Raw genomic sequence first — 57,111 nt, 5'->3', positions numbered from 1 at the left:
TGGGGCCTCTCGGGTGTCGCGGGGAGCGGGTCAGGAGCCGGCCGGCGTCTGGGCGGTCGGCCGGGGGGACGGCGCCGGTCGGCCCGGACGGGCGCGGCGCAGGAACAGGGTCATCGTGGGGACGACGTAGCCGACCCAGGCGATCGCCTCGAGCCAGGTGGTGGCGGGGGAGAAGTTCAGGACGCCCTTGAGCAGCGTGCCGAGCAGCGACCCGGGCGGCACCTGCTCGCTGACGTCGAAGGCCAGGCTGTTGAGCCCGGGGAGGATGCCTGCCTCCTGCAGGTCGTGCACGCCGTAGGCCAGGACGCCGGCGGCGACGACGATCAGCAGGGCGCCGGTCCAGAGGAAGAAGCGCGACAGGTTGATCTTGAGCACGCCGCGGTAGAACGCGACCCCCATGGCGACGGCGGTGACGATGCCGAGCAGGGCCCCGACGAGGGGGGCGACGCTCGAGCCGCCGTCGGCGGTCGCGGCCTGCGTGGCCGACCAGATGAACAGCGCGGTCTCGAGGCCCTCGCGCCCGACCGCGAGGAAGGCGACCACGACGAGGCTGCCCCAGGTGGCGTCGGCAGCGGCGTCGACGCGGCCCCTGAGCTCGCCCGAGAGGTCGCGGGCGTGACGCGCCATCCAGAACACCATCCAGGTGACGAACCCGACGGCGACGATCGACAGCGTGCCGCCGATCGCCTCCTGCGCCTCGAAGGTGAGCCGGCGAGGGCCGTAGGTGAGCAGGGCGCCGAAGCCCGCCGACAGCGCGACGGCTGCGGCCACGCCCGTCCAGACGCGGGGGAGCAGCTCGCGACGGCCCGAGCGCACCAGGTAGGCGATCAGGATGACCACCACGAGGCTCGCCTCGAGGCCCTCGCGGAGGCCGATGAGGTAGTTGCCGAGGGGGAAGGCGTCCACGGTCACGTCCTGGCGGGGTTAGGCAAGGCTTGCCTCGGCACGATAGACCGGCCCGTGGTGGTCAGCAACGCGGCCCCCGTCACGACTGGACCAGTGTGGTGCCCCAGGCCAGAGTCGAACTGGCGACCTTTCGCTTAGGAGGCGGCTGCTCTATCCACTGAGCTACTGGGGCGGCAGCGACCCATCCTGCCAGTGACGGCGGTCGCGAGGACCCACTGGGCCGAGCAGACGTCGTACGGCGCGACCAGTGGCGTGTCAGAATCGGGCCGACCCAGAGCCCTCGGGTGGACCCGGGTCTGCTACGGCGCCCTCGTGCGGCGGCCGCAGCCGCCCCAGCAGCCGACCAGCAGTCGACCAGCAGCCGACCGAGAACCGAGGAACCAGGTGTCCGACGACGAGCCCCACGACGTCGAGCCGACGTCGCGCCGTCGGCGGTGGTTCAAGGGCGTCGCGATCGGCGTCTCGCTGCTGCTGGTCGTGCTGGCCGCCGGGTTCGTCGTCGCCTACCAGCGCCTCGAGGGCAACATCAACGTCGCGCAGGTCGACCTCGGCGAGGAGGAGGACCGGCCGGCCGAGGTCGAGGTCGAGGGGCCGCAGGAGCCGCTGACCGTCCTCGTGATGGGCTCCGACTCCCGCGAGGGCACCGACATCGGTGGCGAGACCCCCGGGCTGTCCGACACCACTATGCTGCTGCACGTCTCGGCCGACCGCTCCCGCGCCTTCGGCGTGAGCATCCCGCGCGACCTCATGGTCGAGCGCCCGGAGTGCAGGGCCGGCAACGGCGACCCCGTCGCCGGCGGCCTCACGCAGTTCAACTCCGCCTACGCGATCGGCGGGCCAGCCTGCACGGTGCGCACCGTCGAGGCGATGACCGACGTGCGGGTCGACCACTTCGTCGTGCTCGACTTCGCCGGCTTCAAGAACATGGTCGACGCCGTGGGCGGCGTGCGGGTCTGCGTGCCCAACGAGGTCAACGACACCATCGGCAACATCTACCTGCCGGAGGGCACCTACAGCGTCACCGGCAACCAGGCGCTCGACTACGTGCGGGTGCGCCACGGGCTGGGCCTCGAGAACGGCGACATCGGCCGGATGAAGCGCCAGCAGGCGTTCATCGCCTCGATGGTCGACAAGGTGATGTCGCGCGGCACCCTGACGAACCCGGTGCGGCTCTACCGCTTCCTCGACGCCGCGACCAAGTCGCTGACGACCGACAAGGCGTTCGCCGACCTGCGCGAGCTGGCGTCGCTCGGCTCCTCGCTGGCCGACATCGGCACCGACAACATCCGCTTCCTCACCGTGCCCAACGAGCCCTACGAGCCCGACCCCAACCGGCTCCAGCTGGCCGACGGCGCGGAGCAGCTGTTCGCCAAGATCCGCAACGACCGGCCGCTCGGCCGGTTCACCGCCGACGCGCTCGCCCCGGGCGAGGCGCCCGACGCGGTGCCGTCGGAGTCGGCGGGCGGGACGCCCAGTGGTGCGCCGAGCGGGTCGCCCAGCGGGTCGCCCAGTGGCTCCCCGAGCGGCTCGCCCACGGCCGACGCAGAGCAGCTCGCCCAGCAGCGGGCGGAGGCCGAGGAGCGCCGCCGCCAGGCGGCCGTCGACGCCGGCCTGTGCGTCTGATCCTCAGTTGCACGCAACCGGTTCGGGTACCCCGCGGATCGAGACACGACACGCGGACGGGTTGAGTTCACCGAATCGTTACCGCAGGATGTCGGACGTGAGGATCGTGGTGACCGGGGGCACGGGGGTGCTCGGGAGATCCGCCGTCAGCGCCCTGACCGCAGCCGGTCACGAGGTCGCCGTGGTGGCGCGGTCGGCCCGCTCGACCGCCGTGGCGGCCGACCTGCACGTGCAGGCCCTGCGCGGCGACGTGCTGCGGGGCGACGGGCTCGACACCGCCTTCGAGGGCGCCGACGCCGTCGTCAACCTCGCCAGCGCGATGCCGGTCGGCCACTCGCTGATGGCCCCACGAGCCTGGCGGCGGCACGACGCGCTGCGCACCACAGGCGTGCGCCACGTCGTCGAGGCCGCGCGGCGAGCCGGCGTACGACGCGTGGTGCAGGAGAGCGTGAGCCTGCTCTACGCCGACCAGGGCGAGGAGTGGGTCACGGAGTCCTCGCCGCTCGAGATCACCGGCTCGACCGAGCCGGCCGCCGTCGGTGAGTCGGTGGTGCAGGACTTCAGCTGCGACTCCCGCACCGGCGTGGTGCTGCGGCTCGGCACGCTGGTCGGCGACGATCCGCAGACGCGGCACCAGCTCCGCGCCGTCGCGCAGGGGCGTCGCATCCACGGCGGCCATCCCGCCGACTGGGCCCACGTGCTCCACACCGACGACGTCGGCGAGGCGGTCGTGGCCGCGCTGCACGCCCCGAGCGGGGTCTACAACGTCGGCGCCGAGCCGGTGCAGCGTCACGACCTCGCTCAGGGCTACGCCGACGCCGTACGCGCCGACTCCGCCCTGCTGCGACCGAGCGCCAGCCGGTGGCGCGGTGGGTCACGCTACGAGCCGATGACGCGCTCGCTGAGGGTCTGCTCGGAGTTCTTCGCCTCCCAGACCGGGTGGCGGCCGCTGCGCCCGAAGTTCGACGTCAGCTGGTTCGACGGCGTGCTCGAGCCGCTCGTCACCACCCGATGACAGGTGCCGACGAGCTGACTCCCGCCGAGCGTGCCGCTCGCCGTCGTCGCCTCGCGGCCGTCTTCGGCGACTCGCTGCCGGAGCAGACCCGCGACGACGCCGACACCCACGACGACCCCGCCACCCGGCCGGGTGCGGCCGACTCGACCGCGGCCGCCGACGCGCGGCTGCGCCGGGAGGTGCCGCCCCACCACGGCACCCCCTGACGCGGTTGCGGCTCAGAGCGAGCTGGTGCCCTGCGGGGGGTTGGGGGTGCCGCCCGAGCGGGTGTTCTGCGCCGCGATGAGGTCGCGGATCTCCTCCAGCAGGGCGATGTCGGCAGGGGTGCCGGCGGGCTCGGCCGGGAAGTACTTCTCCTTGGCCTTGGTGTAGGGCAGCACCACGAAGAAGTAGACGATGGCGGCCAGCAGGAGGAACGAGACCGTGGCGTTCAGGAACGCACCGAAGCTGTTGGGCTCGTTGCTGAAGAACGACGAGGCGGTGTCGGGCAGCAGGCTCGTCAGCCAGTTGGTGAAGGTCGAGACGACCAGGGCGAAGGACGTGCCGATGATGACCGCGACCGCCAGGTCGACCAGGTTGCCGCGGAGGATGAAGTTCTTGAACCCGGACATGTGGAGTGCTCCTCGAGATCGTCGTGCCGGTTGGTTCCCGGCACCAGTTCGTCCAGCAACCTAGTGGGTCCACACCGGGATGAGAACAGCCGTCGTGGTGGCGGACGCCACCGCTGCGGCCTCGCTCCGCGGCACCGCCAGCACCACCAGCCGGCCCGGGACGCCCGCCGGGGCAGCGGTCTCCGATGCTTCGGGCACCGCCGCGACGGCGACGTCGGCGACGAGCAGCGCGGGAGGGGACGAGCCGTCGTCGGGCGCGGCCACCACGTCGACGCGGTCGCCAGGACGTAGCAGGTCGACCACCGCCCCGTCGGCGAAGCGCACCGGCACCGCCGCCGTCCCGGGGTACGCCGCCGACAGTCCGGGCCCCACCACCCGCTGACGCGTCAGCGGCTCGCCGCGCGACACCGGCGCCGCCAGCGGGCGCCCGACCACGTCGGCGGGGTCGACCACCGCGTCGTCGGGCACCAGGTCGGGCGGCACGTCGCGTGCCTCGACGGCGTCGGCGACCAGCAGGGTGCCGCCGGGCAGCGCCCGCGTCGCGACCCAGACCCGCTCGGTCGGGGGTGCCGGCGGCGAGGCCGCCTGCACGGCGAGGAGCACCGCCCCGCCCGCGCACAGGGCGGCCAGCAGCCGGCGGTGCAGCAGCACCCGACGTCGTACGCCGCTCCCGCGCGCGGCGAGGCGGTCCCTGAGGTGCGTGCGGGGGCGGACGGGTGCAGGGCTCGACGGCATGGCGCGACGCTAGGTCGGCCGGGGCCCGGCCGACCGTCGTCGTCCACAGGCCGCGGGGCGGGGCGACGTACGCCCAGGTCAGCGGGGGTGCGTCAGGCGCTCTTGGGGGTGCTGCTCGACGACGAGGACGAGCTGTCCTTCGTCGCGGCCGTCTCCTTCTTCGGGGCGGCGTCCTGCTTCGGAGCGGCGTCCTTGGAGCCCGACGACTCCGAGCCCGTCGATGAGGAGTCGGCCGTGCGGCTGTCGGTGCGGTAGAAGCCCGAGCCCTTGAAGACGACGCCGACCGCGCCGAACACCTTGCGCAGCCGCCCCTCGCACTCGGGGCACACCGTGAGGGAGTCGTCGGTGAAGCTCTGCACGACCTCCATGAAGTGGCCGCACTGGGTGCAGGAGTACTGGTAGGTGGGCACGGGTGCGTCCTTCGTGACGGGCCGGGGACCGGCGCTGAGATGGGTGCGCGGCGCAGCGGAGAGGCGGCGCGGCCGCGCCCAGATGCTACGGCACAATGCGGCGAGTGACTGCGTCGAGCCGTTGGAGGTCCTTCCGCGCGCTCCCCGGTCCGGCCCGCTGGTCGGCGTACGTCGCCGTCGGGCTCGTGCTCGTCCTGGTCGTCACGCTGCTCGGCGGGGTGGCGCTGCTGCGCCGGCCGCTGCCGCAGACCGACGGCGTGCTGTCGGTGCCGGGGCTGCGCGCCGACGTCGAGGTGCTGCGCGACGCGCAGGGCGTGCCGCAGGTCTATGCCGACGACGCCGACGACCTGTTCTTCGCCCAGGGGTTCGTGCAGGCGCAGGACCGCTTCTGGCAGATGGACTTCCGTCGGCACGTCACCGCCGGTCGGCTCGCCGAGCTGCTGGGCGAGGACGCCGTCGAGACCGACCTCGTGGTGCGCACCCTCGGCTGGCGTCGTGTCGCCGAGCAGGAGCTGGAGCTGCTCGACCCGGCGACGGTCTCCTACCTGCAGGCCTACAGCGACGGCGTCAACGCCTGGATGGCCGACAAGGACATGACCGAGCTCGGCGCTGAGTACAGCGCGCTCGCGCTCGGCGGCCTCGGCTACGCCCCCGAGCCGTGGACCCCGGTCGACTCGCTCGCCTGGCTCAAGGCGATGGCCTGGGACCTCCGCGGCAACATGCAGTCCGAGATCGAGCGGTCCCGGCTGATCGTCAACGACACCGACGCCCGGGTCGAGCAGCTGTTCCCGCGCTACCCCTACGGCGAGAACGAGCCCATCGTGACCACCGCGTCCGGCGGCCGGGCGGGCCCTGCCGCCGGCTCGACGACCACGGCGCCCGCCGGTGACCGCATCGCGACGCGCGACGCGAATCGGGCCGCCCAGTCGTCGCTCGACGCCGTCGAGGCGGCCCTGGAAGAGGTGCCGACGCTGATGGGCGAGGGGGCCGGCATCGGCTCCAACAGCTGGGTGGTCTCGGGCCGCTTCACCGAGTCCGGGCAGCCGCTGCTCGCCAACGACCCCCACCTCGGCACCAGCCTGCCCGGCGTGTGGATGCAGACCGGCCTGCACTGCCGCGAGGTCACCGCCGACTGCCCGTTCGACGTCGCCGGCTTCACCTTCGCGGGCGTGCCGGGCGTCGTGGTGGGTCACAACCGCGACGTCGCGTGGGGCGTGACCAACCTCGACCCCGACGTCACCGACCTCTACCTCGAGCAGGTCGACGGCCGCACGTCGCTCTACGACGGCCGCCGCGAGCCGCTGGAGGTGCGCGACGAGGTGATCCGCGTCGCGGGGGGCGAGAGCCGCACCATCACGGTGCGCGCCACCCGCCACGGCCCGCTGCTGTCCGACGTCTCGCGCGAGCTGTCCAGCGTGGGCGCCAACGCCGACGGGGGAGTCGAGGCCCCCGAGCGTGGCAACGGCTACGCCGTCGCGCTGGCGTGGACGGCGCTGACCCCGCGGCCGACGATGGACGCGCTGTTCGGCTTCAACCGCGCCTCCGACTGGGACGAGTTCCGCGAGGCCGCCCGCGACTTCGCGGTGCCGAGCCAGAACCTCGTCTACGCCGACACCTCCGGCAACATCGGCTACCAGGCGCCGGGCGACGTCCCCATCCGGCGGGCCGGTCGCGACGGCCGGGTGCCGGTCGCCGGCTGGGACCCCGCCAACGACTGGACCGGTCGCACCGTCCCCTACGACCAGCTCCCCAGCGTGCTCAACCCGCCCGAGGGCTTCGTCGTCACCGCCAACCAGGCCGTCGCCGGCCCCGACTACCCGTTCCTGCTCACCACCGAGCCCGACCTCGGCTACCGCAGCCAGCGCATCCGCGACCTGCTCGAGCGTCGCGTCGAGGACGGCCCGGTCGGCGTCGACGACATGAGCGCGATCCAGGGCGACAGCCGCCACCCGATGGCGCCGGTGCTGGTGCCCCACCTGATGCGCCAGCTGCTGCCGTCGCGCTACTACGCCGAGGGCCAGCGGCTGCTGCTCGGCTGGGACGGCTCGCAGCCCGCCGACAGCCCGGCGGCGGCGTACTTCAACGCGGTGTGGCGCAACCTGCTCGCCCGCACCTTCCACGACGACCTGCCCATCGAGCTGTGGCCCGACGGCAGCGACCGCTGGATGGGCGTCGTCAGCGACCTGCTCGAGCGGCCGCAGGACGCCTACTGGGACGACAGCGACACCGAGGGCGTCATCGAGGACCGCGACACCATCCTGGCCGGTGCCCTGCGCGACGCCCGCGACGAGCTGACCCGGGCGCAGTCGGTCAACCCGGAGCGCTGGACCTGGGGCCACCAGCACGAGGTGCCGATGCTGCACCAGCCGTTCGGCCAGAGCGGCAACCCGCTGCTCGGGGCGATCTTCGACCGCAGCCCGCTCCCGGTGGGCGGCGGCTCGGCGGCGGTCGACGCGTCGTCGTGGTACGCCCCCGAGGGGTACGCCGTCACCGCTGCGCCGTCGATGCGCATGGTCGTCGACCTCGGCGACCTCGACGCCTCCCGCTGGGTCGACGCGACCGGTGCGAGCGGCCACCCCGCCTCCGACCACTACGACGACCAGGCCGAGACCTGGGCGGGCGGCGACAGCTTTCCCTGGCCGTTCACGGGCGGCGCCGTCGACGACTCCACCGCCGACCGCCTCCTCCTCCGCCCCGCCGGCGCCCCTTCCGACGGCTGAGGGCTCAGGGTCGCCGCCCTTCGTGGCTCGCTCCGCTCGCACCTCAGGGAGCAGAGTCCCGCTACCTGAGGTGCTCCGCTCGCACCTCAGGGAGCGGAATCCCGCGTCTTGAGGTGCTCCGCTCGCACCTCAGGGAGCGGAGTCCCGCATCTTGAGGTGCTCCGCTCGCACCTCAGGGAGCGGAGTCCCGCTTCTGGAGCCCCGCTCGCACCTCAGGGAGCGGAGTCCCGCGTCTTGAGGTGCTCCGCTCGCACCTCAGGGAGCGGAGTCCCGCTTCTGGAGCCCCGCTCGCACCTCAGGGAGCGGAATCCCGCTTCCGGCGCCCCGCTCGCACCTCAGGGAGCGGAGTCCCGCTACCGGAGCCCCGCTTCCTGAGGAGCCCGCGAGGGACGAGCGGGCGTCACGAAGGACGCGGGCCCTCAGCCCAGGCGGAGGAGGCCGGCGGGGGTGGCGGCGGCGGTGACGGGGCGGTCGTGGGGCTCGGTGGGGACGGTGTCGAGCACCTCGTCGGGGTGCAGCAGCACCCAGGTCGGGGTGCCGACGGGCACGCGGGTGAGCGCGCGGTCGTAGGAGCCTCCGCCGCGACCCAGCCGGGAGCCGTCGCGTCCGACGGCGAGGCCGGGCAGCAGCACGAGGTCGGCCTGCCCGACGGCGTCCGTGCCGAGCTTCTCGCCCGACGGCTCCAAGGTGCCGAACCGACCGCCGACCAGGTCGTCGTCGCCGGCGTACGCCGCCCACTCGAGGTCGTTGCCGGGCAGTACGACCGGCAGCAGCACCCGGCGGCCGGCGTCGTGGAGCGCGTGGAGGAGGGGACCGGTGCCCGGCTCCGCCCCGACCGAGACGTACGCCGCCACGGTCGCGGCGCGGCGTACCTCGGGCTGCGCCAGCAGCACCTCGGCCAGCGCGCGGGCGTGCTCGCCGAGCTCGACGACCGGCCGGTCGCGCCGGGCGGCGAGCAGCTGGTCGCGCAGCCAGCGCTTGCGCGATCGTGCGTCGCCGTCACGGGTACCGCTGTGACCTGCCACACCAGGAGCCTACGATCGTGCGCATGAAGTCGAAGGGACTCACCCAGGCCCGCGAGAAGATGTCCGACGCGGGCGTCGACCCGGTCGCCATCGAGGTCTTCTCGCACTACTACCGGCAGCTCGAGCACGGTGAGACCGGCATGATCGCCGAGGACACCATCGACCCGGTCGACGTCGACTCCCTCGCCGCGGCCGAGGTGCCCGACGACGTCGCGCACGACGCGCTGGCCGCGACCGTGGTCATCAAGCTCAACGGGGGCCTCGGCACCTCCATGGGCATGGACCGCGCGAAGTCGCTGCTGTGCGTGCGCCGCGGGCTGTCGTTCCTCGACGTCATCGCCCGCCAGGTGCTCCACCTGCGCCGCGAGCACGGGGTGGCGCTGCCGCTGCTGTTCATGAACAGCTTCCGCACCTCCGACGACACCCTCGCCGCCCTGGCCCGCTACGAGGACCTCGCCGTCGACGGGCTGCCGCTCGACTTCCTGCAGAACAAGGAGCCCAAGCTCACCAACGACAAGAGGTTGGCGCCGGTGTCGTGGCCGCACGAGCCCGACCTGGAGTGGTGCCCGCCCGGGCACGGTGACCTCTACACCGCGCTGCTCGGCACCGGCATGCTCGACCGGCTGATCGAGGCGGGCTACCGCTACGCGTTCGTCTCCAACTCCGACAACCTCGGCGCCGTGGCCGACCCGCGGGTCGCGGGGTGGTTCGCGCAGAGCGGGGCGCCGTTCGCGATCGAGGCGGTGCGGCGTACGGCGTCGGACCGCAAGGGCGGCCACTTCGCCCGCCGCAAGGCCGACGGCCGGCTGGTGCTGCGCGAGACGGCCCAGACCCCGAAGGGCGACCAGGAGGCGCTGCAGGACCTCTCGCGCCACCGCTACTGCTCCACCAACAACCTCTGGCTCGACCTCGAGCGGCTGCGTGACGAGCTGCGCCGCCGCGACGGCGTGCTGGGGCTGCCGCTGATCCGCAACGAGAAGACGGTCGACCCCTCCGACACCTCCAGTCCCGAGGTGATCCAGATCGAGACCGCGATGGGCGCGGCGATCGAGGTCTTCGAGGACTCGCGCCTCGTCGAGGTCGGGCGCGACCGCTTCGTGCCGGTCAAGACGACCAACGACCTGCTCGTGCTGCGCTCCGACGCCTACGAGCTGGGCCAGGACTTCGTGCTCGACCAGGTGCCCGACGCCATCCCCTTCGTCGACCTCGACGGTCGTCACTACAAGCTGGTGCAGGACTTCGACCACCGCTTCTCCGCCGGGGCGCCGTCGTTGAAGGAGGCGGAGTCGCTGGTCGTGCAGGGCGACTGGAGCTTCGGCGAGGGCGTGGTGGTCAAGGGCCGCGCCAGCCTGGAGGGCGACCGGGGCCGGGTGGAGTCCCGCACCGTGCTGGGCGAGTCGTCAGCCGGGACGGCCTGAGCCTTGCCCACCGCCCCCGGCGGCGACGCGAGCCGCCCCACCGTCGCGCCCCGCACGGTCGACGAGCACCTCGAGGCGGTGCTGTCGGTGCTCGAGCCGCTGCCGTCTCTGGAGCTGCCGCTGCTCGACGCCGTCGGGCTGACCTCGGCCGACGACGTCCACGCCGCCGTGCCGCTGCCCGGCTTCGACAACTCCTCCATGGACGGCTACGCCGTGCTGCACCGCGACGTCGTCGAGGCGAGCGCCGAGCGGCCGGCCCACCTGCCGGTGGTCGGTGACGTCGTCGCGGGGCAGTCGCCCGCCGGCCCGCTCGCACCCGGCACGGCCGTGCGCATCATGACCGGGGCGCCGATGCCGCCCGGGGCCGACGCCGTGGTGCCGTTCGAGTGGACCGAGGAGCGCGGCCACGAGGTCGTCGTCTCGCAGGCCCCCGACCGCGGCCAGCACGTGCGCCGGGCCGGCGAGGAGGTGCGGGTCGGCGACCTGCTGCTGCGCGCGGGCGACACCATCGGCACCCGGCAGGTCGGCCTGCTCGCCGCCCTCGGCCGTGGCCGGGTCCGCGCCTCGCCCCGGCCACGCGTGGTCGTGATGTCGACCGGGTCCGAGCTCGTCGAGCCGGGCTCCGGCCCGCTGGCGCCCGACCGCATCTACGACGCCAACAGCTTCCTGCTCGCCGCCGCCGTCAAGGCCCACGGGGGCATCCCGCAGCGCGCCCACGCGACCGACGACGACCCCGACGCGTTCGCCGCCGCGCTGGAGGACCAGCTGCTGCGCGCCGACGTCGTCGTCACCAGTGGCGGGGTCAGCAAGGGCACCCACGACGTGGTCAAGGAGGTGCTGCGCGGCGGTGGCAGGCTGCCCGGTCACGTCGACTTCGTCGAGGTCGCGATGCAGCCCGGCAAGCCGCAGGGCTTCGGCCGGCTCGGTCGCGACGCCACGCCGATCTTCACGCTGCCCGGCAACCCGGTGTCGTCGTACGTCTCCTTCGAGATGTTCGTGGTCCCGGCGCTGCGCCGGCTCGCCGGCCGCCCCGACGTACGCCGACGGCTGCTGCCGGGCCGGCTCACCGAGGGGGTCCGGTCGATGCGCGGGCGCCAGCAGCTGCTCCGCGCGACCGTCGACGACTCCGGCGGGGTGCTGCGCGTGACCCCGGTCGGTGGGGTCGGCTCGCACCACATCGCGGGGCTCGCCCAGGCCGACGCGCTGGTGGTGCTCGACGTCGACGTCACCGAGGTGACCGCCGGCGACCTGGTGCCGGTGCTGGTGCTCGACCCGCCGCTGGGGGTGCCGTCGTGAGCGGCGAGCCGCGGCTGACCCACGTCGACGAGACCGGCGCCGCGCGCATGGTCGACGTCGGTGACAAGTCCGTCACCCAGCGCAGCGCCACGGCCAGCGGTCGCGTGCTGGTCTCGCCCGAGGTGGTGGCGCTGCTGCGCGGCGAGGGCGTGCCCAAGGGCGACGCGCTCGGCGTGGCCCGGGTGGCGGGCATCATGGCCGCCAAGCGCACGCCCGACCTGGTGCCGCTGTGCCACCCGCTCGCGATCTCCGGCGTCACCGTCGACCTCGAGGTCGACGACGACGCCGTCGCGATCAGCGCGACGGTGCGCACGACCGACCGCACCGGCGTCGAGATGGAGGCGCTCACCGCGGTCTCCGTCGCCGCGCTGACGGTGGTCGACATGGTCAAGGCGGTCGACAAGGGCGCCGTCATCAGCGACGTGCGCGTCGAGGCCAAGAGCGGCGGCCGGTCGGGGGAGTGGACCCGGTGACGGCGGTGATGAGGGCCGCGGTCGTCGTGGCCTCCAACCGCGCGGCCGCCGGGGTGTACGCCGACACCACCGGCCCGCTCATCGTCGAGGCGCTGCGGGCCGACGGGTGGGAGGTCGACGAGCCCGCCGTCGTGCCCGACGGCGAGCCGGTCGGCGAGGCGATCCGCGCCGCGGTCGACGCCGGCGCCCGCGCCGTGCTCACCACCGGGGGCACCGGACTGACCCCCACCGACCTGACCCCCGAGGTGACCCGCCCGCTGCTGAGCCGCGAGGTGCCGGGCGTGGCCGAGGCGATCCGGGCGCACGGCACCAGCAAGGGCGTGGCCACGGCCGCCCTGTCCCGTGGGCTCGCCGGGGTGGTCGGCGACGCCTTCGTCGTCAACCTGCCGGGCTCGCGCGGCGGGGTAAAGGACGGCCTCGCCGTCGTCGTGCCGCTGCTGCGCCACGCCGTCGAGCAGGTCGTGGGGAGCGACCACTGAGCCCGGCGTGGGGTGGCGACGCCCCGGGGTGGCCGGCGGTGCTCGGGCACGACCGGGTGCGGCTGCGGCCGCTCACCCCCGCCGACAGCACCGTGTGGCGACGGCTGCGCCAGGACAACGCCGCCTGGCTCTCGCCGTGGGACGCCACCCCGCCCGCCGACTCCCGGGTCCAGCCGCGCAGCTTCGGGGCGATGGTGCGCGCGATGCGGCGCGAGGCGCGCGCCGGGCGCCAGCTGCCCTTCGTCGTCGAGCACGACGGCCAGTTCGTCGGCCAGCTGACCGTCAACAACGTCGTGCGGGGCTCGGCGCAGTTCGCCTCGATCGGCTACTGGATCGCCGAGAGCCACGCCGGGCGTGGCATCACCACCGTCGCCGTCGCGCTCGCCGTCGACCACTGCTTCGGCCCGGTGCGGCTGCACCGCGTCGAGGTCGCGATCCGTCCCGAGAACGCCAGCTCGCTGCGGGTCGTGGAGAAGCTCGGCTTCACCGACGTCGGCTTCGCGCCGGCGTACCTCCACATCGACGGGACCTGGCGCGACCACCGCCTCTTCGCGCTCACCCGTGAGCAGGTGGCCGGCAGCCTGCTCGACCGACTCCTCGACGCCCGACCTCAGCAGTCACAGGAGTGATCTGCCGACACACCGCCCCGCGTCCGGTTCGGCCGAATCACACGGGCGTAATTTTCTCCCGTGGACCTCTCTGCGCTGATCTTCGTGGTGCTCGCCCTCGCGTGGGGCGTCTACCTGATCCCCAAGGCCCTCAAGCACCACGACGACGTGGCCTCGGAGCGCCTCGAGGAGTCCCACTCCGACCGCGCCCGGGTGCTGTCGCGGCGGCGTACGACGCTCGCCGACGGCACCGTCGAGGAGGCCGAGGAGTGCGTCGAGGTCACCTCGGTCGACGAGACCCGCCCCGCGCGCCGTCTCCCGTCGCTGGGCGCGCTCGTCGCGCGCCGGGCCTCTCGTCCCGCCCGCCCCGAGCTGTCCACCGCGGGCCGCGCCGCGCGCAACCGTCGGCGCGTGCTCGCCGCCCTGTGCACGGTGCTGGCCGTGACCTGGGCCCTCACCTGGTTCGCCTACCTGCCCGCGATCACCCCGCTGTGGCCCTCGCTCGCCGTCGTCGCCTGGCTCGTCGTGGCCCGGCTGTCGGTCGTGAGGATGCAGCGGACCCGCCGCAGCCGCCCGGCCCCGTCGGTGGCTGCGTCGCCGGTCGAGCACGTCGAGACCACCAGCACCTCGCCGGTCGAGCAGGTCGGCTCGCCGGTCGAGCCTGTCGAGGCCATGCGCACCTCGCCGGTCGAGCTTGTCGAGACCACGCTCCCCGCCGCGTCCCACGACTCCTTCGACTCCCGCCCCGAGGTCGTCGCCGAGCGCGAGGCGCTCGCCGACGACGGCTCGCTGTGGGACCCGCTGCCGCTCACGCTCCCGACGTACGTCGGCAAGGCGACGGCCCGGCGCACGGTCCGCACCATCGAGCTCACCGGCATGACGAGCTCCGGCCACGACGCGGCCGACTCGGCGCTGGCCCGCGAGGCCGAGGTCGAGGCCGCTGCGGAGGAGGCGGAGCGTCTCGAGCAGGAGCGCCAGCGCCGGGTCGCGGGCGCCTGAGGGCGGTCCCGATTGGGGCCGTCCGCGGCCCCGGTGGTAACTTCTTCCTCGCGCTCGGCACGAGCGCACGGGGCTGTGGCGCAGTTGGTAGCGCGTCTCGTTCGCAATGAGAAGGTCAGGGGTTCGAATCCCCTCAGCTCCACCAGCACAGGACCCGCAGGTCACGCCGACCTGCGGGTCTTGGCGTTCCGGCAGCCTTGCCGTCGTCCGTCCCGTGCTGAGGACGTGGCGGGAACGGCGCCGTGACCTCTCGGACGACGACGGCGCGACGTGGCCGGTCGACGACCCGCTGTCGAGCACACGCAGCGCGTGAGTCGTGTGCCTGAGGGGGCGCCCTGGCGCCCGGTGGGGCTCACGACTCGCACCCGAGGGCGGTCCGGCCGGACCCACCCCCGCAGAGCAGCGGGATCGCTCTCGGGGGCGGGCATCCGAGCCGTCGGTTGGACCGCGGATGAGGCCCCCGTGCCCTCCGGCGCAGCAGTCATGCCTGGTCAGGCGGAGGTGGCTGGTCCCGGCGCGCGTGGATTAGTCCGGCGTGGCATGGTGGAGGCATGACCGACAAGGACGCCGCGCTGCTCGCCCGCAGCGCCGCAGCCCTCCGCGCCGAGGGAAAGGCCGACGAGGCCGACCAGCTCGACGCCGCGGTCGACCGCCTGCGCCTCGAGGAGCGGGTCCAGCGGCTCATCACCCCCGGCGCCGACCTGACCGGGGTGCGTGCGGGCACGTTCCGGGTGCGCGACACCGACGAGCACCCGGTGCCGAAGCCGCCGCCGCTGCGCGACGACCGCCCGTCTGCCTGAGCCGCGACGACGCCGACGCATGCCGCTCGGCGAGTCGGGCACGGAAGGTCACGTTCGTGGACCTCGGGAGGCGTCGTGGACGGATCGACGCGTCTCGACAGGCGCGCGCTGCTCGGTGCGGTGATCGCTGCCCCCGTGCTCACGGGGTGCGCGGGCCTGACCCGGCGGGTCTCGACCACCCAGGGCAGCCGCGACCGGCTGACCGTGCAGACCTACGGCACCGACGTCGAGACCGAGGTCTACACCGAGCTCGCCCGTCGCTTCGAGCGTGAGCGCCGCGGGGTCAGCATCGACCTCACGGTGGTGCCCTTCTCCGAGGCCTCGACCGGCATCGACGCCGGCCTGGCCGCAGGCACCGCACCCGACGTCTTCCGCGTCGACTACCCGACCATGGGTGTCTACGCCAGCGCCGAGCAGCTGCTCGACCTCACCGACGTGCTCGGCGAGCTCGAGCGCGACGTCGCACCGGCGTTCATGGGTGCGGTCAGCTTCGACCGCCGCCGCTACGGCATCCCGCAGCACGTCGACACGAGTGCGCTCGTCTATCGGCCCGACGTCCTGCGCGACGCCGGGGTGGGCGCGGTGCCCGACCGGCCCGACGACGCCTGGACCTGGGAGGAGTTCGCCGCGGTAACTGACCGGGTCTCCGCCGCGGCGCCGTCCGGCAGCTCCGCGTTCGCCGTCAACTGGCAGGCGCTCGGGGCGTTCCGCTGGCTGAACTGGCTCTTCATGGCGGGCGGCCACGTCTACACCGAGGACCTCTCCCGCGCCCTCGTCGACTCCGCCGAGGGCCGGCGCGCGCTGGAGTTCACCGCGTCGTTCTTCGAGCGCGGCTGGGTGCCCCGCTCGACCTCGCCCAAGGCGGCCACCTTCCCCGACGCACTCTTCACCTCGGGCTCGCTCGCGATGGTCTTCGCGGGCAACTTCCTGCTGCCGGCCTTCGCCGACACCATCGCCGACCGGTTCGAGTACGCCGTCACCTACCTGCCGCGCGACCAGCGGCGCGCCGCCGAGCTCGGCGGCAACGCCCTCGTCGCCAACCGCGAGGCGGCGAATCCCGAGCTGGCCGCCGACTTCCTCACCTTCATGGCCGAGCCGCGGCAGATGGCCGACTTCTGCGCCGCCTCGGTGCTGCTGCCGACGCGCACCTCGCTGCTGGAACGCGACCTCGACTTCGCGGTGGCCGCCGACCTGATGCCGGTCTACGCCGAGCAGGTCACGACCATCGAGCCGCGCGACGTCGCCGACGTCACCACGCCGACCTTCGCCGAGGTCAACGACGCCCTCGCCGACGAGCTCGACCTGTGCTTCCTCGGAGGGCGGGGCGTCGACGAGACGCTGCAGGCCCTCGCCGAGCAGATCGACGAGTCGGCCTCGCTCAACCGCCGGGCGGTGGGGGCATGAGCACCGCGGTCGAGCCGACGCCGCAGACGTCGGCGGACGGCACCCCCGACCCCGTCGCCCCGCCTCGGCCCTCCCGGGGCTCACGACGACAGGCCGCAGCGGCGTACGGGCTGCTGGCGCCCAACCTGCTGCTCATCGGCCTGTTCCTGCTGGTGCCGCTCGTCTGGGCGCTGGTGATGTCGTTCCAGGCCAAGCGGTCCTTCGGCCCCGGACGCTGGGCCGGCCTCGACAACTTCGCCCGGCTCGTCGGCGACGACGTCTTCTGGCGCGCGCTGCTCAACACCGCGGTCTTCACCGCGGTGACGGTGCCGCTGAGCGTCGGGCTCGCGCTCGCGCTGGCGCTGCTGATGGACCGGGCGCTGCCGGCCCGCGGCCTCTTCCGCACGCTCGTCTACCTGCCGATCGCCGTGAGCTCGCTGGTGACGTCGCTGGTCGGGCTGCTGCTCTTCGACGAGACCGTCGGCATCATCAACGGCGTGCTGCGCGACCTCGGCCTCGGGCCGGTGTCGTGGCAGACCAACGGCACCCTGGCGATGATGTCGGTCGTCGTGATGACGCTGTGGACGCGCGTCGGCTTCGGCATGCTGGTCTACCTCGCCGCGCTGCAGGACGTCGACAAGGAGGTCCTCGCGGCGGCCGAGGTCGACGGCGCGGGACCCTTCGCCCGGGTCCGGCACGTCGTGGTGCCGTGGCTGCGGCCCACGACGTTCTTCCTCGTGGTCATCAACATGATCTGGTCGTTCCAGGTCTTCGACGTCGTCTACGTCATGACCAACGGCGGCCCGGGCTACTCCACGACGATGCTCGTGACCTACGCGTACGACGAGGGGTTCGGCCCGGCGCGCAACTTCGGCTACGGCGCGTCCGTCGGCCTCGTGCTCTTCGTCATCACGCTGGTCATCACCGTGCTGCAGCTGCGCTGGCAGCGACGACGGGAGGCGTGAGGTGCCCACCTGGCTGAGGTTCACCACGTGCGTGGCGGTCTGCGCGGTCTTCGTGCTGCCGCTCTACGCGATGGTGGTCGTCGCGCTCACCCCGCGCGAGCTGGTCTTCGACGGGGGCGCCGGGCTCTGGTCGTCGCGCTGGACGCTCGAGAACTTCACCAACCTCTTCGCCAGCTTCCCGATCTGGCGGTGGTTCGGCAACGCGCTCCTGGTCGCCACGCTCACCACGCTGCTCTCGGTCGCCGTCAACCTCGCCGCCGGCTTCGCGCTGGCCAAGCTGCGCTTCCGCGGCAGCACGGCCGTCTTCGTCGTCGTGCTGAGCACGCTGATGGTGCCGACCCAGGCGATCATGATCCCGCAGTTCGAGCTGGTCGCCCGGATGGGCCTGATCGGGCTGTTCTGGGCCGTCATCCTGCCGTCGGCGTCGACCGCGCTCGGGGTCTTCCTGGCGCGGCAGTTCTTCCTGTCCATCCCCGACGAGCTGCTCGACGCCGCCCGGATCGACGGCTGCGGCACTTTCACGATGCTGTGGCGGGTGGTGCTGCCGCTCGCCCGACCGCTGGTGGCGGTGATGGGCCTGCTGGCGTTCATGACGCAGTGGAACGACTTCCTGTGGCCGCTGATCACCCTGCGCGACCCCGACCTCTACACGCTGCCCGTCGCGCTGCGCTTCCTCCAGGGCCAGTTCGACGCCGACTACGGCGGGCTGATGGCGATGGCGCTGCTCGCGAGCGTGCCGCTGCTCGTGGTCTTCGTGGTGCTGCAGCGCTACTTCGTCGCGGGCTTCGCCCGCTCGGGCATCCGCTGACCGGGGGCGGGTTCGACGGCGCACGCACGGGGAAGCATGCCGTCGTCCGGGTGCTCCGTCGCACCCGGACACGGCGAGGCCCCGCCTGTCCGGGAGGGAGAGGCGGGGCCCGTTGCCGGCGCCCAGAGGTGAGGTCTGGTCCCCAGCCGCCTCGCGGCTGGCGGAGCCGTCCGTCGGTGGGGCAACGAGGTCGTACCCCGACGAAGCGGACGCACCCCGTCGCGAGGCGACGTCCCACATGCTGGCGGTGCCGGGCTGTCGGAGGTCGCGTCTAGCGTGGATGCGATGACCTCGGCTGCTGCTCCCGACCGCGTGCTCGACGTGCGCCGCATCTTCCACGAGCCCGACGTCGAGCGGTGGCCACGCGGGCAGCAGGTGCTCGAGCGCTTCCCCGACGCCGAGCGCGTCGAGGTCCTCTCGCACCAGGCGATCCCGGGGCTGCACGGCAACCCCGGCGGGGTGCGCGACTGGGTCCGCACCAAGCAGACGACGCTGGTGCTGGGCGTCAAGAAGAGCCTGCAGGCGAGACCCAACGGCCGCTCGGCCGACTTCATCGCCCCGTCGACGAGCAACGGCTGCGCCATGGCCTGCGGCTACTGCTACGTGCCCCGCCGCAAGGGCTTCGCCAACCCCATCACCGTCTTCGTCAACATCGACCAGGTGACCGGATACCTCCGACGCCACGTCGCCCGCCAGGGCCCCAAGCCCGAGCCCAACCAGTGCGACCCCGTCGACTGGGTCTACGACCTCGGCGAGAACGGCGACTGCTCGGTCGACGCGCGCGTCAGCGACAACGTGCGCGACCTGGTCGACCTGTTCGGCGACCTGCCGGGCGCCAAGGCCAGCTTCGCCACCAAGCACGTCAACCGCGACCTGCTCGACTGGGACCCCCGCGGCGGCACCCGCGTGCGGTTCTCGTTGATGCCCGACCGCGTGGCCCGGCTGCTCGACCTGCGCACCTCGCGCATCAGCGAGCGGATCGCGGCGGTCGACGACTTCGTCGAGGCGGGCTACGAGGTGCACCTCAACTTCAGCCCCGTGGTGGTCCACGAGCACTGGCAGGAGGAGTGGCGCGAGCTGTTGCGCCAGGTCGCCGACGGCGTCGGCCCGGCCGCCCGCGCGCAGCTGGCCTGCGAGGTCATCTTCCTGACCCACCACGAGGGGCTGCACGAGGTCAACCTGGGCTGGCACCCGCGCGGCGAGGAGCTGCTGTGGCGCCCCGACCTGCAGGAGCCCAAGGTGAGCCACTCCGGCCAGGCCAACGTGCGCTACCGGGCGGCGTGGAAGCGGCGTTGGGTCGAGCAGCTGCGCACGATGATCGCCGAGGAGCTGCCCGGCTGCCGCGTGCGCTACGCCTTCTGACACGGGTCCGGTCCGCGGGGTACCCGCCGAGGGGACCACGACCTCACGACAGGGAGCACACCTCATGACCGCCACCGGGGCGAGGGGCCGGGCGCTGGTCACCGGCGCCAGCATCGCGGGAGCCGCGACGGCGTACTGGCTCGACCGCATCGGCTACGACGTCACCGTGCTCGAGAGGGCACCGCAGCTGCGCGACGGCGGCCAGAACGTCGACGTGCGCGGCGCCGGGCGCCAGGTGCTGCGCCGGATGGGCCTCGAGGGCGCTGTGGGCGAGGCGGGCACCGGGGAGGTCGGCACCCGGTTCGTCGACGAGTCGGGCGCGTCGGTGGGGGAGTTCCCCGCCCGGGAGGGCGAGGACGGCCCGACCGCCGAGCTCGAGGTCCTGCGCGGTGACCTCGCACGGCTGCTCGTCGACGCCTGCCCGCCCTCGGTCACCTGGCGCTTCGGCGACCACGTCGACGCCGTGGAGCAGGCTGACGACCGGGCCGTGGTGCGCCTGGCCGGCGGCGACGAGGAGACCTACGACCTCGTCGTGGTCGCCGAGGGCGTCGGGTCGACGACCCGTGACCGCGTGCTCGGGGAGCCGCAGGTCGACCGGCTCGGCATGTACATGGTCTACGGCACCATCGCGCGCACCGACGCCGACGACGACTGGTGGCGCTGGCTCTCCGCTCCGGGCGCACGGCAGGCGACGATCCGCCCCGACCCGCACGGCACGGTGCGGGCCACCCTCGCCTTCCGCTCCGAGCCGACCGGCCTCGAGCACCTCGACCGCGACGGGCAGGTCGCGCAGCTGCGGGAGCGCTTCGAAGGGGTCGGCTGGGAGGTGCCGCGCATCCTCGACGGGCTGGCGACCGCCGACGACGTCTACGTCGAGGACCTGCGCCAGGTGCGCGCCGGCACCTGGTCGCGCGGGCGCGTCGTGCTCACCGGCGACGCCGCCTGGTGCGTCACGCCGATCGGTGGGGGCGGTGCCGCGCTCGCGCTCGTCGGCGCCTACGCCCTCGCGGCGCACCTGTCCCACCAGGCTGCCGGCACGGGTGGCGACGGCGTGTCCCGGGCGCTCGTGGACTACGAGCGCTGGATGCGGCCCGTGGTCGCCGACGTGCAGGACCTCCCGCCGGGGGTGCCGGCGCTGGCGACACCTCGGTCGCGCGCCGGTGTCGCTCTGTTCCGGCTCGCCACGCGGGTCGCGTCGAGCGCCCCGGTGCAGCGGCTCGCCGCCCGCCTCACCTCCGGTCCGGGAGACGGCACCGCGCTGCCCGAGCTGCAGGAGCACCCCACCGCCTAGGCTGCGCAGGTGTCCAGGTCGGAGGCAGGTCGTCGCAAGCGTCCGTCCATGGCCGACGTCGCCGCCGTGGCCGGGGTCTCGCACCAGACCGTCTCCCGCGTGCTGAACGACCACCCCCTGGTCAAGGACGAGACCCGCGAGCGCGTCCGGGCCGCGATGCAGCAGCTGGGCTACCGCCGCAACGCCGCCGCCCGGGCGCTCGTCACCGACCGCTCGAACCGGATCGGGGTGGTCGCCGCCCACCTCGCGCTGCACGGCCCGTCGATGATCAACGCCGCGGTGCAGGAGGCCGCGCACACCGAGGGCTACTCCGTCGAGCTGGTCGGCGTGCGCGAGCTGACGCCAGAGGCGCTGCAGGGCAGCGTCGAGCGGCTGCTCGACCAGGCGGTCGAGGCGCTCGTGGTCGCGGTGGCCCACCGCGACTCGATGGAGGTCGTGCGCGCGCTCGACCTCCCGGTGCCGCTCGTGACCGTTCAGGGCGTCCGCGCCGGCCAGGCGATGGCGGTGGGCATCGACCAGCACCACGGCGGCGAGCTGGCCACCCGTCACCTCCTCGAGGTGGTGGGGGAGCGCGGGCGGGTGGCCCACCTGGCCGGACCGTCGGACTGGACCGAGGCCGAGATGCGACGCGAGGGCTGGCGCGCCGCGATCGACGACGCCCGAGCCGACCCCGGGCGCGTCCTCGAGGGCGACTGGTCGGCCGCCAGCGGCTACGAGGCCGGCCGCGAGCTGCTCGCCGACCCCGACGTGGCCGGGATCTTCGTGGCCAACGACGACATGGCGCTCGGCCTGCTCCGCGCCGTGCACGAGGCGGGGCGCCGTACGCCGCACCACGTCGCCGTCGTCGGCTTCGACGACCAGCCGGTGGCGCGCTTCTACTGGCCGCCGCTGAGCTCGGTGCGCCAGGACTTCGCGGCCCTCGGCACCCGCGCCGTCGACCTCGCCCTGCGGGCGCTGGCGGGCGAGCGCGACGCGTCGGCCGACCTGGTGGTCCCCGAGCTGGTGGTGCGCGCCAGCAGCAGCCCGGACTGACGGACCCGTCCGGTCAGGTCCGGCGGGTCCGGCTCCGGTGCCGCGCCGCGGCCGCCGGACTCACCCCGGTTCGTCCCAACCGTCACTCCCGCCCCGGCCGACCGCCGCCGGCGGCGTACCGGGTCGTCGCCGCAGGTCAGCCCGTACGGGCCCGTCGTGCCGGCCACACGATGGGGCCTCAGGAGGCGACGGGAGAGCGGATGTCCGGTTTGTGTTGAGAGCGCTCACAACAACGTCGGGACGGCTGACGGCGCAGGTCAGAAAGTTGCGACGAGGTGCTTGACCGGAACGGATGTTAGCGCTCACAGTACTGCCACGTGACGACAGTCACAGGGGCTTCGCGGCCCCCGGACGAGAGGAACACCAGTGCTCAGGAAGACATGGGTCGCCACGTGCGCGATCACCCTCGGAGCCGTCTCGCTCAGCGCCTGCGGAGGTGGCTCGGGCGACTCCGACGCCTCGGGCGGCAGCAGCGGCAGCGGCGGCGGCGACATCGTCATGGGCTTCGCCCAGGTCGGTGCCGAGAGCGGCTGGCGCACCGCCAACACGAAGTCGATCCAGGACTCCGCCAAGGAGGCCGGCGTCGAGCTGAAGTTCTCCGACGCGCAGGGCCAGCAGGAGGCCCAGATCGAGGCCATCCGCTCCTACATCCAGCAGCAGGTCGACGTCATCGCCTTCAGCCCGGTCGTCGAGACCGGTTACGAGGGCGTGCTGCAGGAGGCCAAGTCGGCCAACATCCCGGTCATCCTGACCGACCGCGCGGTCGACGTGGAGGACACCAGCCTTTACAAGACCTTCCTCGGCTCCGACTTCGTCGAGGAGGGCCAGAAGGCCGGCCAGTGGCTGGTCGACAACGCCGCGGACGCCGACGGCAACGGCGACGGCACCATCAACGTCGTCGAGCTCGAGGGCACCACCGGCGCCGCCCCGGCGATCGACCGCAAGGAGGGCTTCGGCGAGGTCATCAAGACCGACGACAGCATCGAGGTCACCCAGTCGCAGACCGGTGACTTCACCCGCGACGGCGGCCGGGCCACGATGGAGGCGTTCCTGCAGAACGACCCCGACGGCATCGACGTCCTCTACGCCCACAACGACGACATGGGCCTGGGCGCGATCGAGGCCATCGAGGCGGCCGGCCTGACCCCCGGCGAGGACATCAAGATCATCACCGTCGACGCCGTCAAGGACGGCATGCAGGCCCTGGCCGACGGCAAGATCAACTTCATCGTCGAGTGCAACCCGCTGCTCGGTCCCCAGCTGATGGACCTCGCCGAGCAGGTCGTGGCCGGCGAGGAGGTCGAGCCCCGCGTCGTGACGGAGGAGACCACCTTCACCTCCGAGCAGGCCGCCGAGGTCCTGCCCGACCGGCAGTACTGACGCACCCCCGTACGCCGCCCGGCCCGTCCGCACCGTCGGACGGGCCGGGCGGACCCACGGCCCGCCACCACCCCGGCACCCACCGTGGCCCCGACAGGAGGACCGATGACCAGGACCGACGTGCGCGACGCGTCCCGCCCGGTGCCCGCCGAGCGCCGACCGGACGCCGTACCGGTGGTCGAGATGCGCGACATCTCGATCACCTTCGGCGCCGTGCGAGCCCTCGACCGGGTGTCGCTGCGGATCCTGCCCGGCGAGGTCCACGCCCTGATGGGGGAGAACGGCGCCGGCAAGTCCACGCTGATCAAGGCGCTCACCGGCGTCTACAGCATCGACTCCGGCACCGTGCTCGTCGGCGGCGAGGAGGTCGCCTTCGGCACGCCGGGCGCGGCCCAGGACGCCGGCATCAGCACGGTCTACCAGGAGGTCAACCTGGTGCCGAACCTCAGCGTCGCCGAGAACATGATGCTCGGTCGCGAGCCCCGGAGGCTCGGCTCGATCCGCACCCGCGAGATGCGGCGACGCGCCCAGGCCACCCTCGACCGGCTCGGCCTCGACATCGACCCCCGCTCGACCCTGGGGAAGCACCCGATCGCGGTGCAGCAGCTGGTCGCCATCGCCCGCGCCGTCGACGTCGACGCGCGGGTGCTCGTGCTCGACGAGCCGACCTCGAGCCTCGACGCCGACGAGGTCGAGCGTCTCTTCGCGCTGATGCGCCGGCTGCGCGACGACGGCACGGCCATCGTCTTCGTCTCGCACTTCCTCGACCAGATCTACGAGATCTCCGACCGCATGACGATCCTGCGCAACGGCCGGCTCATCGAGGAGCGCCTGGTCGCCGACACCCCGCGGCTGCAGCTCATCGAGCTGATGATCGGCCGCGACCTCGCGGTGCTCGAGCGGCTCGAGTCGGAGGGGAGCACGACCGAGGCGGCCCGGGAACCGGTGCTGCAGGCGATCGGCCTGGGGCGCAAGGGCACCCTCGAGGCCACCGACCTCACGGTCCACGAGGGAGAGGTGATCGGTGTGGCCGGCCTGCTGGGGTCGGGCCGCACCGAGCTGGCGCGGCTGCTCTTCGGCGCCGACACCAGCGACACCGGCGAGGTGCAGGTGCGCTCCGAGCGTCGCCGGCTGCGCAGCCCCCGCCACGCGATCGACCGCAAGATCGCCTTCTCCTCCGAGGACCGCAAGGCCGAGGGCGTCATCGCCGACCTGACCGTCGCCGACAACATGCTGCTCGCGCTGCAGGCCTCGCGCGGCTGGCTGCGACCGGTGCCCAAGGCCCAGCGCACCGAGCTGGTGCAGCGCTTCATGGAGGCGCTCGACATCCGGCCCGCCGACCCCCACGCCCTGATGCGCAACCTCTCGGGCGGCAACCAGCAGAAGGTGCTGCTCGCCCGCTGGCTGCTGACCGACCCCGACCTGCTGATCCTCGACGAGCCCACCCGCGGCATCGACATCGGCGCCAAGGCCCAGATCCAGGCGCTGGTCGCCGACCTGGCGGCCCGGGGCATGGGCGTGGTCTTCATCTCCGCCGAGCTCGAGGAGGTGCTGCGCCTCGCCGACCGCCTCGTCGTGATGCGCGACCGCCGCAAGATCGACGAGCGCGCCAACGCCGGGCTCGAGGTCGGCGACGTCCTGGAGATCATCGCGGGCGAGGCCCGCGCCGAGGGCCCGGAGGCCGAGTCGTGAGCACCCCCACCATCGACGTCCCCGAGACCACGCAGGCGCCCGTCGTCGCGACCGAGCGCGCAGACGGCCCGCTGCGGCGGGTGCTGTCGAGCCAGCTCGTGTGGCCGGCGCTGTCGCTGGCCGTGCTGCTGGCGGTCACCGGCCTGCTGTCCGACAACTTCTTCGCGATCCGGCTGCAGGACGGCAACCTGTACGGCGCCCTGCCCGACATCGTGCGCAACGGCTCGCCGGTGCTCATGGTCGCGATCGGCCTGACCCTCGTCATCGCCACCCGCGGCATCGACCTCTCGGTCGGCGCCGTCGCCGCCATCTCGGCCTCGATCGCCGCGGTGCAGGTCGTGGGCAGCGCCGACGAGGGCGCCGCCTCCGCCGCGGTGCTCGGCATGTCGATGGCGCTCGCCGTCGCGGTCCTGCTCGGGCTGTGGAACGGCTTCCTGGTCAGCGTCCTGGGCATCCAGCCGATCATCGCCACCCTGGTGCTGCTGGTCGCCGGGCGCGGCATCGCGATGCTGGTCAGCGACGGCCAGATCACCACCGTCAACAACGACACCTTCAGCGCCATCAACGGCTACGTGCTGAGCCTGCCGGTGGCCTTCGTGATCGCCTTCGGCCTCTACGTCGCCACCACGCTGCTGGTGCGGCGCACGGCGCTCGGCATGCTCATCGAGGCGGTCGGCATCAACCCCGAGGCCAGCCGTCTGGCGGGGGTGCGCTCGCGCACCATCATCTGGACGGTCTACGTCTTCTCCGGCCTGTGCGCCGGCGTCGCCGGGCTCGTCATCGCCGCCAACACCAACTCGGTCAACTCCAACAACCTCGGCCTGTGGATCGAGCTCGACGCGATCCTCGCCGTCGTCATCGGCGGCACGTCGCTCGCGGGCGGCCGCTTCTCGCTGACCGGCACCCTGCTCGGCGCGCTGCTGATCGCCACCCTGAGCCGCACCATCCCCGCGATCGGCATCCCGTCGGAGGCCAACTACCTCGTCAAGGCGCTCGTCGTCATCGCCGTCTGCCTGCTGCAGTCGCCCCGCGCCCGAGCGGCGCTGCGGGTGCGCCGGCAGGTCCCCCTCGCCCGGAAGGCAGCCACCCGATGAGCGTCGTCGACCCGGCCCTCGTGCCCCAGACCCCCCAGGGCGAGCCCACCGGGCCGAGCACCTGGGACCGGATCCGCACCTACTCGCCCCCCGGCCGCTACACGCCGGTGATCGTCACGGTCGTGCTGCTGGTCTCGATGTTCGGCGTCGGCGGCACGCGCTACGACAACTTCCTGCAGCCGCAGACCCTGTTCAACCTGCTCATCAACAACGCCTTCCTCATCGTGCTCGCGGTCGGGATGACGTTCGTGATCCTCACCGGCGGCATCGACCTGTCGGTCGGGTCCACGGTGGCGCTGTCGACGATGGTCCTGGCCCGCATGCTCGAGGGCGGCCAGTCGGTGTGGCTGGCCGTCGCGACGGTGCTCGTCGTCGCCACGCTGCTCGGCACCCTGATGGGGTTGCTGATCCACTACCTCGACATCCAGCCCTTCATCGCGACGCTGGCGGGCCTGTTCCTCGCCCGGGGCATCAGCTTCATGATCAGCGACGTCCCGATCCCGATCTCCGACCGCGGCTTCCTCGACTTCTCCTACGAGCCGCTGGTGCTCTGGGGCACCTACTCGATCCGCTGGTCGGTGGTCGTCGCGCTCGTGGTGGTGGCCGTCGCGATCTGGGTGCTCGGGTGCACCCGCTTCGGCCGCACCGTCTACGCCATCGGTGGCAACGAGGGCTCGGCGCTGCTGATGGGCCTCAAGGTCGCGGCCGCGAAGGTCGGCGTCTACGCCATCAGCGGCCTGTGCGCCGGTGTCGCAGGCCTGCTCTTCGCGCTCTACACGCCGGCCGGCAACAGCCTCAGCGCGGTCGGCGCCGAGCTCGACGCCATCGCCGCGGTGGTCATCGGCGGCACCCTGCTGACCGGCGGTCGCGGACTCGTCGTCGGCTCGGTGCTGGGCGTGCTGGTGCTCGGCACCATCAACCAGTTCATCATCCTGGAGAACCTCAACTCCTGGTGGACGCGCATCGTCATCGGCGCCCTGGTGCTCGTCTTCGTCGTGGTCCAGCGACTGCTCGCCCGGCGCGAGTCGTGACGGCCACGTCACCGGGCGCCGCAGCCGGCGCCCGCTCCCCGGTCATGGCCGACGTCGCCCGGCTCGCGGGCGTGTCGCTGCAGACCGTCTCGCGGGTCGTCAACGGGGCCCCTCACCTGCGACCCACCACCCGGTCGAAGGTGGAGGAGGCGATCCGGCAGCTGGGCTACCGCCCCAACGTCGCCGCCCGCGCGCTGGTGACCCGCCGCTCGGCGACCATCGGCGTGATCGGCTCCAAGAGCGAGTTCTGGGGTCCGTCGCGGATCCTGTCGAGCCTGCAGAGCGCGGCGCGGGAGGCCGGCTACTTCGTCAGCGCGGTCGACCTGCCCGAGGTCACCCGCGCCGGGATGACCGAGGCGGTCGACCACCTGCGCGCCCAGGGCGTCGAGGCGATCGTCGTCAACGCCGCCAGCGACGACGCCCTCGAGGTCGCCCGCACGCAGGACACCGGCGGGGTCCCCATCGTCGTCGTCGAGGGCGACCTGTCGCGCTCCCGGCTGACCGCCGGCGTCGACCAGCACGCCGGGGCCGTCCTCGCGGTCCAGCACCTCCTCGACCTCGGCCACACCCACGTCGCCCACGTCGCCGGACCCGCGGTGTGGAACGAGGCCCGCGAGCGCACCACGGGCTGGCGCGACGCCATCGAGGCCGCCGGGCTGCGTCCCGGCCCCGTGCTCGCGGGTGACTGGACCGCGAGCAGCGGGTACGCCGCCGGCCTCGAGCTCGCCGCGCTCGCCGCCGCCGGGGCCGACGGTGTCACCGCGGTGTTCGTGGCCAACGACCACATGGCGATCGGCCTGCTGCACGCGCTCGCCGAGGCCGGCGTGCGCGTGCCCGACGACCTGAGCGTCGTCGGGTTCGACGACCTGCCCGAGGCGGCGTACCTCATCCCGTCGCTGACCACGGTGCGCCAGGACTTCGCCGCCGTCGGCCGGCTCGCGGTCGAGGTGCTCCAGCTCGCCGTCGCCGGCGGCGCCGACGACCAGCTCGAGCGCCTGCTGCGCCCCGAGCTCGTCGTACGACGCAGCACCGCCTCTCCCACCTCTTCTCGGCTATCTTCTCGGAAGGACTCCTGATGACCCGCGAGACCTACGTCGTCGGCGTCGACTACGGCACCCTGTCGGGCCGCGCCCTCGTCGTGCGCGTCGGCGACGGTGCCGAGCTCGGCACCGCCGTGACGCCGTACCCCCACGCGGTGCTGGAGCGGGCGCTGCCCGACGGCACGCCGCTGCCGCCCGACTGGGCGCTGCAGGTGCCCGACGACTACCGCGAGGTGCTGCGCTCGGCGGTGCCGGCCGCGCTGGCGGCCGCGGGCGTCGACCCGGCCGACGTCGTGGGCATCGCCACCGACTTCACCGCCTGCACCATGGTGCCGACGCTGGCCGACGGCACGCCGTTGGACGAGCTCGACGGGCTCGCCGGCCGCCCGCACGCCTACACCAAGCTCTGGAAGCACCACGCGGCGCAGCCGCAGGCCGACCGCATCAACCGGCTCGCCGAGGAGCGCGGCGAGGAGTGGCTGGCGCGCTACGGCGGGCTGATCTCCTCGGAGTGGGAGTTCGCGAAGGGCCTGCAGCTGCTCGAGGAGGACCCCGAGCTCTACGCCCGCACCGAGCGCTGGGTCGAGGCGGCCGACTGGATCGTCTGGCAGCTGTGCGGCAGCTACGTGCGCAACGCCTGCAGCGCCGGCTACAAGGGGATCCTGCAGGGCGGGTCCTACCCGTCGCGCGACTTCCTCGCCGGCCTGAACCCCGGCTTCGCCGACTTCGTGGTCGACAAGCTCGAGCAGCCCGTCGGCCGGCTGGGGGAGTGCGCCGGTCGGCTGACCGCCGAGGCCGCCGCCTGGACCGGCCTGCTCGAGGGCATCGCGGTCGCGGTCGGCAACGTCGACGCCCACGTCACCGCCCCCGCCGCGCAGGCCACCCGCCCGGGACAGATGGTCGCGATCATGGGCACCTCGACGTGCCACGTGATGAGCGCCGACGTGCTCCGGGAGGTGCCGGGCATGTGCGGCGTGGTCGACGGCGGCATCGTCGAGGGCTCCTACGGCTACGAGGCGGGGCAGAGCGGCGTCGGCGACATCTTCGGCTGGTTCGTCGAGCACTTCGTGCCCGCGTCGTACGCCGCCGAGGCCGCCAGCCGCGGCGAGTCGCTCCACGAGCTGCTCACCCGGCTGGCCGCCGACCAGCAGGTCGGCGAGCACGGCCTGGTCGCGCTCGACTGGCACTCCGGCAACCGCTCGGTGCTGGTCGACCACCAGCTCTCCGGGCTCGTGCTCGGCCAGACCCTGGCCACCCGGCCCGAGGACGTCTACCGCGCGCTGCTCGAGGCCACCGCCTTCGGCACCCGCGTCATCGTCGAGACCTTCCGCGACGCCGGGGTGCCGGTGACCGAGTTCGTGGTCGCCGGCGGCCTGGCGAAGAACCGGCTGCTGATGCAGGTCTGCTGCGACGTCCTGCGGCTGCCACTGTCGTTGATCGGCTCCGAGCAGGGCCCGGCGCTCGGCTCGGCCATCCACGCCGCGGTCGCGGCGGGTGCCTACCCCGACGTCCCGGCCGCCGCGGCGGCGATCGGCCGCGTCGAGCGGGCGGCGTACGTGCCCGACGAGGCGGCCGCCGACCGCTACGACCGCCTGTTCGCCGAGTACGTCGCGCTCCACGACCACTTCGGTCGCGCCGACGCCATGATGCGGCGGCTGCGGGCGTTGCGGCACGAGGCCCTGACCGCGGCCCCGGAGCCGGTGCTCGCATGAGCGCGGTCGTCTCCGCGGAGCGCACCCGTGACGAGCTCGTCGCGTCGCTGCGGGCGCAGGTGTGCGCGCTGCACGCCGAGCTGCCGCGCTACGGCCTGGTGGTGTGGACGGCCGGCAACGTGTCGGCCCGGGTGCCCGGCCACGACCTCATGGTCATCAAGCCGAGCGGGGTGGCCTACGACGACCTGACGCCCGCGTCGATGGTGGTCTGCGACCTCGACGGCCGGGTGGTCGACGGCGAGCACGCGCCGTCGTCCGACACCGAGGCGCAGGCCTACGTCTACCGCCACCTGCCCGCGGTGGGCGGCGTGGTGCACACGCACTCGCCGTACGCCACGGCGTGGGCGGCGCGCGCCGAGCCGATCCCGTGCGTGCTGACGATGACGGCCGACGAGTTCGGCGGGCCGGTGCCGGTGGGGCCGTTCGCGATCATCGGCGACGACTCCATCGGCCGCGGCATCGTCGAGACCCTGCGCGGCAGTCGCTCGCCCGCGGTGCTGATGCAGAGCCACGGCGTCTTCAGCGTCGGCAAGGACGCCCGCTCGGCCGTCAAGGCCGCCGTCATGTGCGAGGACGTCGCCCGCACCACCCACCTGACCCGCCAGCTCGGCGAGCCGGTCGCGATCCCGCAGGGGTCGGTCGACGCGCTCTTCGACCGCTACCAGAACGTCTACGGACAGAAGAAGGACTCATGAGCACCCGTACTCCGCAGGTCTGGTTCCTCACCGGCAGCCAGGGTCTCTACGGCCCCGAGACCCTCGACCAGGTCGCGACGCAGTCGCGCGACATCGCGGCCCGGCTCGACGCCGGCGACCTGCCCGTCGACGTGGTCTGGAAGCCGGTGCTGCTCGACGCGGTCGCCATCCACCGCCAGGTGCTCGAGGCCAACGCCGACCCCGACTGCGTCGGCCTCGTGGTGTGGATGCACACCTTCTCGCCGGCCAAGATGTGGATCGCCGGGCTCGAGGCGCTCGCCAAGCCGCTGCTGCACCTGCACACCCAGGCCGGCATGTCGCTGCCGTGGTCGACCATCGACATGGACTTCATGAACCTCAACCAGGCCGCGCACGGCGACCGCGAGTTCGGCCACGTGCAGTCGCGCGTCGGGGTGGCCCGCAAGACCGTCGCCGGCCACGTCGACTCGCCCGGCGTGCAGCACCGCGTCGGCACCTGGGCCCGCGCCGCCCTCGGCCGCCACGAGCTGCGCCGGCTGCGGCTGGCCCGCTTCGGCGACAACATGCGCGACGTCGCCGTCACCGAGGGCGACAAGGTCGAGGCGCAGCTGCGCTTCGGCGTCTCGGTCAACACCTACGGCGTCAACGACCTCGTCGCCGTCGTCGACCAGGTCTCCGACGACGCCGTCGACAAGCTCTGCACGGAGTACGCCGACACCTACCGCGTCGCACCCGAGCTGCTGCCGGGCGGCGATCGTCACGAGTCGTTGCGCTACGGCGCCCGCATCGAGCTGGGCCTGCGCGCGTTTCTCGTCGACGGCGGCTTCGGCGCCTTCACCACCAACTTCGAGGACCTCGGCGGGCTGCGGCAGCTGCCGGGCCTCGCGGTGCAGCGGCTGATGGCCGACGGCTACGGCTTCGGCGGCGAGGGCGACTGGAAGACCTCGGTGCTGCTGCGCGCCACCAAGACGATGGCCCGTGGCCTGCCCGGGGGCACGTCGTTCATGGAGGACTACACCTACCACCTGGTCCCTGGCGAGGAGAAGATCCTCGGCGCCCACATGCTCGAGGTCTGCCCGTCGCTCACCGCGTCGCGGGCGTCGCTGGAGATCCACCCGCTGTCCATCGGCGGGCGCGAGGACCCGGTGCGGCTCCGCTTCACCGCCGACCCCGGCCCCGGCCTCGTGGTCGGCCTCTCCGACACCGGTGACCGCTTCCGGCTGACCCTCAACACCGTCGACGTCGTCGAGCCCGACGAGGCGCTCCCGCAGCTGCCCGTCGCCTGCGCCGTCTGGGAGCCCCACCCGTCGCTCTCGACCTCGGCCGAGTCGTGGCTGATGGCCGGCGCCCCCCACCACACCGTGCTCTCCACCGCCCTCGACACCGAGGTGGTCGAGGACTTCGCCGAGATGACCCGCACCGAGCTGGTCGTCATCGACGAGACCACCACGACCCGCTCGCTGCGCCGCGAGCTGCGCTGGAACGCCGCCTACCACCGCCTCGCCCAGGGCCTGGCGTAGTCCGAACCCCACCTCCCGTCGGTCGAGCCTGTCGAGACCATCCCTTCTCCCACGAGGTTGGATAGCGACGTGCACACCAACTGGTCGCAGACCGTGACGTACGCCGCCGCCGAGGTGGTGGCGCCGACCAGCGTCGAGGAGCTGCAGGAGGTGGTCGCCAGGTCGATGTCGGTCAAGGCGCTGGGCTCGAAGCACTCCTTCTCGCTCGTCGCCGACACCGAGGGCACGCAGGTGCGGGTCGACCGGCTGCCTGCGGACGTCTCGATCGACCGCGACGCGAGCACGGTGCGCTCGTCGGCCGGCCTGACCCACGCCCAGCTCTCGACCGCGCTCTACGAGCAGGGGCTCGCGCTGCGCAACCTCGCCTCGCTGCCGCACATCTCGGTCGCGGGCGCCATCCAGACCGGCACCCACGGCTCCGGTGTTTCCAACGCCGGCCTGCACTCCTCGGTGACGTCGCTGGAGTACGTCGCCCCCGGCGGCGAGCTGCGCGTCGTACGCCGCGGCGACCCCGACTTCGACGCCGTCGTGGTCGGGCTCGGCGCGTTCGGCGTCATCACCCACGTGACGCAGCAGGTCGTGCCGACCTTCGAGGTGGCGCAGACGGTGCACGAGCAGGTGCCGTGGCAGGCGCTGCTGCCGGTGCTCGAGGACGTGCTGAGCAGCGGATACTCGGTCAGCCTCTTCACCGACTACGCCGGCGACTCCGTCGGCCAGGTGTGGGTCAAGCAGCGCGTCGACGACCCCGGTCGCGACGCCGTCACGTCGCTGGGTGGTCTCGCCGCGACCCGCACGCTGCACCCGCTGCCCGACACCGCCGCCGACAGCGTCAACGACCAGCTCGGCAACCCCGGCCCGTCGCACCAGCGGCTGCCGCACTTCCGCGAGGACTTCACGCCGAGCAAGGGCGAGGAGATCCAGTCGGAGTACTTCGTGCCGGTCTCGGAGGGCGTGGCCGCGCTCGAGGCCCTGCGTGGCCTGAGCGGCCTGGTCACGCCGGCGCTCTTCGTCGCCGAGGTACGCCGCATCGCGCCCGACCCCGCCTGGCTCAGCCCGTCGGGCGAGCGCGACAGCCTGGCGCTCCACTTCACCTGGAAGCGCGACCCCGAGCGCGTCGAGCGGGTCCTGCACGACGTCGAGGCCGCCCTGCTCCCGCTGGGGGCGCGCCCGCACTGGGGCAAGGTCTTCGTCGCCGACCACGCGACGCTGGCGGCGGCGTACCCGCGCCTGGGCGACTTCGCCGCCCTCGTCGCCGAGCGCGACCCCGACCGGGTCTTCGCCAACGCCTTCCTCGACCGGGTGCTGGGTCGGGTCTAGGCGGCCCGCTTCGCCTGCTTCTTGGTGACGGGCGTGCCGTCGAGCGTCACGAGGCGGCGCTTTCGCACCGTGTAGCCGTCGGGCAGGGTGCCGTCCTTCAGCATCCGGATCGGGCAGCTCTTGCACCGCGGCTTGTCGACGCAGCACTTCACCTTCGGCGTCCTCGCCTTGCCCTTGCCCACGCGTCCTGTCTAGCAACGGCGTGGGCGCGTACAGGGCTGGTCGAGGCGCGAGGGCCGCCAGGCCCGAGCCGCGAGGCCCGGCGACGGGCGCGCAGCCCGCACTCACGCCGGGCTCCTCATGACGAACGACACCGACCCGTCGGGGCGCCACTCGTGCCGGTAGCGGTGGTCGTGGACGCGGCGGTGGTGCCAGTGACAGAGCGGGATGGCGTCGGCGAGGTCGGTGCGCCCGCCGTGCGACCAGGCGGTGCGGTGGTGGAGCTCGCACCAGGCCACGGGGCGGTCGCACCCGGCGGCGGCGCAGTGGCGGTGGGTGACGGCGACGGCGGTGCGCTGGGTGTCGTTGAACAGGCGGGACGAGCGGCCGAGGTCGAGCACCCGGGAGGCCCCGCCGAGGGTCTTGTCAAGCACGGCGGGCATCAGTGAGGCGTTGCAGGCCAGGCGTCGGGCCTGGCCTGCCGATATCGGCTGGTCGGTGTCGATGCCGGCGGCGCGGAGGGCGCCTCGGAGCGACTCGATGCTCATCGTGACGACGACCTGGGCGCTGGTGGCGCCGGTGAGGTGGTCGGTGGGGAGGTGCTCGACGAGTGTGGCGAGCGCGATGCCGCGCGCGTGGTCGGGGCTGGTGTGCTCAGTGCCGCGGGTGCGGCGCGGGGCGGCCATGGCCTCGACCATCTTCTTGAGCATCGCGGCCTGCAGCTGGGGGAGCGTGAAGCGTCCGGTCACGGTGCCGTCGCCGTTGTCGTGGAAGCTGAGCGAGGTCGCGGCGTAGGCGCGGTCTTCCTCCTCGGTGACCTGCGCGTCCTCCTCGGCGTCGACGACGGCCTCGTCGGGCTCCACCTCCGCGAGGACCCGTCGCGCCAGTCGCCGCAGCTGGTCGGGCTTGCAGCGCCTCGCCTCGGCGACGAGCCGGGACTCGCAGCGCAGCCGCTCGGCGTCGGTCAGTCGCGTGGGGAGCCGGTCGAGGGCGCGGGTGATGACAGTGGCATGGGCTGTCGAGACGTCACCCTCCCCGAGGGCGGTGGCGGTAGGGCCGGCAGGTGAGCGGTCGAGGTCGGTGGCCAGCCGGGTCTCGCGCGCGGCGTCGGCGCCGCTCGTGCGGGTCTCGCGCGCAGCCCAGGCGCCGGTGCTGGGCAGCCCGACCGCGGCGGCGGTCTGCTGCGCTTCGGCGGCAGCGATCACCCGCAGTCGCGCAGCGTCCAGCCGCCGCTGCGAGCGCTCGATGCTGCGAAGCGCCGCTGTCGGATCGTTCGGCGAGGATGCGAGTGGCAGCAGCCGGTCGAGGCAGGTGTGGAGCAGCGCGAGCTCGGCGAGCAACGGCTCGGCGAGGTCGGGGGCCGCGGTCATGCAAATGATGATATCGAACAAGTGTTCGAAAAGCCAGACCCTCGCATCCGGGGTGGTCGAACCCGCCAGGTACGGGCCACGGTGAACGGCGGCGGACGAGGAGGCGTCTCGCGAGTCGAGGAAGACGGTCGACGTGTATAGCACACAGTGCTATACATCGGTCATGAACCCTGCTGAGGTGCTCCGCACGGCGCTGCGGCAGGCAGGGATGACGCAGACGGCCCTCGCCCGCGTCAGCGGGGTGCACCAATCGACGATCGCCCAGATCCTGTCTGGACGGCGCACGGCCAGCGACGAGATGCTCGAGCGGCTCCTCGGGTGCACGGGGTTCGTGCTCCGCGTCGTCCGTGAGCCGGTGCGTCCGGCGTTGACCCGGTCGGAGAGCCGGTCGTGGCGGCTGCACCGGGAGATCTCTGTACGCCTGGATGGCCCCATCCTCGAGCAGTGGATTCCCACCCTGAAGGCGAACCTCGCCCGGTTGACCGCCGGGGTCCGGGGCGAGCCCCATCGAAGCAACCTGGAGCATTGGCGTGCGGTCATAGAGGAGCGCGACCTTGTGGCACTCCGGCGCGTCCTGACGGGCCTCGACCGTCACAGCATCGAGATGCGTGAGGTCTCACCCTGCGCCGGTCTCCTCGACGAGCACGACCGCGGACTCGCCCTGGCCGTGGCCGGCTGATGCGGCGCGACCAGCTCGAGCACGCTATCCGGACCGCCTGTCAGATCATCGGCCACGACGAGGTCATCGTGGTCGGCTCGCAGGCCATCCTCGGGTCGTACGACGAGACCGACCTGCCGCCGCTGGCGACCATGTCCATGGAGGTCGACGTGCTGCCGATGGGCGCGGACACGGAGGAGACGACCCGCCTCGCCGACCGCATCGACGGTGTCGCCGGTGAGCTGTCCCAGTTCGAGCAGACGCACGGTTTCAGCATCGACGGCGTCGACCTCTCCACGTCGATCCTGCCCGCGGCCTGGCGTGAGCGCCTGGTCGAGGTGAATGGTCCGCTGACCGAGGCGCCCGGCACGGGCCGGCGCTGCACCGGATGGTGCCTCGACGTGCACGACCTTTGTGTCGCCAAGATGTGCGCGCATCGCACGAAAGACCGCAACTTCGTCCGCGCCCTTCTCGACGCGGGACTCGTCGAGGCCGAGGTGCTCACCAGTCGCCTGCAGCAGGTCGACGGGGTTCATGCGGCCGCGGTGACGCTCGCCCGCGACTGGCTCGAGAGCTGGAGCCGATCGTGAAGACCGAGGACAACGCAAGGAGGACTGGTTCGTGAGCAACCTGGGCAGCTTCGTGTGGGGCATCGCCGACCAGCTGAGGGGGGTCTACAAGCCCCACCAGTACGGCAACATCATCCTGCCGATGACGATCCTGCGCCGGCTCGACTGCCTGATGGAGCCGTCGCGGGCGCGGATGCGAGAGCTGGCCGCCCAGCACGACAACCCCACCCTGCTGGCCACCAAGGTGAAGAAGGAGTGCGGGCTCTCCTTCCACAACACCTCGGAGTACGACCTCGCGCGGCTCGTCGCCGACCCCGACGGCCTCGCCGCCAACCTGCTCGACTACCTGGGGCGCTTCTCGCCCAACATCGACGTCTTCGAGCGCTTCAAGTTCGAGACCGAGGTCGCGACCTTGGCGGAGAAGAACCGGCTGCTCCTCGTCGTGCGGCAGTTCGCCGAGATCGACCTGCACCCCGACGTCGTGCCCAACGCCGAGATGGGCGACCTCTTCGAGGAGCTCATCCGCAAGTTCGCGGAGGCCTCCAACGAGGAGGCGGGCGAGCACTTCACGCCCCGCGACGCGATCCGGCTGATGGTCGAGCTGCTCTTCGCCGAGGACGACGAGGCGCTGACGCAGGGCTCGGTCATCCGCACCGTCTACGACCCGACCGCGGGCACCGGCGGCATGCTCTCGGTCGCCGAGGACCACCTGACGGCGCTGAACCCCGACGCGCGGTTGGTGATGTACGGCCAGGAGATCAACGACCAGTCCTACGCCATCTGCAAGTCTGACCTGATCGCGAAGGGCCAGGAGGCCGGCAACATCCGGCTCGGCGACACGCTCGCCCAGGACCTCTTCGCCGACAAGACCTTCGACTACGGGATGTCGAACCCGCCGTACGGCGTCGACTGGAAGGCTTCCGCCGACGCGATCAAGGCCGAGCGCGCCGCCACCGGCACGCACGGGCGCTTCGGGCCCGGGCTTCCGAAGATCGGTGACGGGCAGATGCTGTTCCTGACCCATCTGGCCCACAAGATGCGGCCGACCCACCAGGGCGGCGGTCGCGCCGGCATCGTGCTCAACGGCTCGCCGCTGTTCAACGGCGCCGCGGGGTCGGGGGAGTCGGAGATCCGGCGCTACCTGCTGGAGAACGACCTGGTCGAGGCGATCGTCGCGCTGCCGACCAACATGTTCTACAACACCGGCATCTCGACCTACGTCTGGATCCTCGACAACGCCAAGCGACCCGAGCGAGTCGGTCGGGTCCAGCTGATCGACGGCTCGTCGTTTTTCACCAAGATGCGCAAGAACCTCGGCGACAAGTCGCGCGAGGTCTCCGAGGCTGACCGCCGCCGCATCCTCGAGCTGTACGCCGCCTTCGACGACCAGCAGGGCGACGACGCCGAGCACAGCCGGGTCTTCGCCACGACCGACTTCGGCTACTGGACCGTCACCGTCGAGCGGCCGCTGCGGCTCAGCTTCAGCGCCGCGCGACTGCCAGACGACGCGACGATGCCCGGGGTCGAGGCGCTGCGGGCGCTGGGCGACGAGGTCTACACCAACCGCGCCGAGTTACAGGCCGCGCTGCGGGCCGAGGTCGTCCGCCGCGGCGAGAGGCTGTCGGCCCCGCAGTACAAGGCGCTGCTCGCCGCGGTGGCCGAGCGCGACGAGACCGCCGACCTCTGCGTCGACCGCCATGGCAACCCCGAGTCCGATCCGTCGCTGCGCGATACCGAGAACATCCCCTTCGGCTGGGCCCCGCCCGGCGAGGACGGCGATTCGAGGTACGGCGAGACCCACCGCGACGAGGTCATCAAGCGGTACGTCGACCACGAGGTGCTGCCGCACGTGCCCGACGCCTGGCTCGACCACACCAAGACGAAGACCGGTTATGAGATCCCCTTCACCCGGCACTTCTACCGGTACGTCCCGCCGCGCCCGCTCGAGGAGATCGACGCCGACCTCGACGTGCTCGTCAAGGAGATCCTCGAGCTGCTGCGGGAGGTTGAGTCATGACGCCCGAAACGATTGCCCTTGGCCGTCTCTATCAAGTCCGCGACGACCGAGCAGGAGACGCAGCGACCCGATTACCGCTCATGTCTGTGTCGCAGTACCACGGTGTCGTCCCGCGCCTGGGCTTGATGGGCGACGCGGGTCGGGCAGATGACCTGTCGAACTACAAAATCTGCTGTCCAGGCGATCTCGTGCTCAACCGAATGAGTGCCTACAAAGGCGCATTGGGTGTCGCAAGAGAGGCAGGACTAGTGTCCCCGGACTATCTTGTCCTGACGCCCAACGGTCAGGTCGACGCCGACTTTCTCTCGCGGTGGCTCAAGACGCCTCTCGGGATTAGCGAGATGACGCAGCGACTGCGCGGCATCGGTGGCGCAGATAGCGCGCAGGTTCGGACTCCTCGGATCAATCACAAGGACTTGCGTGGTATCGAACTGATGCTGCCGACGGTGGCAGAGCAGCGAGCTATCGCCGACTACCTCGACCGCGAGACCGCCCAGATCGACGCGCTCATCGGGAAGCAGGAGCGGCTCATCGAGACGCTGCGCGAGCGTCGCACGGCCCTGATTTCGCAAGTCTTTGAGGAGTTGAGCGGCGGAACTCAGCAGCTGCGACGCGTAATCTCGTTCCTGACGAGCGGGTCGCGCGGTTGGGGTGACTATTACGCCGATGAGGGTGAACGATTCCTCCGCATTGGCAACCTGCCGAGGACAGGGCTCAGTCTTCGTGGCGAAGTGCAATACGTCGACCTACCCTCAGGTGTCTCCGAGGGAGAGCGAACGCGGTTGCAGTGCGGCGACCTTCTTTTCTCGATCACGGCCTATCTGGGGTCGGTCGCCGTGGTGAGCGACGAGTGGGTCGGTGCCTACGTGAGTCAGCACGTGGCACTGTGCCGATTGCGGGACACTGCCGACCCTGCATTCGTCGGATGGTTCATGCTGTCGCTCAATGGGCAGAACCAGCTCAAGCAGGGCGCCGCTGGAGGCACCAAACAGCAACTGTCGTTGCCCGACATCCGTGAGCTGCGAGTCCCTCTTCCCGCGCTCGACGAGCAGCGCCGCATCGCGGCGTACCTCGACGAGCAGACCGCGAAGATCGACGCGCTCATCGCGAAGGCCGAGCGGTTCATCGAGCTGTCGAAGGAGCGTCGGGCGGCGCTCATCACAGCTGCGGTGACGGGCCAGATCAACGTCCGGGAGGCGGTCTGATGGCGGGGCACCAGAGCCACCAGGAGGCGGCGTTCGAGCGGGAGATCTGCGAGCACCTCGCCGCGCACGACTATCTCTACGAGGAGGGGTCGGCCAAGGAGCAGGGTTACGACGCAGCCAAGGCGCTGTTCGTGCCCGACGTCTTCGCTTGGCTGGAGGAGACCCAGCCGACCGAGTTCGCCAAGTCGGTGAAGGTCGGCTCGCCGCAGGAGACGCAGCAGCGCACCCAGCTGCTCGACCGGTTGGTCAAGGAGCTCGACAAGCCCCTGACCAGCGGGGGCGGCACGCTCAACGTGCTGCGGCTGGGGTTCAAGCAAGTGACGGCGCGGTTCGCGATGGCACAGTTCAGGCCCGAGACCTCGCTCAACCCGGCGACGACCGCGCGCTACGTGGCGATGCGGGTGCGGGTCGTGCGCCAGGTCTACTTCTCGCCCGCCTCGGGTGACACCCGCTCGGTCGACCTCGTCGTCTTCGTCAACGGGCTGCCGGTCGCGACGCTCGAGCTCAAGAGCGACTTCACGCAGTCGGTGAAGGACGCCATCGAGCAGTACCGGACGGCCCGCCGACCCAAGGACCCCGGCGGCCAGGAGCAGCCCCTCTTCGCCGCCGGTCGGCGCGCGCTGGTGCACTTCGCGGTCAGCGACGACGAGGTCTGGATGACCACGAAGCTCGACGGCGAGAAGACGCGCTTCCTGCCCTTCAACCTCGGCCACGACGGGGGAGCGGGCAACCCGCCGGCCAGCAACGGACGGCCGGCGACGGCGTACCTCTGGGAGCGGGTGCTGGGGCGTGACGCCCTGCTCGACATCGTCGGTCGCTTCATGCACACCACGACCACCACGACCCACGACGCGATCAGCGGCAAGGCCACGACGCGGACGTCGCTGCTGTTCCCCCGCTACCACCAGTGGGAGGTCGTGACCTCGCTGGCGCGGGCGGCGCGCGAGGAGGGAGCGGGGCGCCGCTACCTCGTGCAGCACTCCGCCGGTTCGGGCAAGACCAACTCGATCGCTTGGACGGCGCACCGGCTCGCCCGGCTGCACGACGTGCAGGACCGCAAGGTCTTCGACTCCGTCATCGTCGTCACCGACCGCACCGTGCTCGACGCGCAGCTGCAGGAGGCGATCCGGCAGATCGACGGCGGCACCGGGGTCGTCGTCGCCATCGACCCCGACACCGTCAGCAGGGCCGGCGCCGACGTGACCTCGAAGTCGGGGCTGCTCGCCAAGTCGCTCCTCGACGGCCGCGCGATCATCGTCGTGACGATCCAGACCTTTCCCTTCGCGATGGAGGCGATCCGGTCGACGAAGGGTCTGGCCGACAAGCGCTTCGCCGTCATCGCCGACGAGGCGCACTCCTCGCAGACCGGCGCGACGGCCAACCAGCTCAAGAGCGTGCTGTCGGGCGAGGAGCTCGCTGCGCTGGAGGACGGTGGCGAGGTCGACGTGGAGGCCGTGCTCGCCGCCGAGGCGTCAGCGCGAGCCGCGAGCGACAACATCTCCTACTTTGCCTTCACCGCCACGCCGAAGGCCAAGACGCTCGAGCTGTTCGGTCGCTTCCCCGCCGACGACCCGGAGGGACACGGCGGCAGCACGCCGGCGCCGTACCACGTCTACACGATGAAGCAGGCGATCGAGGAGCGCTACATCCTCGACGTGCTGCCCGGCTACCAGACCTACGAGACCGCCTTCCAGATCGCGGTGCGCGCCACCGACGGCAAGGTCAGCGCCGCGGCCGAGGGGGAGGAGCCGCAGCCCGACGTCGAGCTGGTCGACGAGTCGACGGCCGTCAAGGGCCTGATGCGGTGGGTCAAGCTGCACCCGACGAACATCAGCCAGAAGGTGCAGATCATCGTCGAACACTTCCGGGCCAACGTCGCCCACCTGCTCGACGGCCACGCCAAGTCGATGGTGGTGACCGACAGTCGCAAAGCGGCCGTGCGCTACAAGCTGGCGATCGACGCCTACATCGCCGATCGTGGCTACCCCATGAAGACGCTCGTCGCCTTCTCCGGCGGCGTGACCGACCTGGACTCCGGGCCGGACGACTTCACCGAGGCCTCGATGAACCCCGGCCTCGCCGGGCGCGACCTGCGGTCCGTCTTCGCGGGCGACGACTACAAGGTCATGCTCGTCGCCAACAAGTTCCAGACCGGCTTCGACCAGCCCCTGCTGTGCGCGATGTACGTCGACAAGCGGTTGTCCGGCGTCACCGCGGTGCAGACCCTCTCGCGGCTCAACCGGGTCTACACGACGCCGGCCGGGACGTTGAAGACCCAGCCGGTGGTGCTCGACTTCGTCAACGAGCCCGAGGAGATCCGCTCGTCCTTCGAGCCGTACTACACCGACGCCTACCTCGAGACCCGCACCGATCCGAACCTCGTCCACGACGTCCTGGCCAAGCTGCAGCAGGCGGCGATCTTCACCGACGCGGAGGTCGACGAGGTCGCGCGGATCTCGGTGGTTGGTGGGTCGAAGGCGCACGGCGCCTTGAGCGCTGCCATCGCCCCTGCCAAGCAGCGCTTCGCCACGCAGTACAACTCGGCGCTGACCGCGAACGGCGGCGAGGGCGACAAGACCGAGATCGATCGCCTCGACCTCTTCCGCAAGGACGTCTCCACCTTCGTCAAGGTCTACGACTTCATGAGCCAGGTCGTCAACTACGGCGACCCCGAGCTCGAGAAGCACGCGATCTTCCTGCGACTGCTCGAGCGCTTGATCCGGCCCGAGAACTACACCGGCGACGTCGACCTTGGCGACGTCGCGCTCGTCAACGTCAAGCAGGTCGATACCGGGACGCACGACCTCGGGCTGGGGGAGCGCGTCGGGCTTCACGGCATGACCGCCGCCGGCTCCGGCAGCAAGCCCGACCCGACCATGGTCGCCCTCGCCGAGGTCATCGCCCGGCTCAACGAGCAGTTCGGCGACGAGGAGTTCAGCCAGGGCCAGAAGCAGGCGTTCGTCGAGACCGCAATGGCCTCGATGATGGAGAGCGAGACGCTCTACACCCAGGCGGCGACGAACACCGAGCAGCAGTTCGCCGAGAGCCCCGACCTCAAGCCGGAGCTGCTCGCCGCGGTGTCGGACGGCAGCGACGCGGTGTCGAAGATCGCTGACTACTTCTTCAGCGACAGCCCCGGCGTCGACGGCCTCGTCCTCGCGCTCGCCGCGGCGTACCACGCGAGGGTGCGGGAGCGGGAAGCGACGGCGGGATGAAGTTCCTAGCCCGAGTTCCGGCTCGCTACCTCAAGCGCGTCCTCGTGGTTTCGCTGTGGATCGCGGTCTTCGCGTCGCTATGGGCGACGGTCGCGTTCGCGGACCACTTAGAGACTTCGGAGACTTCAGGGATTCTCTGGTGGAAGGAGTCGCGCGCGGTCCCGCTTGCCGAGCGACGCCCTTCTCTGATCGCGGCAGTTCTTCTCCTGTTCCTCGTAGCGCTGTGCCTGGTAGTAGCCGCGACCATGGCGCTGCACCTGTGGCGCACGCGGGACGAGAGACAGGCAGAAAATTTGGCGGCGGAAGCACGTCGGCTTGCAGACGAGGAGCGCCAGGCTGAGGCCGCGGCTCACGCTGCATGGGTCCTTACCGATCAGGGACGGGCCTGGGCAGCGCACCGGAGCGGAGAGCGCGAGTTTGCCGTGACACTCCGAATCCAGCCACCTGACCATCGCGAGACCATCCGCGAGATCGAGAGCGTCGGGTGGGTGCTCAGAGGCAGAGACGATCACGCCGAGGTGCGAGTGAAGGAGTCGCGACGAAATCTCGACGGCGGCCACACAGTCGTGACCACCGTGACCAAGGACGCGACCTTCTACTTCGAGCGAGGACGGCCTGGAGCCGCCGCCAACTACTAGGTGGCAAACGCGAGGGGTGTTAATTGCTGCACCTGTGTCGGTGGTCCCGACTAATGTCCGAGCGTGGCCGAGACATCCCAGGACAAGCTCTACTCCACCGCCATGCAGACGATCGGAGCCGTCTCCAAGCTACCGATGGTGCGGGTAGACCGCGAGGCATTCCTTCGCAAGCACTTCGGCAAGTCTCCGCATCTCGACGTCATCCTCGAGAAGGGCCCGCAGGCCGTCTACACGTCCGAGTCGCTGCGCCTGAAGGCCAACGGCCTGATCAAGACGAGCGTGGTCAAGACGTCAGCTGCATCCTTCGTGAGCGGTCTTCCGTCCAACCCCGCATTGGCGCTGGCAGCGGGGGGCGCCGATGTCGCGCAGTACTTCGGTTTCGCTCTCAACCTCTCCCAGCAGATTGCTTTTCTGTTTGGAGAGGACGAGCTTTTCAACGACGGCGGAGAGCTCTCGGAGGAGGCTCAGATCCGGGTCATCGCATACCTGGGGGCCATGTTCGGCGCGGCAGGGGCCGCCGCCCTGGTGTCGGCGACGTCGAAGACCGCAGGCGCCAACCTGGGCAAGAAACTCGCGGCGCAAGCCCTGACGAAGACGACGTGGTACCCGATCATCAAAGGCGTGGGAGCGGTGCTCGGCAAGCAGGTCACAAAGAAGACCGTGGAGAAGACGGTCACCAAGACGGTGCCGATCTTGGGTGGGTTCGTATCTGGCGGCATCACCTACGCCACCTACAAGCCCATGGGAAACAGGCTTGCGGACACGCTGGTGAAGAACATGAACGGCGAGTACGACGACCTGTTGGTGGTCAAGGACGGGTTCGTTGCCCCGGCGCCATCGGTTCGAGGCGAGGTAGTGGTCGACCCTGAGGGCTAGCAGATATCGGGACCGACACCTCGGGGTCGCCCTCCTGCCGCATCCACACCTCGCGTGATGGGAGGCTGGCGGGACGGCGGAACAGAACGGCTCTGGACGGTGTCGTCACCTCGACCTCAGAGCCCGTCAGCCGATCCGCTCCGTCAACGACACGATGATGCCCTCGGGGCCGCGGACGTAGGCCATCAGCCAGGTGTCCTCGTGGTTGCCGGCGCCGCCGACCAGCTCGAAGCCGTCGGCGGCGAGCTCGTCGAGGATGCCGCGCAGGTCGTCGACGACGAAGCAGACGTTGCGCAGGCCGACCCGGGTCGCCATCTCGACCGAGCCGGGCTCGACGTCGGGCCGCACGAACGTCGACAGCTCGAGCGCCGTGCCCCCGCCCGGTGGGCGCAGCATCGCGATCTCGGTCTTCGCGCCCGTCATGCCGATGACAGTGTCGAGGAACTCGCCCTCGACGTGCTGCCGCCCCTCCACCTCGAGCCCGAGCCGGGTGAAGAAGTCGATCGCTGCGTCGAGGTCCGCGACGGTCACGCCGACGTGGTCGAAGGACTGGATGTGCGTCATGGGCCCATGATGCGTGTGGCGTCCGGTGCGTGTCGGCCCGCCGTCGTCCGGGTGCGGGGGTCTCGAGGCTCGTCGCTGGCGCTCCTCGCACCTCGACCAGCGCGAGACCAGCCCGCGACGAACGGGCACGAAGTGGCGGAGTTCCGGCAAGTACTGGGAACGAAGCGGGAGGTTCTGGGAGGCTGGAGGCATGGGGGACGTCGTCGTACCACCGGGACAGCTGCGGGCCTTTGCGGGCGCGTGCCGCGAGCAGGCGGGTGCGCTGGCGCGCATCGACGGGGGCTCGATCGGGTCGGGCGTCGCGGGTGACCTCCCGTCGACCCGCACTGCCGAGTCGTGCTCGACCGCGGCCGACGACGTCGAGGCGGCGATGGACACGCTGGCAGGACGGCTGCGCGAGATGGCCGACGTCGCCGACGGCACGCAGGACGACTACGACGCCACGGAGGACGACATCGTGACCGGGTTCGACGGGATGAGCCGGTGAGCCACACCCTGTCGTCCGTACGCCGCTGGCGGCCATCAGGCCTGCGCACCGCCGCCCAGGCCGTCGGTCGGCGTGCGGAGAACCTCGACGAGCAGCTGCGGCGCAACGAGCGCTCCCTCGAGGACCTGGTCTGCGAGTGGACCGGGCCCGCGGCGCGGGCCGCGGAGGACCGCGTGCGCACCGAGATCCAGTTCGGCCGGCGCCTGCGCAACCGGGTCGAGGACGTCGAGACGGCGATGAAGGACGGCGTGCCCCGGCTGCAGTCGGCGCGCGACACGCTGCTGCAGAAGGTCGACGCGGCCGAGGCGGACGGGTTCGACGTCTCCGACGACTGGATGGTCACCGACCCGACGACGGTGCCGGAGGACGAGGTCGACGACCGACAGTCCGAGCTCGACGGCCACGTCGAGGCGATCAGCGGGGCGCTGAGCACGCTGTCGACCGAGGACGCCCAGGTCGCCCACGAGATCGACAGCGCGCTCGACGAGCTGCGGGCCACGACGGCCGACGTCGAGGCCGGCTCCGAGTTCGTGCCGCCGCGCACCACGGCCGGCATGAGCAACCAGGAGGTGCAGGACCTGCTGTCCTCGCGGCGCTTCCAGGAGTGGATGGAGAACCACCCCGACGCCGCCAAGGACCTGCTCGACGGGGCGGTCGACCGGGGACAGGTCGCGGCCACGGATCCCCGCTACCGCGACTTCCTCGAGCAGTACTGGCGCGACGAGGCGCTCGAGGCGGCCGGCATCGACGGCGATGCGTGGGACCCCTCCCGAGGGGCGGAGGCCAACCGGGACACCATCACGGCGGTCTACGACTACTACGGGCAGCTCTTCCTCGACCACCCCGAGCTGCAGTGGGCGGGGATGGCCAACCTCATCGGGCCGAGCTTCGCCGCGGGCTTCTACGACCTCGACATGTTCCGCGACATCGCCCAGGGCGTCGACGGCGCGCTGCCCGACATCCCCAACGCGCCCGGCTCCTGGGACGACGACGCGCGGGAGATGCTGGAGCAGCTGCGCGACCTGCCCGACTCGGAGCTCGCGTACTACGAGGAGAAGCTGCTGTCGATGCAGCAGGAGATCTTCTTCGACCAGGCCTCGATGCACGAGGCCTACCTGCTCGGCGGCACGGAGGAGACCGACCGCATGGCGGCAGCCGGGCTGATGGACGGCGACACCCGCAGCGCGTGGCACGACATCGCCAGCGGTGACCCCGACCGCGTCACTGCCGGCAACGTGGCGCTGCTGGAGCGCGAGCAGTTCGACATCATCGCCGACGACTACGACGAGATGCGCTCGCGACCGGGTACGGGCGAGGCCATGACCTGGATGACGACCGTGGTCGGGGCACCGTCGATCCCCGGGGCCCAGGGCTACGCCGACGTCTTCCCCGAGGTGATCGACCTGAAGACGCCGGGCCAGGTGGGTCCCTTCCCCGTCCCGCAGGCCGACCTCGGCGACGTGGTCACGCCGTTGCCGGACGGCAACATCGCCGATCGCTACGACCGGTGGGCCCTCATCGAGGAGGACACGCTCCCGGCCTACCAGGACCTGCTGCGCGACGACCCCGACCGGCTGCGCGACCTGGTGGGCAGCGACTTCGACGGCCGGGTCGACGACTTCCGCCTCACCGAGCGTGCGCCGGGCCTGATCCACGACCTCGCCACCGACTGGCAGTACCGCCGATGACCCCGATCCGACGCCACGTCGCCGCAGCCCTGGTCGTGCTCGCCACCACCGGGTGCAGCGTCAGCGTCGGCTCCGACTCCGAGACAGAGAGCCCGAGGCCCATGAGCAACTCCCAGCTCGACCGAGCCGGCGTCGACCAGATCCTGGAGTCGGGGCGTGCTCGCTTCGACCTGAAGGACCTCGAGCTGACCCCGGAGGAGGTCGGCGTACGGCCTGACCGGATGGGTCCCCTGGTCGGCCGACCCGGTGGAACGCCGATCGAGCTGACCCTGGTCGGGCCCGAGGGCGAGGACACCGTCACGACGAGCACCTTCTCCGCGACCTTCTCCACCACGGGGACGCCGGCCCGGACCATCACCTGGTTCGAGTCGTACGACACCGAGGCCGACGCGTTCGACGCCCTCGACGCCGCGGTCGAGCAGTGGGGCCTGCGGCGCGAGGCGATCACCAACTGGCGCGAGACCCTCGCGCTCGGGGGCGAGCAGGAGGTGTCCCTGCCCCTCGGCGTCTCGCCGTCCGGCTTCGTGAACCAGGTGACGGTCCGTGGTGAGGAGGGCAGCGGCCAGACCCACCAGTGGGCCGTGCTGCTGCGCCCCGAGTACTACCGGCCTGCCGCCCTCGAGGAGATCCGCCGCACCGGGAACGCGCCCAAGCCCGGCTGATCCGGGCTGGCCTGCTGCTGCGCGAGCCACGAAGGGCGCCGCCGCCCCTTCGTGACGCCCGCTCGTCCCTCGCGGGCTCCTCAGGGAGCGGGTGAGGCGCCGACGGGCGTGGGCCCTTCGTGACGCCCGCTCGTCCCTCGCGGGCTCCTCAGGGAGCGGTTCGGCTACCGCCGGTCCCTGAGGTGCGAGCGAAGCGAGCCACGAAGGGCGGCGCGGCCCTCCGTGACGCCTCAGGGGGCGGTTCGGCTACCGCCGGTCTCTGAGGTGCGAGCGAAGCGAGCCACGAAGGGCGGCGCGGCCCTCCGTGACGCCTCAGGGAGCGGTTCGGCTACCGCCGGTCCCTGAGGTGCGAGCGGAGCGAGCCACGAAGGGCGGCGCGGCCCTTCGTGACGCCTCAGGGGGCGGGGGAGGCGCGGAGGGCGTGGTCGGGTTTCGGTCGGGCGCGACGGGTATCGGGGCGGTTCGCGTCGAGCCACCGGCGTGGGTCCGCACGCCCCCGAGACGAGGAGCACGTCCCCATGCCCGAGAACCCCGTGACCGCGATCGCCAAGGCCGCGCAGAAGACCGTGGAGGCCGCGGCCGAGACCGCGAAGCAGAAGCTGGCCGAGATCGCCCGGCCCGACGTGCCGGGCGCCCCTGCCCCGGAGCCGCCGGCGATGGAGGAGCCCACGACGCCGCGCGAGCCGCTGCCCCCCAAGCCCGACCAGGCGGGACCGGAGCGGCGTACCGCGACCGGCTACGACACCGGCGCCCCGCAGACCGCTACCGCGCAGCAGGGGGCCCACCTGACGACCGCGCACGGCATCCCGCTGCGCGAGACCGACCACTCGCTCAAGGCGGGCAGGCGCGGGCCGACGCTGCTGCAGGACCACCACCTGCGCGAGAAGATCCACCACTTCGACCACGAGCGGATCCCGGAGCGGGTCGTGCACGCGCGGGGCGCGGGCGCCCACGGCGTCTTCCACTCCTACGGCAACGCCACCAGCGTCAGCCGCGCTGCGCTGTTCGCCGAGGGCAAGGAGACCGACGTCTTCGTGCGGTTCTCGACGGTGCTCGGCTCGCGTGGCTCGGCCGACACCGTGCGCGACACCCGTGGGTTCGCGACGCGCTTCTACTCCGAGGAGGGCAACTGGGACCTCATCGGCAACAACATCCCGGTCTTCTTCATCCAGGACGGCATCAAGTTCCCCGACGTCATCCACGCCGGCAAGCCGCACCCCGACCGCGAGATCCCGCAGGCGCAGAGCGCGCACGACACCTTCTGGGACTTCGTCTCGCTGCACACCGAGGCCCAACACCACACCATCTGGAACATGAGCGACCGCGGTCTCTCGCGGAGCTACCGGATGATGGAGGGCTTCGGGGTGCACACCTTCCGGCTGGTCAACGAGGCGGGGGAGACCTCGCTGGTGAAGTTCCACTGGAAGCCGAAGCTCGGGGTGCACTCGCTGACCTGGGAGGAGGCCCAGCTGCTGGCGGGCAACGACCCCGACTTCCACCGCCGCGACCTCGCCGACGCCATCGAGGCGGGCGCCCAGCCGCAGTGGGAGCTGGGCCTGCAGGTCTTCCCCGACACGCCCGAGCAGACCTTCGAGGGGATCGACCTGCTCGACTCCACCAAGCTGGTGCCCGAGGAGCTGGTGCCGGTGCAGCCGGTCGGGATCATGACGCTGACGCACAACCCGACCAACTACTTCGCCGAGACCGAGCAGATCGGCTTCAGCATCGGCAACCTCGTGCCCGGCATCGACGTCACCGACGACCCGCTGCTCCAGTCGCGGCTGTTCTCCTACGTCGACACCCAGCTCACCCGCCTCGGCGGGCCCAACTGGAACCAGCTGCCGATCAACCGTGCGCACGCGCCGGTCAACGACATGCTGCGTGACGGCTACGGCCAGCAGGCGGTGCACGGGGGCGTGGCGGCGTACAAGCCGAACACGCTCGACGGCGGCTGCCCCTTCACCGCCGGCGGCGACGTCGCGTCGTACGCCGACATCCCGGTGCCGGTGGCGGCGGGGCAGAAGGTCCGCGAGCGCCACGTGACGGTCGACGACCACTTCAGCCAGGCCCGCATGTTCTGGCTGAGCATGACGCCGACCGAGAAGGAGCACATCGTCGCGGCGTACTCCTTCGAGCTGTCGAAGGTCTACGAGCAGACCGTCAAGGAGCGCCAGCTGCGCGCGCTCGCCAACATCGACCCGGTGCTGTGCCAGGAGGTCGCGACCGCGCTCGGCCTGCCCGCGCCGGAGCCCACCGTCGCGCTCGGCGACGCGGCTCCCAGCCCGGCACTGTCGCAGCTCGGCGAGACGTGGCCCGTGGAGGGGCGCATGGTCGGCATCGTCGTCGACGCCGAGGGCGACCTCGAGGGCGTCGAGCGCGTCGTCGCCGAGGTGCGCACGGCCGGCATGGTGCCGCTCGTCGTCGCGGCCCACGGGGGCACGCTGAGCAACGGCCAGACGGTGCAGCGGGCGCTGAACGCCACCCGCTCCGTGGAGTACGACGCCCTGGTCCTGGCCGGCAGCCCCGCCCCTGCCCCCGACGCGCTGCCCGGTCGTGACGCCAAGGCCGGCGCCGGCGAGGGTGCCCCGGTCGACCCCCGCGTCCAGCTGCTGGTCGACGAGGCGCTGCGCCACGGCAAGGCCGTCGGTGCCTACGGCGACGGCCGCGCGGTGCTGACCTCGCTGGGCGTCTCGGGCTGGCCCGGCGTGGTCACCGGTGACGACCCGTCGGGCGTCCTGGCCGAGGTCGTCACCCTGATGGGTGCGCACCGGGTCTGGGAGCGGTTCACCCCTCGGCTGGCGTGACGTCGCCGGCCCCGACCCCACGCAGGGTCGGGGCCGGGGGCGCCGGACGATCCGGCGGAGGGGGGGACCGTGTCCACGAGCTGCTGAGACTCGTCGCCCGCACCGGCGACCTGCTGGGCTCTACCCTCAGGCAGCTGCTCGGCCAGGTCGGCCGCCAACCGCTCGAGCAGGTGGTCGACCGCCTCGTCAGTGACCTGCTGCCCGCGGTGCACGACGACGACGTGGCGGTGCTGGCCGTCCGCCTCCCCGGGTGATGGCCAGCCCGAACGCCGTGGCCAGCACGTACATCACGATCGAGTAGACCGCCGCCGGCACGGCCACCTCGGTGCTGCCGAGCACGCTGAGCGCGATGGTCAGCGCCACCGTCGTGTTGTGGATGCCGATCTCCATCGAGCTCGCGATCGCCTGCGGGCGCTCGAGCCGCGCCGCGCGGGCGCCGGCGTACCCGAGGGTGAGACTGGCCAGGCAGAACAGCGTCACCACGACCCCGACGCGCTGCAGGTAGTCGCCCAGGTTGTCTCGCTCGCCCAGCAGCGCCCCGACCGACACCAGGGCCAGCACCACGATCGAGAAGACGCGCACCGGCTTGTCGGCCCTCGCCGCGACGCCGGGGGAGCGCCGTCGCACCAGCATGCCGACCGCCACCGGCACCAGCACGATCGCGATCACCTGCACGACCTTGCCGAGCTGCAGGCCCAGGTCGCCGCCGGTGTCGAAGTAGCCGATGGCGAGGTTGGTGTAGAGCGGGATGGTGACGGCCGCGAGCACCGAGTTGATGGCCGTGAGGGTGATGTTGAGCGCGACGTCGCCCCGGAACAGGTGGCTGAACAGGTTGGCGGTGGTACCGCCCGGCGACGCCGCCAGCAGCATCACCCCCACCGCGAGCAGCGGCTCGAGGTCGAGCACCACCACCAGGCCGAAGGCGATGGCGGGCAGCACCAGCACCTGCAGCCCGAGCGCCACCACGACGGCGCGCGGCGAGCGTGCGACGCGGCGGAAGTCGTCGGGCACCAGCGACAGGCCCAGGCCGAGCATGATGATGGCCAGCGCGATCGGCAGGCCGGTCGAGATCAGCGCGGAGTCACCCATCGGCACACCCAAGCAGCGCCGGGACCCGTTGTCAGCCGCCTCGTCTCACTCGCGCGGCCGCAGGGCGTCGCTGAGCGGGGCGCGGCGTGCGAGCAGCTCGCCGCCGCGCTCGTAGTCGTCGTCGCGCTCGTGGGTCAGCACGCCGACCAGCTCGCCGGCCGCGTCGGCGTACCAGACCGTGAAGCCGCCGTCGGCCTCCACGACCTCGGTCTGCTCGAAGCCGTCGCCCCACGCCGAGTACTTCAGCGTGCGGTCGCCGATCTCGCTCCAGAACCCGGGGGCGGCCTCCCAGCGGCCCAGCTCACGGGGGCTGGGGGAGGCCGCGGCCGCGACGTTGCCGCCCGCGAGCTGCCCCATCGTGATGGCGTCGCCCCAGTGCTCGACGACGACCGGCCGACCGGCCACGGCGTGGTGGGCGAGGGCGAGGTCGCCCGCCGCCCACACGTGCGGGTCGCTCGTGCGCAGGCTCTCGTCGACCACGACCCGGCCCTCCTCGGTGGTCAGCCCCGAGGCCTCGACGAAGTCGCGCGCCTGGGTCACGCCGACGGCGGCGAGCACGACGTCGGGCCGCAGCGACGAGCCGTCGTCGAGGTGGACCGTGGTCGTCGCGTCGACCGAGTCGACCTGCACGCCGGTGCGCAGCTCGACCCCCGCCTCGCGCAGCCAGGCGGCGATCCGGGCGCCCGCCCACGCACCGAGGCGGGCTGCCTGCGGGGCGGGCTCGGGCGTCACCAGCGTGGTGCGGACGCCGCGCCGGGCCAGCGAGGCCGCCGCCTCGCACCCGATGAAGCCCGAGCCGACGACGACCGCGCTGCTCGCGCCGGCGACCGCCTCGACGAGGTCGCGGCCGTGGTCGAGGGTGCGCAGCACGTGCACCCGGGCGCCCTCCTCGACACCCGGCAGCGGGCTCGGTGACGAGCCGGTGGCCAGCACGAGCCGGTCGTAGCCGAGGGCCTCGCCGCCCTCCGTCGTCACCACCCGCCGGTCGAGGTCGAGCGCCGCGACCCGGGTGCCGAGCCGCACCTCGACCAGGGCGAGCGCGAGGTCGTCGTTGAGGATCGGGCTCACCTCCGGCGGCTCCTCGCCCGCCAGCACCGACTTCGACAGCGGCGGCCGCTCGTAGGGGTCGTGCCGGTCGGCGCTCACCAGGCGCACCGGCCCGGGGCCGCCGGCGGCGACGTACGCCGCTGCGGCGTGCACGCCCGCCGGGCCGCTGCCGACCACGAGGAGGCCGGCGGAGGGGGCTGAGGAGGCAGTCATGCGCGACCCGTACCCCGCCCGCTCGTGGCCGCGCCCCGCTTCGGGGTAGACAGGGGGCACGAGCACGGCCGAGGGAGAGGGAGACCGCATGACACCCAGGAGTGCGCAGGGGGTGGCCTCGTGAGGGTCGCCCTGATGGTCACCTGCATCAACGACGCGCTGCACCCCGGCACCGGCCAGGCCGTCGTACGGCTGCTGCGGCGGCTCGGCGTCGACGTCGAGTTTCCCGAGAAGCAGACCTGCTGCTCGCAGCCGATGGTCAACACCGGTTACCTCGACGAGGCGGTGCCGGTGCTGCGCACCTTCGTCGAGGCCTTCGAGGGGTACGACGCCGTCGTCACGCCGTCGGGCTCGTGCGCCGGCTGCGCCCGCCACCAGCACGCGATCGTCGCCCGCCGCTCGGGCGACCCCGCGCTGCAGGCGGCGGCGGCCGAGCTCTCCCCGAAGGTCCACGAGCTCTCGGAGTTCCTGGTCGACGTGCTGGGGGTGACCGACGTGGGGGCCTACTACCCGCACACGGTGACCTACCACCCGACCTGCCACTCGCTGCGCATGCTCGGGGTCGGCGACCGGCCGCGCCAGCTGCTCGAGCAGGTGCGCGGGCTGCGGCTGGTCGACCTCCCGCAGGCCCAGCAGTGCTGCGGCTTCGGCGGCACCTTCGCGGTCAAGAACGCCGACACCTCGGTCGCCATGGGCGCCGACAAGGCGCGCCACGTGCGCGAGACCGGGGCCGAGGTGCTGGTGGCCGGCGACAACTCCTGCCTGATGCACGTCGGGGGCATGCTCACCCGCCAGCGCAGCGGCGTGCGCAGCGTGCACCTGGCCGAGATCCTCGCCTCGACCGAGGAGACGGCGCAGGAGGGCGGCCGCACCCCCGGTCAGGCCGCCGACGTCGGCGACGATGCCGAGAGCGTGGGAAGGGTGGCGACATGACCGCGACGTTCGTGGGGATGCCCCCCTTCCCGTCGGCGGCGCGCGAGGCGCTCGCCGACAGCCAGCTGCGCCACAACCTGGCGCACGCCACCGGCACCATCCGCGCCAAGCGCCAGCGGCTCGTCGACGAGGTCGAGGCGAGCCGGCCCGAGTCCGGCACCTGGGAGGCCCTGCGGCTGTCGGGGGCGGGCGTCAAGGAGTCGGCGCTGCGCACGCTCGACGAGCAGCTGGTGCGGCTCGAGGAGCAGCTGACGGCGAACGGCGCCACGGTGCACTGGGCCACCGACGCCGCCGAGGCGTGCGCCATCGTCGCGCGCATCGCCCGCAGCCACGACGTCGACGAGGTCGTCAAGGTCAAGTCGATGGCGACGGCCGAGATCGGCCTCAACGAGGGTCTCGCCGAGGAGGGCATCGCCGCCTGGGAGACCGACCTCGCCGAGCTCATCGTGCAGCTCGGCGGTGACCTGCCCAGCCACATCCTGGTGCCGGCGATCCACCGCAACCGCGCCGAGATCCGCGAGATCTTCCTGCGCGAGATGGCCTCGGCGGGGCGCCCCGCCCCCGACGACCTGACCGACGAGCCGCGGGTGCTCGCCAACGCGGCCCGGCTGCACCTGCGCGAGAAGTTCCTGCGCGCCAAGGTCGGCATCTCCGGCGCCAACTTCGCCGTCGCCGAGACCGGCACGCTGGTGGTGGTCGAGTCGGAGGGCAACGGCCGCATGTGCCTGACGCTGCCCGAGGTGCTGGTCTCCGTCGTCGGCATCGAGAAGGTGGTGCCGACCTGGGACGGGCTCGACCCGATGCTGCGGCTGCTGCCGCGCTCGTCGACGGGGGAGCGGATGAACCCCTACACCTCCACCTGGTCCGGCGTCACCCCCGGTGACGGGCCGCAGGAGGTGCACGTCGTGCTGCTCGACAACGGCCGCACCAACGCGCTGGCCGACGAGGTCGGCCGGCAGGCGCTGCGCTGCATCCGGTGCTCGGCGTGCCTCAACGTCTGCCCGGTCTACGAGCGCACCGGTGGCCACGCCTACGGCTCGGTCTACCCCGGCCCGATCGGCGCCATCCTGACGCCGCTGCTGCGCGGCGTCGGCCACGACGACCAGGTCGACTCGCTGCCCTACGCCTCGTCGCTGTGCGGCGCGTGCTTCGAGGTCTGCCCCGTCCGCATCGACATCCCGAGCGTGCTGGTCGACCAGCGGGCCCAGGTCGTCGACGCCCACCGCGGTGGGGTGCCCAAGGCCGAGGCGCTCGCGATGCGGGCCACCTCCGCCGCCTTCGCCGACGCCCGCAAGCTGCGCCTCGGCGAGCGGCTCACCGGCGTCGGGCTCGGCGTGGCCCGTCGCATCGGTACGGCGCTGCCCGGCCTGCGCGGCTGGGTCTCGGCCCGCGACCTCCCACCGACCCCGCCGGAGTCCTTCCGCGCGTGGTGGCGGCGTACGGACGGAGGGCGGCGCTGATGGGCTCGCGCGAGGACATCCTCGGCCGCGTGCGTGCCGCGCTCGAGGGCGTCGAGCGGGTCGAGGAGGTGCCGCCGTCGCCGCGCATCGCCGCCGTCGACGACGTGGTGGGGCACTTCGCCGAGCGGGTCGCCGACTACAAGGCGGTCGTGGTGCGCTGCGGGCCCGACGAGGTCGGGGCCCGGGTCGCCGAGGCGCTGCCGGCCGACGGCCGGGTCGTGGTGCCCGAGGGGCTCGGGTTCGAGGTGCCCGGGCAGGTCGTCGACGCCGGCTTCTCGGCGCTGGAGCTCGACGAGCTCGACGGCGTGGTGACGCTCGCCCGTGTCGGGATCGCCGAGACCGGCACCATCGTGCTCGACCACGCCGAGGGCCAGGGTCGGCGGGCGATCACGCTCGTCCCCGACCTGCACGTGTGCGTCGTGCGGGAGGACCAGGTCGTCGCCGACGTGCCTGACGCCCTCCCGCTGCTCGACCCCCGTCGTCCGCACACCTGGATCAGCGGGCCGTCGGCCACCAGCGACATCGAGCTCGACCGGGTCGAGGGCGTCCACGGCCCCCGCACGCTGCACGTGGTGCTCGTCTCGGGCTGACCGCCCGGAAGTACTGGGGAGTCGACGGCGTTGGCCCCGGCATGGGCGACGTGACGCGCGTGCTGGTGACCGGCGTACGGGGCAAGACGGGGGCGCCGCTCGCGCGGCGCCTCGCCGGACGCGGGGTCGAGGTGCGCGGCGGCAGCACCCGTCCCGGCGGGGTCTCCGGCCCCGGTGTGGTCCCGACCGCCTTCGACTGGGACGAGCCCGGCGGCTGGGTCGCCGCGACCGACGGCGTCGACGCGCTCTTCCTCGTGCGACCCGATCGCCCCGATGCCCCCGACCTGGTCGCCGACCTGCTCCACCGGCTCGACGACGGCGTCCGGGTGGTGCTGCTGTCGGAACGCCTCGCCGACTACCCGGGCCTCGACGGCTGGGCCGTGCGGGTGGAGTCCGCCGTGCGCGACAGCGGGTTGCGGTGGGCGGCGCTGCGGCCGAGCTGGTTCGCCCAGGTCTTCACCGACGACCGCTTCTACGGCCCGCTGGCGCGTGACGGGGGCGAGCTCGCCTTCCCGAGCGACGGCAGCGAGGTGTCCTGGATCGACGCCGACGACATCGCCGCCGTCGCCGAGGTGGCGCTCCTGACGGGTCGGCACGACGGCGAGCTGCTCGAGCTGTCGGGTCCCGAGGCGCTGACGCTCCCGGAGACGGCGACGGTGCTGTCGCGGTACGCCGACGCGCCCGTCACCCACCGCGACGCCCCGGTCGACGAGGTCGTCGCCGACCTCGACGGCTTCGAGCGCGACATCACCGTCGTGACCTTCGGGCGCGTGCGCGACGGCAGCTTCGCGGGGGTCACCGGCGAGGTGGAGCGGGTGACCGGCCGGCCCGCCCGGTCGCTGTCCGACGTGCTCGGCCGATGACTTCCAGCGCCACGACCATGGGTGGTGGTCGAGGTGCCCGAGCCCCTGGGCGAGGGCCTCGAGGCGGCCGCACCCGAAGTCGGCGCACCTGTCGCGGGGTCTCGCGGCTCGTCGCTGGCGCTCCTCGCACCTCGACCAGCCCGGGGCGGTAGTGGTGGTCGCCGTCCCCGAACCTCTGAGCAGGGGCCTCGAGACCCCCGCACCCGAGGTCGGAGCGTGGGTCATGGCCTCGCCCTTCGAGACGGTTGCCGCGCAGCCTCCTCGGGAGCAGGAGGTGGGCGCTCGCCGTGTCCCGCGGCTCGGTCTACGGCCCGGGGAGTGCGGGCGTGCTGGTGGCCCGACCACCTGTGGGGGTGGCCGGGTCAGCGGGGCTCAGTGGCTGAGGGGAGCTCGGGTGTGGGGGGCGACGACGTACGTGTGGTCGGTGGGGCTGGTCCAGGTGTAGGTGCCGTCGCGGTCTCGTCGGTAGGTCCAGCCGTGGTGCGTCTGGGTCTGCTGCACTGATCGGTGACATCTGATCTGCGTCGATGTGTGTCGGCGCTGGAAGGATGTACACCATGCCGAAGGCGTTCCCGAGAGAGTTCC

Annotated in this window: 51 protein-coding genes and 2 tRNA genes; 42 read left to right on the top strand and 11 right to left on the bottom strand. The window is 72.3% G+C overall.

All coding sequences use genetic code 11. From position 1 onward, the window contains the following. Positions 1 to 30: 30 nt before the first annotated feature. Together efeU and ACYU8I_RS10275 are read right to left on the bottom strand one after the other, a co-directional pair. Positions 31 to 906: an iron uptake transporter permease EfeU gene (gene efeU / locus ACYU8I_RS10280; RefSeq protein ID WP_460840276.1), complete on the bottom strand. Its 876-nt coding sequence runs from the start codon at positions 904 to 906 to the stop codon at positions 31 to 33. A gap of 96 nt (positions 907 to 1,002) precedes the next feature. Further along, positions 1,003 to 1,078, bottom strand: a tRNA-Arg gene (locus ACYU8I_RS10275). 212 nt (positions 1,079 to 1,290) lie between these two features. On the opposite strand from ACYU8I_RS10275, the gene ACYU8I_RS10270 reads away from it, so the two are divergent. The 3 genes from ACYU8I_RS10270 (at position 1,291) to ACYU8I_RS10260 (ending at position 3,750) form a co-directional block, all read left to right on the top strand. Then, positions 1,291 to 2,529, top strand: a complete 1,239-nt coding sequence (locus ACYU8I_RS10270; protein WP_460840274.1) for an LCP family protein — start codon at positions 1,291 to 1,293, stop codon at positions 2,527 to 2,529. A 97-nt stretch (positions 2,530 to 2,626) separates the two neighbouring features. Continuing rightward, a complete protein-coding gene (locus tag ACYU8I_RS10265) occupies positions 2,627 to 3,544 on the top strand; it encodes an NAD-dependent epimerase/dehydratase family protein (protein WP_460840271.1) in 918 nt (305 codons plus the stop codon). Next, the gene (locus ACYU8I_RS10260) at positions 3,541 to 3,750 is read left to right on the top strand and encodes a hypothetical protein (protein ID WP_460840268.1); all 210 of its coding nucleotides are present in this window, start codon (positions 3,541 to 3,543) and stop codon (positions 3,748 to 3,750) included. The genes ACYU8I_RS10265 and ACYU8I_RS10260 overlap by 4 nt, the downstream gene beginning before the upstream one ends. Before the next feature lie 12 nt (positions 3,751 to 3,762). On the opposite strand, the gene ACYU8I_RS10255 is transcribed toward ACYU8I_RS10260, so the two are convergent. From ACYU8I_RS10255 to ACYU8I_RS10245, 3 genes are all read right to left on the bottom strand, one after another. Continuing rightward, the gene (locus ACYU8I_RS10255; RefSeq protein ID WP_460840266.1) at positions 3,763 to 4,155 is read right to left on the bottom strand and encodes an MscL family protein; all 393 of its coding nucleotides are present in this window, start codon (positions 4,153 to 4,155) and stop codon (positions 3,763 to 3,765) included. Positions 4,156 to 4,215: 60 nt separating this feature from the next. After that, positions 4,216 to 4,890 carry a Flp pilus assembly protein CpaB gene (gene cpaB, locus ACYU8I_RS10250; protein WP_460840264.1) on the bottom strand — a complete coding sequence of 225 codons (675 nt, stop codon included), beginning with the start codon at positions 4,888 to 4,890 and terminating at the stop codon, positions 4,216 to 4,218. 92 nt (positions 4,891 to 4,982) lie between these two features. After that, the gene (locus tag ACYU8I_RS10245) at positions 4,983 to 5,300 is read right to left on the bottom strand and encodes an FmdB family zinc ribbon protein (RefSeq protein ID WP_460840262.1); all 318 of its coding nucleotides are present in this window, start codon (positions 5,298 to 5,300) and stop codon (positions 4,983 to 4,985) included. A gap of 104 nt (positions 5,301 to 5,404) precedes the next feature. On the opposite strand from ACYU8I_RS10245, the gene ACYU8I_RS10240 reads away from it, so the two are divergent. Next, a complete protein-coding gene (locus ACYU8I_RS10240) occupies positions 5,405 to 8,020 on the top strand; it encodes a penicillin acylase family protein (protein ID WP_460840260.1) in 2,616 nt (871 codons plus the stop codon). A gap of 419 nt (positions 8,021 to 8,439) precedes the next feature. Here the strand turns inward: ACYU8I_RS10240 and ACYU8I_RS10235 are convergent, their stop codons facing one another. After that, the gene (locus ACYU8I_RS10235; protein ID WP_460840257.1) at positions 8,440 to 9,045 is read right to left on the bottom strand and encodes a 5-formyltetrahydrofolate cyclo-ligase; all 606 of its coding nucleotides are present in this window, start codon (positions 9,043 to 9,045) and stop codon (positions 8,440 to 8,442) included. A 23-nt stretch (positions 9,046 to 9,068) separates the two neighbouring features. Here ACYU8I_RS10235 and ACYU8I_RS10230 point away from each other — a divergent pair, with 23 nt between their 5' ends. The 23 genes from ACYU8I_RS10230 (at position 9,069) to ACYU8I_RS10120 (ending at position 33,419) form a co-directional block, all read left to right on the top strand. After that, entirely contained in the window at positions 9,069 to 10,463 is a 1,395-nt protein-coding gene (locus tag ACYU8I_RS10230; protein ID WP_460840256.1) for a UTP--glucose-1-phosphate uridylyltransferase, read from the top strand. A 3-nt stretch (positions 10,464 to 10,466) separates the two neighbouring features. Continuing rightward, the gene (glp, locus tag ACYU8I_RS10225; RefSeq protein ID WP_460840254.1) at positions 10,467 to 11,759 is read left to right on the top strand and encodes a molybdotransferase-like divisome protein Glp; all 1,293 of its coding nucleotides are present in this window, start codon (positions 10,467 to 10,469) and stop codon (positions 11,757 to 11,759) included. Beyond that, positions 11,756 to 12,232: a cyclic pyranopterin monophosphate synthase MoaC gene (moaC, locus tag ACYU8I_RS10220; RefSeq protein WP_460840252.1), complete on the top strand. Its 477-nt coding sequence runs from the start codon at positions 11,756 to 11,758 to the stop codon at positions 12,230 to 12,232. Before glp ends, moaC begins: the two co-directional genes overlap by 4 nt. A gap of 8 nt (positions 12,233 to 12,240) precedes the next feature. Beyond that, positions 12,241 to 12,711 (top strand): MogA/MoaB family molybdenum cofactor biosynthesis protein, encoded by a 471-nt coding sequence (locus ACYU8I_RS10215; protein ID WP_460840408.1) that lies wholly within the window; start codon positions 12,241 to 12,243, stop codon positions 12,709 to 12,711. Positions 12,712 to 12,749: 38 nt separating this feature from the next. Further along, complete coding sequence (locus ACYU8I_RS10210) at positions 12,750 to 13,340, top strand: GNAT family N-acetyltransferase (protein WP_460840250.1); 591 nt, start codon at positions 12,750 to 12,752, stop codon at positions 13,338 to 13,340. Between the two features lie 60 nt (positions 13,341 to 13,400). After that, on the top strand, positions 13,401 to 14,318 hold the full coding sequence (gene sepX, locus ACYU8I_RS10205) for a divisome protein SepX/GlpR (protein ID WP_460840247.1): 918 nt from the start codon (positions 13,401 to 13,403) through the stop codon (positions 14,316 to 14,318). Between the two features lie 69 nt (positions 14,319 to 14,387). Next, positions 14,388 to 14,463, top strand: a tRNA-Ala gene (locus ACYU8I_RS10200). 406 nt (positions 14,464 to 14,869) lie between these two features. Next, the gene (locus tag ACYU8I_RS10195) at positions 14,870 to 15,118 is read left to right on the top strand and encodes a hypothetical protein (RefSeq protein ID WP_460840245.1); all 249 of its coding nucleotides are present in this window, start codon (positions 14,870 to 14,872) and stop codon (positions 15,116 to 15,118) included. Positions 15,119 to 15,193: 75 nt separating this feature from the next. Next, entirely contained in the window at positions 15,194 to 16,522 is a 1,329-nt protein-coding gene (locus ACYU8I_RS10190; RefSeq protein WP_460840243.1) for an ABC transporter substrate-binding protein, read from the top strand. Then, positions 16,519 to 17,466: a carbohydrate ABC transporter permease gene (locus ACYU8I_RS10185; protein WP_460840241.1), complete on the top strand. Its 948-nt coding sequence runs from the start codon at positions 16,519 to 16,521 to the stop codon at positions 17,464 to 17,466. The genes ACYU8I_RS10190 and ACYU8I_RS10185 overlap by 4 nt, the downstream gene beginning before the upstream one ends. 1 nt (position 17,467) lies before the next feature. After that, on the top strand, positions 17,468 to 18,274 hold the full coding sequence (locus ACYU8I_RS10180) for a carbohydrate ABC transporter permease (RefSeq protein WP_460840238.1): 807 nt from the start codon (positions 17,468 to 17,470) through the stop codon (positions 18,272 to 18,274). Between the two features lie 285 nt (positions 18,275 to 18,559). Further along, positions 18,560 to 19,636: a spore photoproduct lyase family protein gene (locus tag ACYU8I_RS10175; protein ID WP_460840235.1), complete on the top strand. Its 1,077-nt coding sequence runs from the start codon at positions 18,560 to 18,562 to the stop codon at positions 19,634 to 19,636. A gap of 64 nt (positions 19,637 to 19,700) precedes the next feature. Next, complete coding sequence (locus ACYU8I_RS10170; protein WP_460840232.1) at positions 19,701 to 20,927, top strand: FAD-dependent monooxygenase; 1,227 nt, start codon at positions 19,701 to 19,703, stop codon at positions 20,925 to 20,927. Between the two features lie 48 nt (positions 20,928 to 20,975). After that, complete coding sequence (locus ACYU8I_RS10165) at positions 20,976 to 21,959, top strand: LacI family DNA-binding transcriptional regulator (RefSeq protein WP_460840230.1); 984 nt, start codon at positions 20,976 to 20,978, stop codon at positions 21,957 to 21,959. A gap of 366 nt (positions 21,960 to 22,325) precedes the next feature. Beyond that, positions 22,326 to 23,339, top strand: coding sequence for an ABC transporter substrate-binding protein (locus tag ACYU8I_RS10160; RefSeq protein ID WP_460840229.1), 1,014 nt, complete (start codon positions 22,326 to 22,328; stop codon positions 23,337 to 23,339). A gap of 105 nt (positions 23,340 to 23,444) precedes the next feature. Beyond that, positions 23,445 to 25,031, top strand: coding sequence for a sugar ABC transporter ATP-binding protein (locus tag ACYU8I_RS10155; RefSeq protein WP_460840227.1), 1,587 nt, complete (start codon positions 23,445 to 23,447; stop codon positions 25,029 to 25,031). Next, positions 25,028 to 26,125, top strand: coding sequence for an ABC transporter permease (locus tag ACYU8I_RS10150; protein WP_460840224.1), 1,098 nt, complete (start codon positions 25,028 to 25,030; stop codon positions 26,123 to 26,125). The genes ACYU8I_RS10155 and ACYU8I_RS10150 overlap by 4 nt, the downstream gene beginning before the upstream one ends. Then, complete coding sequence (locus ACYU8I_RS10145; RefSeq protein ID WP_460840222.1) at positions 26,122 to 27,156, top strand: ABC transporter permease subunit; 1,035 nt, start codon at positions 26,122 to 26,124, stop codon at positions 27,154 to 27,156. Before ACYU8I_RS10150 ends, ACYU8I_RS10145 begins: the two co-directional genes overlap by 4 nt. Beyond that, entirely contained in the window at positions 27,153 to 28,232 is a 1,080-nt protein-coding gene (locus ACYU8I_RS10140) for a LacI family DNA-binding transcriptional regulator (protein WP_460840220.1), read from the top strand. The genes ACYU8I_RS10145 and ACYU8I_RS10140 overlap by 4 nt, the downstream gene beginning before the upstream one ends. Next, on the top strand, positions 28,232 to 29,908 hold the full coding sequence (araB, locus tag ACYU8I_RS10135) for a ribulokinase (protein WP_460840217.1): 1,677 nt from the start codon (positions 28,232 to 28,234) through the stop codon (positions 29,906 to 29,908). The genes ACYU8I_RS10140 and araB overlap by 1 nt, the downstream gene beginning before the upstream one ends. After that, positions 29,905 to 30,603 (top strand): L-ribulose-5-phosphate 4-epimerase, encoded by a 699-nt coding sequence (locus tag ACYU8I_RS10130; protein ID WP_460840216.1) that lies wholly within the window; start codon positions 29,905 to 29,907, stop codon positions 30,601 to 30,603. The genes araB and ACYU8I_RS10130 overlap by 4 nt, the downstream gene beginning before the upstream one ends. Then, positions 30,600 to 32,102, top strand: a complete 1,503-nt coding sequence (gene araA, locus ACYU8I_RS10125; protein WP_460840213.1) for an L-arabinose isomerase — start codon at positions 30,600 to 30,602, stop codon at positions 32,100 to 32,102. The genes ACYU8I_RS10130 and araA overlap by 4 nt, the downstream gene beginning before the upstream one ends. A 69-nt stretch (positions 32,103 to 32,171) precedes the next feature. Beyond that, on the top strand, positions 32,172 to 33,419 hold the full coding sequence (locus tag ACYU8I_RS10120; protein WP_460840211.1) for a D-arabinono-1,4-lactone oxidase: 1,248 nt from the start codon (positions 32,172 to 32,174) through the stop codon (positions 33,417 to 33,419). Here ACYU8I_RS10120 and ACYU8I_RS10115 read toward each other — a convergent pair. Next, complete coding sequence (locus ACYU8I_RS10115) at positions 33,416 to 33,601, bottom strand: hypothetical protein (protein WP_460840210.1); 186 nt, start codon at positions 33,599 to 33,601, stop codon at positions 33,416 to 33,418. The genes ACYU8I_RS10120 and ACYU8I_RS10115 overlap by 4 nt on opposite strands. 102 nt (positions 33,602 to 33,703) lie before the next feature. Then, positions 33,704 to 34,948 (bottom strand): HNH endonuclease signature motif containing protein, encoded by a 1,245-nt coding sequence (locus ACYU8I_RS10110; RefSeq protein WP_460840208.1) that lies wholly within the window; start codon positions 34,946 to 34,948, stop codon positions 33,704 to 33,706. Positions 34,949 to 35,126: 178 nt separating this feature from the next. Between ACYU8I_RS10110 and ACYU8I_RS10105 the strand changes: the two genes are divergently transcribed. The 7 genes from ACYU8I_RS10105 to ACYU8I_RS10075 all read left to right on the top strand — a co-directional run bounded on the left by ACYU8I_RS10105 (position 35,127) and on the right by ACYU8I_RS10075 (position 44,126). Then, entirely contained in the window at positions 35,127 to 35,627 is a 501-nt protein-coding gene (locus ACYU8I_RS10105) for a helix-turn-helix domain-containing protein (protein ID WP_460840206.1), read from the top strand. Further along, the gene (locus tag ACYU8I_RS10100) at positions 35,627 to 36,196 is read left to right on the top strand and encodes a DUF6036 family nucleotidyltransferase (RefSeq protein WP_460840203.1); all 570 of its coding nucleotides are present in this window, start codon (positions 35,627 to 35,629) and stop codon (positions 36,194 to 36,196) included. Before ACYU8I_RS10105 ends, ACYU8I_RS10100 begins: the two co-directional genes overlap by 1 nt. 31 nt (positions 36,197 to 36,227) lie before the next feature. Next, positions 36,228 to 38,192, top strand: coding sequence for a type I restriction-modification system subunit M (locus tag ACYU8I_RS10095; protein ID WP_460840201.1), 1,965 nt, complete (start codon positions 36,228 to 36,230; stop codon positions 38,190 to 38,192). After that, positions 38,189 to 39,397, top strand: a complete 1,209-nt coding sequence (locus ACYU8I_RS10090; protein WP_460840199.1) for a restriction endonuclease subunit S — start codon at positions 38,189 to 38,191, stop codon at positions 39,395 to 39,397. The genes ACYU8I_RS10095 and ACYU8I_RS10090 overlap by 4 nt, the downstream gene beginning before the upstream one ends. Then, entirely contained in the window at positions 39,397 to 42,612 is a 3,216-nt protein-coding gene (locus ACYU8I_RS10085) for a type I restriction endonuclease subunit R (RefSeq protein ID WP_460840197.1), read from the top strand. Before ACYU8I_RS10090 ends, ACYU8I_RS10085 begins: the two co-directional genes overlap by 1 nt. Beyond that, positions 42,609 to 43,250 (top strand): hypothetical protein, encoded by a 642-nt coding sequence (locus ACYU8I_RS10080; protein WP_460840194.1) that lies wholly within the window; start codon positions 42,609 to 42,611, stop codon positions 43,248 to 43,250. The genes ACYU8I_RS10085 and ACYU8I_RS10080 overlap by 4 nt, the downstream gene beginning before the upstream one ends. Positions 43,251 to 43,313: 63 nt before the next feature. Continuing rightward, a complete protein-coding gene (locus ACYU8I_RS10075) occupies positions 43,314 to 44,126 on the top strand; it encodes a hypothetical protein (protein WP_460840192.1) in 813 nt (270 codons plus the stop codon). Between the two features lie 126 nt (positions 44,127 to 44,252). Here the strand turns inward: ACYU8I_RS10075 and ACYU8I_RS10070 are convergent, their stop codons facing one another. Beyond that, the gene (locus tag ACYU8I_RS10070) at positions 44,253 to 44,690 is read right to left on the bottom strand and encodes a VOC family protein (protein WP_460840190.1); all 438 of its coding nucleotides are present in this window, start codon (positions 44,688 to 44,690) and stop codon (positions 44,253 to 44,255) included. 190 nt (positions 44,691 to 44,880) lie between these two features. Here ACYU8I_RS10070 and ACYU8I_RS10065 point away from each other — a divergent pair, with 190 nt between their 5' ends. The 4 genes from ACYU8I_RS10065 to ACYU8I_RS10050 all read left to right on the top strand — a co-directional run bounded on the left by ACYU8I_RS10065 (position 44,881) and on the right by ACYU8I_RS10050 (position 50,331). Next, positions 44,881 to 45,177, top strand: a complete 297-nt coding sequence (locus ACYU8I_RS10065) for a hypothetical protein (RefSeq protein ID WP_460840187.1) — start codon at positions 44,881 to 44,883, stop codon at positions 45,175 to 45,177. Beyond that, on the top strand, positions 45,174 to 46,865 hold the full coding sequence (locus tag ACYU8I_RS10060; RefSeq protein ID WP_460840184.1) for a WXG100 family type VII secretion target: 1,692 nt from the start codon (positions 45,174 to 45,176) through the stop codon (positions 46,863 to 46,865). Before ACYU8I_RS10065 ends, ACYU8I_RS10060 begins: the two co-directional genes overlap by 4 nt. Then, positions 46,862 to 47,527: a hypothetical protein gene (locus tag ACYU8I_RS10055; protein ID WP_460840181.1), complete on the top strand. Its 666-nt coding sequence runs from the start codon at positions 46,862 to 46,864 to the stop codon at positions 47,525 to 47,527. Before ACYU8I_RS10060 ends, ACYU8I_RS10055 begins: the two co-directional genes overlap by 4 nt. Positions 47,528 to 48,045: 518 nt before the next feature. Next, positions 48,046 to 50,331, top strand: a complete 2,286-nt coding sequence (locus tag ACYU8I_RS10050; RefSeq protein WP_460840178.1) for a catalase — start codon at positions 48,046 to 48,048, stop codon at positions 50,329 to 50,331. A gap of 186 nt (positions 50,332 to 50,517) precedes the next feature. On the opposite strand, the gene ACYU8I_RS10045 is transcribed toward ACYU8I_RS10050, so the two are convergent. Further along, on the bottom strand, positions 50,518 to 51,420 hold the full coding sequence (locus ACYU8I_RS10045; protein ID WP_460840175.1) for a bile acid:sodium symporter family protein: 903 nt from the start codon (positions 51,418 to 51,420) through the stop codon (positions 50,518 to 50,520). Between the two features lie 45 nt (positions 51,421 to 51,465). Further along, entirely contained in the window at positions 51,466 to 52,680 is a 1,215-nt protein-coding gene (locus ACYU8I_RS10040; RefSeq protein ID WP_460840173.1) for an NAD(P)/FAD-dependent oxidoreductase, read from the bottom strand. 135 nt (positions 52,681 to 52,815) lie between these two features. Here ACYU8I_RS10040 and ACYU8I_RS10035 point away from each other — a divergent pair, with 135 nt between their 5' ends. The 4 genes from ACYU8I_RS10035 to ACYU8I_RS10020 are packed head-to-tail and all read left to right on the top strand — an operon-like array spanning position 52,816 to position 56,526. Then, on the top strand, positions 52,816 to 53,613 hold the full coding sequence (locus ACYU8I_RS10035; RefSeq protein WP_460840406.1) for a (Fe-S)-binding protein: 798 nt from the start codon (positions 52,816 to 52,818) through the stop codon (positions 53,611 to 53,613). Next, a complete protein-coding gene (locus ACYU8I_RS10030; protein ID WP_460840171.1) occupies positions 53,610 to 55,073 on the top strand; it encodes a lactate utilization protein B in 1,464 nt (487 codons plus the stop codon). Before ACYU8I_RS10035 ends, ACYU8I_RS10030 begins: the two co-directional genes overlap by 4 nt. Next, positions 55,073 to 55,663: a LutC/YkgG family protein gene (locus tag ACYU8I_RS10025; protein ID WP_460840169.1), complete on the top strand. Its 591-nt coding sequence runs from the start codon at positions 55,073 to 55,075 to the stop codon at positions 55,661 to 55,663. The genes ACYU8I_RS10030 and ACYU8I_RS10025 overlap by 1 nt, the downstream gene beginning before the upstream one ends. Before the next feature lie 41 nt (positions 55,664 to 55,704). Next, a complete protein-coding gene (locus ACYU8I_RS10020; protein WP_460840166.1) occupies positions 55,705 to 56,526 on the top strand; it encodes a Rossmann-fold NAD(P)-binding domain-containing protein in 822 nt (273 codons plus the stop codon). Positions 56,527 to 57,111 lie beyond the last annotated feature (585 nt).

Source organism: Nocardioides marmoraquaticus, assembly GCF_054777915.1.
Note: the sequence above shows the minus strand (reverse complement) of the source record. Positions and strands in the feature narration are given on the sequence as shown.

Coding starts and splice junctions, on each gene's coding strand:
- ACYU8I_RS10255 (WP_460840266.1), bottom strand. CDS start 4,155: ATGTCCGGGTTCAAGAACTTCATCCTCCGCGGCAACCTGGTCGACCTG.
- ACYU8I_RS10170 (WP_460840232.1), top strand. CDS start 19,701: ATGACCGCCACCGGGGCGAGGGGCCGGGCGCTGGTCACCGGCGCCAGC.
- ACYU8I_RS10050 (WP_460840178.1), top strand. CDS start 48,046: ATGCCCGAGAACCCCGTGACCGCGATCGCCAAGGCCGCGCAGAAGACC.
- ACYU8I_RS10065 (WP_460840187.1), top strand. CDS start 44,881: ATGGGGGACGTCGTCGTACCACCGGGACAGCTGCGGGCCTTTGCGGGC.
- ACYU8I_RS10080 (WP_460840194.1), top strand. CDS start 42,609: ATGAAGTTCCTAGCCCGAGTTCCGGCTCGCTACCTCAAGCGCGTCCTC.
- ACYU8I_RS10055 (WP_460840181.1), top strand. CDS start 46,862: ATGACCCCGATCCGACGCCACGTCGCCGCAGCCCTGGTCGTGCTCGCC.
- ACYU8I_RS10070 (WP_460840190.1), bottom strand. CDS start 44,690: ATGACGCACATCCAGTCCTTCGACCACGTCGGCGTGACCGTCGCGGAC.
- araA (WP_460840213.1), top strand. CDS start 30,600: ATGAGCACCCGTACTCCGCAGGTCTGGTTCCTCACCGGCAGCCAGGGT.
- ACYU8I_RS10195 (WP_460840245.1), top strand. CDS start 14,870: ATGACCGACAAGGACGCCGCGCTGCTCGCCCGCAGCGCCGCAGCCCTC.
- ACYU8I_RS10040 (WP_460840173.1), bottom strand. CDS start 52,680: ATGACTGCCTCCTCAGCCCCCTCCGCCGGCCTCCTCGTGGTCGGCAGC.
- ACYU8I_RS10230 (WP_460840256.1), top strand. CDS start 9,069: ATGAAGTCGAAGGGACTCACCCAGGCCCGCGAGAAGATGTCCGACGCG.
- ACYU8I_RS10185 (WP_460840241.1), top strand. CDS start 16,519: ATGAGCACCGCGGTCGAGCCGACGCCGCAGACGTCGGCGGACGGCACC.
- ACYU8I_RS10020 (WP_460840166.1), top strand. CDS start 55,705: ATGGGCGACGTGACGCGCGTGCTGGTGACCGGCGTACGGGGCAAGACG.
- ACYU8I_RS10090 (WP_460840199.1), top strand. CDS start 38,189: ATGACGCCCGAAACGATTGCCCTTGGCCGTCTCTATCAAGTCCGCGAC.
- ACYU8I_RS10085 (WP_460840197.1), top strand. CDS start 39,397: ATGGCGGGGCACCAGAGCCACCAGGAGGCGGCGTTCGAGCGGGAGATC.
- araB (WP_460840217.1), top strand. CDS start 28,232: ATGACCCGCGAGACCTACGTCGTCGGCGTCGACTACGGCACCCTGTCG.
- ACYU8I_RS10045 (WP_460840175.1), bottom strand. CDS start 51,420: ATGGGTGACTCCGCGCTGATCTCGACCGGCCTGCCGATCGCGCTGGCC.
- cpaB (WP_460840264.1), bottom strand. CDS start 4,890: ATGCCGTCGAGCCCTGCACCCGTCCGCCCCCGCACGCACCTCAGGGAC.
- ACYU8I_RS10215 (WP_460840408.1), top strand. CDS start 12,241: ATGAGGGCCGCGGTCGTCGTGGCCTCCAACCGCGCGGCCGCCGGGGTG.
- ACYU8I_RS10260 (WP_460840268.1), top strand. CDS start 3,541: ATGACAGGTGCCGACGAGCTGACTCCCGCCGAGCGTGCCGCTCGCCGT.
- ACYU8I_RS10155 (WP_460840227.1), top strand. CDS start 23,445: ATGACCAGGACCGACGTGCGCGACGCGTCCCGCCCGGTGCCCGCCGAG.
- ACYU8I_RS10030 (WP_460840171.1), top strand. CDS start 53,610: ATGACCGCGACGTTCGTGGGGATGCCCCCCTTCCCGTCGGCGGCGCGC.
- ACYU8I_RS10145 (WP_460840222.1), top strand. CDS start 26,122: ATGAGCGTCGTCGACCCGGCCCTCGTGCCCCAGACCCCCCAGGGCGAG.
- ACYU8I_RS10175 (WP_460840235.1), top strand. CDS start 18,560: ATGACCTCGGCTGCTGCTCCCGACCGCGTGCTCGACGTGCGCCGCATC.
- ACYU8I_RS10110 (WP_460840208.1), bottom strand. CDS start 34,948: ATGACCGCGGCCCCCGACCTCGCCGAGCCGTTGCTCGCCGAGCTCGCG.
- ACYU8I_RS10130 (WP_460840216.1), top strand. CDS start 29,905: ATGAGCGCGGTCGTCTCCGCGGAGCGCACCCGTGACGAGCTCGTCGCG.
- ACYU8I_RS10100 (WP_460840203.1), top strand. CDS start 35,627: ATGCGGCGCGACCAGCTCGAGCACGCTATCCGGACCGCCTGTCAGATC.
- ACYU8I_RS10165 (WP_460840230.1), top strand. CDS start 20,976: ATGGCCGACGTCGCCGCCGTGGCCGGGGTCTCGCACCAGACCGTCTCC.
- ACYU8I_RS10025 (WP_460840169.1), top strand. CDS start 55,073: ATGGGCTCGCGCGAGGACATCCTCGGCCGCGTGCGTGCCGCGCTCGAG.
- ACYU8I_RS10035 (WP_460840406.1), top strand. CDS start 52,816: ATGGTCACCTGCATCAACGACGCGCTGCACCCCGGCACCGGCCAGGCC.